54 protein-coding genes (2 of these 54 only partly in view) are annotated in these 55,491 nt (G+C 71.7%); 19 read left to right on the top strand and 35 right to left on the bottom strand.

Annotation, left to right across the window (positions count from 1 at the left end):
* Positions 1-564 carry the 5' portion of a class I SAM-dependent methyltransferase gene (locus tag OOJ98_RS18805; RefSeq protein WP_267056055.1) on the bottom strand. 240 nt of this gene lie to the left of the window's left edge, so 564 of the gene's 804 nt are visible here — the first part of the coding sequence; the start codon lies at positions 562-564; the stop codon falls past the left edge of the window.
* Positions 565-610: 46 nt separating this feature from the next.
* Here OOJ98_RS18805 and OOJ98_RS18800 point away from each other — a divergent pair, with 46 nt between their 5' ends.
* Positions 611-985: a DUF192 domain-containing protein gene (locus OOJ98_RS18800; protein ID WP_267056054.1), complete on the top strand. Its 375-nt coding sequence runs from the start codon at positions 611-613 to the stop codon at positions 983-985.
* Here the strand turns inward: OOJ98_RS18800 and OOJ98_RS18795 are convergent.
* From OOJ98_RS18795 to OOJ98_RS18725, 15 genes are all read right to left on the bottom strand, one after another.
* The gene (locus OOJ98_RS18795; RefSeq protein WP_267056053.1) at positions 975-1,730 is read right to left on the bottom strand and encodes a hypothetical protein; all 756 of its coding nucleotides are present in this window, start codon (positions 1,728-1,730) and stop codon (positions 975-977) included. The genes OOJ98_RS18800 and OOJ98_RS18795 overlap by 11 nt on opposite strands.
* A gap of 180 nt (positions 1,731-1,910) precedes the next feature.
* Complete coding sequence (locus OOJ98_RS18790) at positions 1,911-2,546, bottom strand: OmpA family protein (RefSeq protein ID WP_267056052.1); 636 nt, start codon at positions 2,544-2,546, stop codon at positions 1,911-1,913.
* Between the two features lie 7 nt (positions 2,547-2,553).
* Entirely contained in the window at positions 2,554-2,973 is a 420-nt protein-coding gene (locus OOJ98_RS18785) for a hypothetical protein (RefSeq protein ID WP_323177912.1), read from the bottom strand.
* Positions 2,974-3,183: 210 nt separating this feature from the next.
* On the bottom strand, positions 3,184-3,822 hold the full coding sequence (locus tag OOJ98_RS18780; RefSeq protein ID WP_267057022.1) for a pilus assembly protein TadG-related protein: 639 nt from the start codon (positions 3,820-3,822) through the stop codon (positions 3,184-3,186).
* Positions 3,822-4,076 (bottom strand): hypothetical protein, encoded by a 255-nt coding sequence (locus OOJ98_RS18775; protein WP_267057021.1) that lies wholly within the window; start codon positions 4,074-4,076, stop codon positions 3,822-3,824. Before OOJ98_RS18775 ends, OOJ98_RS18780 begins: the two co-directional genes overlap by 1 nt.
* Before the next feature lie 110 nt (positions 4,077-4,186).
* Positions 4,187-4,984, bottom strand: a complete 798-nt coding sequence (locus tag OOJ98_RS18770) for a response regulator transcription factor (protein WP_267056051.1) — start codon at positions 4,982-4,984, stop codon at positions 4,187-4,189.
* Between the two features lie 23 nt (positions 4,985-5,007).
* Positions 5,008-6,294 (bottom strand): sensor histidine kinase, encoded by a 1,287-nt coding sequence (locus OOJ98_RS18765; RefSeq protein ID WP_267056050.1) that lies wholly within the window; start codon positions 6,292-6,294, stop codon positions 5,008-5,010.
* 35 nt (positions 6,295-6,329) lie between these two features.
* On the bottom strand, positions 6,330-7,223 hold the full coding sequence (locus tag OOJ98_RS18760; protein ID WP_267056049.1) for a DUF5936 domain-containing protein: 894 nt from the start codon (positions 7,221-7,223) through the stop codon (positions 6,330-6,332).
* Between the two features lie 33 nt (positions 7,224-7,256).
* Positions 7,257-8,192 (bottom strand): type II secretion system F family protein, encoded by a 936-nt coding sequence (locus OOJ98_RS18755; protein ID WP_267056048.1) that lies wholly within the window; start codon positions 8,190-8,192, stop codon positions 7,257-7,259.
* A 56-nt stretch (positions 8,193-8,248) separates the two neighbouring features.
* Complete coding sequence (locus OOJ98_RS18750; protein ID WP_267056047.1) at positions 8,249-9,586, bottom strand: CpaF family protein; 1,338 nt, start codon at positions 9,584-9,586, stop codon at positions 8,249-8,251.
* Between the two features lie 25 nt (positions 9,587-9,611).
* Complete coding sequence (locus tag OOJ98_RS18745; RefSeq protein ID WP_267056046.1) at positions 9,612-10,004, bottom strand: septum site-determining protein; 393 nt, start codon at positions 10,002-10,004, stop codon at positions 9,612-9,614.
* A gap of 3 nt (positions 10,005-10,007) precedes the next feature.
* Entirely contained in the window at positions 10,008-10,463 is a 456-nt protein-coding gene (locus OOJ98_RS18740; protein ID WP_267056045.1) for a TadE/TadG family type IV pilus assembly protein, read from the bottom strand.
* Positions 10,463-11,701: a P-loop NTPase gene (locus OOJ98_RS18735; protein WP_267056044.1), complete on the bottom strand. Its 1,239-nt coding sequence runs from the start codon at positions 11,699-11,701 to the stop codon at positions 10,463-10,465. The genes OOJ98_RS18740 and OOJ98_RS18735 overlap by 1 nt, the downstream gene beginning before the upstream one ends.
* 7 nt (positions 11,702-11,708) lie before the next feature.
* Positions 11,709-12,416, bottom strand: coding sequence for a Flp pilus assembly protein CpaB (gene cpaB / locus OOJ98_RS18730; protein ID WP_267056043.1), 708 nt, complete (start codon positions 12,414-12,416; stop codon positions 11,709-11,711).
* A 70-nt stretch (positions 12,417-12,486) separates the two neighbouring features.
* Positions 12,487-13,422: a hypothetical protein gene (locus OOJ98_RS18725; RefSeq protein WP_267056042.1), complete on the bottom strand. Its 936-nt coding sequence runs from the start codon at positions 13,420-13,422 to the stop codon at positions 12,487-12,489.
* A 430-nt stretch (positions 13,423-13,852) separates the two neighbouring features.
* Between OOJ98_RS18725 and OOJ98_RS18720 the strand changes: the two genes are divergently transcribed.
* Entirely contained in the window at positions 13,853-15,553 is a 1,701-nt protein-coding gene (locus OOJ98_RS18720) for a chitinase (RefSeq protein WP_267056041.1), read from the top strand.
* 78 nt (positions 15,554-15,631) lie between these two features.
* On the opposite strand, the gene OOJ98_RS18715 is transcribed toward OOJ98_RS18720, so the two are convergent.
* The 6 genes from OOJ98_RS18715 to OOJ98_RS18690 all read right to left on the bottom strand — a co-directional run bounded on the left by OOJ98_RS18715 (position 15,632) and on the right by OOJ98_RS18690 (position 21,758).
* On the bottom strand, positions 15,632-16,483 hold the full coding sequence (locus OOJ98_RS18715) for a serine protease (protein ID WP_267056040.1): 852 nt from the start codon (positions 16,481-16,483) through the stop codon (positions 15,632-15,634).
* A gap of 145 nt (positions 16,484-16,628) precedes the next feature.
* Positions 16,629-17,807 (bottom strand): DUF3267 domain-containing protein, encoded by a 1,179-nt coding sequence (locus OOJ98_RS18710; RefSeq protein WP_267056039.1) that lies wholly within the window; start codon positions 17,805-17,807, stop codon positions 16,629-16,631.
* Positions 17,808-17,918: 111 nt separating this feature from the next.
* Positions 17,919-19,397, bottom strand: coding sequence for a GntP family permease (locus OOJ98_RS18705; RefSeq protein ID WP_267056038.1), 1,479 nt, complete (start codon positions 19,395-19,397; stop codon positions 17,919-17,921).
* A 123-nt stretch (positions 19,398-19,520) separates the two neighbouring features.
* On the bottom strand, positions 19,521-19,934 hold the full coding sequence (locus tag OOJ98_RS18700) for a RidA family protein (RefSeq protein WP_267056037.1): 414 nt from the start codon (positions 19,932-19,934) through the stop codon (positions 19,521-19,523).
* Positions 19,924-20,706: an IclR family transcriptional regulator gene (locus OOJ98_RS18695; RefSeq protein ID WP_267056036.1), complete on the bottom strand. Its 783-nt coding sequence runs from the start codon at positions 20,704-20,706 to the stop codon at positions 19,924-19,926. The genes OOJ98_RS18700 and OOJ98_RS18695 overlap by 11 nt, the downstream gene beginning before the upstream one ends.
* The gene (locus OOJ98_RS18690; protein WP_267056035.1) at positions 20,703-21,758 is read right to left on the bottom strand and encodes a sugar kinase; all 1,056 of its coding nucleotides are present in this window, start codon (positions 21,756-21,758) and stop codon (positions 20,703-20,705) included. The genes OOJ98_RS18695 and OOJ98_RS18690 overlap by 4 nt, the downstream gene beginning before the upstream one ends.
* 125 nt (positions 21,759-21,883) lie before the next feature.
* Here OOJ98_RS18690 and OOJ98_RS18685 point away from each other — a divergent pair, with 125 nt between their 5' ends.
* Complete coding sequence (locus tag OOJ98_RS18685) at positions 21,884-23,209, top strand: amino acid deaminase (protein ID WP_267057020.1); 1,326 nt, start codon at positions 21,884-21,886, stop codon at positions 23,207-23,209.
* Between the two features lie 322 nt (positions 23,210-23,531).
* A complete protein-coding gene (locus OOJ98_RS18680) occupies positions 23,532-25,145 on the top strand; it encodes an amidohydrolase family protein (RefSeq protein WP_267056034.1) in 1,614 nt (537 codons plus the stop codon).
* Here OOJ98_RS18680 and OOJ98_RS18675 read toward each other — a convergent pair.
* Together OOJ98_RS18675 and OOJ98_RS18670 are read right to left on the bottom strand one after the other, a co-directional pair.
* Entirely contained in the window at positions 25,075-25,413 is a 339-nt protein-coding gene (locus tag OOJ98_RS18675; RefSeq protein ID WP_267056033.1) for an alkyl sulfatase dimerization domain-containing protein, read from the bottom strand. The two genes, OOJ98_RS18680 and OOJ98_RS18675, sit on opposite strands and share 71 nt — an antisense overlap.
* 103 nt (positions 25,414-25,516) lie before the next feature.
* Complete coding sequence (locus tag OOJ98_RS18670) at positions 25,517-26,995, bottom strand: cellulase family glycosylhydrolase (protein ID WP_267056032.1); 1,479 nt, start codon at positions 26,993-26,995, stop codon at positions 25,517-25,519.
* Positions 26,996-27,103: 108 nt separating this feature from the next.
* Here OOJ98_RS18670 and OOJ98_RS18665 point away from each other — a divergent pair, with 108 nt between their 5' ends.
* The 4 genes from OOJ98_RS18665 to OOJ98_RS18650 all read left to right on the top strand — a co-directional run bounded on the left by OOJ98_RS18665 (position 27,104) and on the right by OOJ98_RS18650 (position 31,241).
* The gene (locus OOJ98_RS18665; protein ID WP_267056031.1) at positions 27,104-27,682 is read left to right on the top strand and encodes a hypothetical protein; all 579 of its coding nucleotides are present in this window, start codon (positions 27,104-27,106) and stop codon (positions 27,680-27,682) included.
* Between the two features lie 732 nt (positions 27,683-28,414).
* Positions 28,415-29,626: a pyridoxal phosphate-dependent aminotransferase gene (locus OOJ98_RS18660; protein ID WP_267056030.1), complete on the top strand. Its 1,212-nt coding sequence runs from the start codon at positions 28,415-28,417 to the stop codon at positions 29,624-29,626.
* An 88-nt stretch (positions 29,627-29,714) separates the two neighbouring features.
* Complete coding sequence (locus OOJ98_RS18655) at positions 29,715-30,101, top strand: hypothetical protein (RefSeq protein ID WP_267056029.1); 387 nt, start codon at positions 29,715-29,717, stop codon at positions 30,099-30,101.
* 123 nt (positions 30,102-30,224) lie between these two features.
* The gene (locus OOJ98_RS18650) at positions 30,225-31,241 is read left to right on the top strand and encodes a YdcF family protein (protein WP_267056028.1); all 1,017 of its coding nucleotides are present in this window, start codon (positions 30,225-30,227) and stop codon (positions 31,239-31,241) included.
* Positions 31,242-31,444: 203 nt separating this feature from the next.
* On the opposite strand, the gene OOJ98_RS18645 is transcribed toward OOJ98_RS18650, so the two are convergent.
* Positions 31,445-33,268: a phosphoenolpyruvate carboxykinase (GTP) gene (locus OOJ98_RS18645; protein ID WP_267056027.1), complete on the bottom strand. Its 1,824-nt coding sequence runs from the start codon at positions 33,266-33,268 to the stop codon at positions 31,445-31,447.
* 298 nt (positions 33,269-33,566) lie between these two features.
* Between OOJ98_RS18645 and OOJ98_RS18640 the strand changes: the two genes are divergently transcribed.
* Positions 33,567-34,247 (top strand): hemolysin III family protein, encoded by a 681-nt coding sequence (locus tag OOJ98_RS18640; RefSeq protein ID WP_267056026.1) that lies wholly within the window; start codon positions 33,567-33,569, stop codon positions 34,245-34,247.
* 153 nt (positions 34,248-34,400) lie between these two features.
* A complete protein-coding gene (locus OOJ98_RS18635) occupies positions 34,401-35,045 on the top strand; it encodes a TetR/AcrR family transcriptional regulator (protein ID WP_267056025.1) in 645 nt (214 codons plus the stop codon).
* Between the two features lie 134 nt (positions 35,046-35,179).
* Here the strand turns inward: OOJ98_RS18635 and OOJ98_RS18630 are convergent, their stop codons facing one another.
* Positions 35,180-35,878: an SDR family NAD(P)-dependent oxidoreductase gene (locus OOJ98_RS18630; RefSeq protein ID WP_267056024.1), complete on the bottom strand. Its 699-nt coding sequence runs from the start codon at positions 35,876-35,878 to the stop codon at positions 35,180-35,182.
* A gap of 105 nt (positions 35,879-35,983) precedes the next feature.
* Between OOJ98_RS18630 and OOJ98_RS18625 the strand changes: the two genes are divergently transcribed.
* Positions 35,984-36,910 carry a helix-turn-helix transcriptional regulator gene (locus OOJ98_RS18625; RefSeq protein ID WP_267056023.1) on the top strand — a complete coding sequence of 309 codons (927 nt, stop codon included), beginning with the start codon at positions 35,984-35,986 and terminating at the stop codon, positions 36,908-36,910.
* A 475-nt stretch (positions 36,911-37,385) separates the two neighbouring features.
* Here the strand turns inward: OOJ98_RS18625 and OOJ98_RS18620 are convergent, their stop codons facing one another.
* Positions 37,386-39,407, bottom strand: a complete 2,022-nt coding sequence (locus OOJ98_RS18620) for a thioredoxin domain-containing protein (protein WP_267056022.1) — start codon at positions 39,405-39,407, stop codon at positions 37,386-37,388.
* A gap of 170 nt (positions 39,408-39,577) precedes the next feature.
* Here OOJ98_RS18620 and OOJ98_RS18615 point away from each other — a divergent pair, with 170 nt between their 5' ends.
* Positions 39,578-40,144, top strand: a complete 567-nt coding sequence (locus tag OOJ98_RS18615) for a Uma2 family endonuclease (RefSeq protein ID WP_267056021.1) — start codon at positions 39,578-39,580, stop codon at positions 40,142-40,144.
* A 347-nt stretch (positions 40,145-40,491) separates the two neighbouring features.
* Here the strand turns inward: OOJ98_RS18615 and OOJ98_RS18610 are convergent, their stop codons facing one another.
* A complete protein-coding gene (locus OOJ98_RS18610; protein WP_267056020.1) occupies positions 40,492-42,534 on the bottom strand; it encodes an N-6 DNA methylase in 2,043 nt (680 codons plus the stop codon).
* Between the two features lie 618 nt (positions 42,535-43,152).
* Here OOJ98_RS18610 and OOJ98_RS18605 point away from each other — a divergent pair.
* Positions 43,153-46,401, top strand: a complete 3,249-nt coding sequence (locus tag OOJ98_RS18605; RefSeq protein ID WP_267056019.1) for a tetratricopeptide repeat protein — start codon at positions 43,153-43,155, stop codon at positions 46,399-46,401.
* 82 nt (positions 46,402-46,483) lie between these two features.
* Here OOJ98_RS18605 and OOJ98_RS18600 read toward each other — a convergent pair whose 3' ends face one another.
* Together OOJ98_RS18600 and mca are read right to left on the bottom strand one after the other, a co-directional pair.
* Positions 46,484-46,735, bottom strand: coding sequence for a hypothetical protein (locus OOJ98_RS18600; RefSeq protein ID WP_267056018.1), 252 nt, complete (start codon positions 46,733-46,735; stop codon positions 46,484-46,486).
* On the bottom strand, positions 46,728-47,609 hold the full coding sequence (gene mca / locus OOJ98_RS18595) for a mycothiol conjugate amidase Mca (RefSeq protein ID WP_267056017.1): 882 nt from the start codon (positions 47,607-47,609) through the stop codon (positions 46,728-46,730). Before mca ends, OOJ98_RS18600 begins: the two co-directional genes overlap by 8 nt.
* Positions 47,610-47,736: 127 nt before the next feature.
* Here mca and OOJ98_RS18590 point away from each other — a divergent pair, with 127 nt between their 5' ends.
* Both OOJ98_RS18590 and greA read left to right on the top strand, forming a co-directional pair.
* Positions 47,737-48,138 carry a DUF4307 domain-containing protein gene (locus OOJ98_RS18590; protein WP_267056016.1) on the top strand — a complete coding sequence of 134 codons (402 nt, stop codon included), beginning with the start codon at positions 47,737-47,739 and terminating at the stop codon, positions 48,136-48,138.
* A gap of 204 nt (positions 48,139-48,342) precedes the next feature.
* Positions 48,343-48,840: a transcription elongation factor GreA gene (gene greA / locus OOJ98_RS18585; RefSeq protein WP_267056015.1), complete on the top strand. Its 498-nt coding sequence runs from the start codon at positions 48,343-48,345 to the stop codon at positions 48,838-48,840.
* 117 nt (positions 48,841-48,957) lie between these two features.
* Here the strand turns inward: greA and OOJ98_RS18580 are convergent, their stop codons facing one another.
* The 4 genes from OOJ98_RS18580 to ilvA form a co-directional block, all read right to left on the bottom strand.
* On the bottom strand, positions 48,958-49,296 hold the full coding sequence (locus tag OOJ98_RS18580; RefSeq protein ID WP_267056014.1) for an Lsr2 family protein: 339 nt from the start codon (positions 49,294-49,296) through the stop codon (positions 48,958-48,960).
* Positions 49,297-49,352: 56 nt separating this feature from the next.
* On the bottom strand, positions 49,353-50,153 hold the full coding sequence (locus OOJ98_RS18575; RefSeq protein ID WP_267056013.1) for an ABC transporter permease: 801 nt from the start codon (positions 50,151-50,153) through the stop codon (positions 49,353-49,355).
* On the bottom strand, positions 50,150-51,187 hold the full coding sequence (locus OOJ98_RS18570; protein ID WP_267056012.1) for an ATP-binding cassette domain-containing protein: 1,038 nt from the start codon (positions 51,185-51,187) through the stop codon (positions 50,150-50,152). Before OOJ98_RS18570 ends, OOJ98_RS18575 begins: the two co-directional genes overlap by 4 nt.
* 130 nt (positions 51,188-51,317) lie before the next feature.
* Complete coding sequence (ilvA, locus tag OOJ98_RS18565; RefSeq protein ID WP_267056011.1) at positions 51,318-52,547, bottom strand: threonine ammonia-lyase; 1,230 nt, start codon at positions 52,545-52,547, stop codon at positions 51,318-51,320.
* Positions 52,548-52,701: 154 nt separating this feature from the next.
* Here ilvA and OOJ98_RS18560 point away from each other — a divergent pair, with 154 nt between their 5' ends.
* The 3 genes from OOJ98_RS18560 to OOJ98_RS18550 are packed head-to-tail and all read left to right on the top strand — an operon-like array spanning position 52,702 to position 54,016.
* Positions 52,702-53,205, top strand: a complete 504-nt coding sequence (locus OOJ98_RS18560; RefSeq protein WP_267056010.1) for a MarR family winged helix-turn-helix transcriptional regulator — start codon at positions 52,702-52,704, stop codon at positions 53,203-53,205.
* Positions 53,206-53,238: 33 nt separating this feature from the next.
* Positions 53,239-53,730 carry a sigma factor-like helix-turn-helix DNA-binding protein gene (locus OOJ98_RS18555; protein ID WP_267056009.1) on the top strand — a complete coding sequence of 164 codons (492 nt, stop codon included), beginning with the start codon at positions 53,239-53,241 and terminating at the stop codon, positions 53,728-53,730.
* 34 nt (positions 53,731-53,764) lie between these two features.
* Positions 53,765-54,016, top strand: a complete 252-nt coding sequence (locus OOJ98_RS18550) for a hypothetical protein (protein WP_267056008.1) — start codon at positions 53,765-53,767, stop codon at positions 54,014-54,016.
* 51 nt (positions 54,017-54,067) lie between these two features.
* Here OOJ98_RS18550 and OOJ98_RS18545 read toward each other — a convergent pair whose 3' ends face one another.
* A complete protein-coding gene (locus OOJ98_RS18545; protein WP_267056007.1) occupies positions 54,068-55,222 on the bottom strand; it encodes a cystathionine gamma-synthase in 1,155 nt (384 codons plus the stop codon).
* A gap of 146 nt (positions 55,223-55,368) precedes the next feature.
* Here OOJ98_RS18545 and OOJ98_RS18540 point away from each other — a divergent pair, with 146 nt between their 5' ends.
* Positions 55,369-55,491 carry the beginning of a hypothetical protein gene (locus OOJ98_RS18540; protein WP_267056006.1) on the top strand. 984 nt of this gene lie beyond the right edge of the window, so the window shows 123 of its 1,107 coding nt (coding positions 1-123); its start codon is at positions 55,369-55,371; the stop codon falls past the right edge of the window.

Below are 55,491 nucleotides of genomic sequence, written 5' to 3'. Positions count from 1 at the left end.
CGCGCTCTCCGCCTCCTTGCGCGCCTTGCCGGGGTCGCGGCCGCCGCGCACCTCGGGCGGCTGCGGCCCCAGGAAGTACTCGACGAGCTCGAACACGCTGGCCGGGCCCACCTGTTGGGAGAAGTACGTGCCGCCCGGGGAGAGGACGCGGGCGATCTCGCTCCACCAGGTGGTGACGGGGTGCCGGCTGACCACCAGGTCGAACGCGCCGTCGGCGAACGGCAGCGGCGGCTTGTCCTCGTCGGCGACGACCGCCACTCCGCGCGGGTGGAGCAGGCCGGTGGCGCGGGCGACGTTGGGCGGCCAGCCTTCGGTGGCGACGGTGAGCGGCGGCAGCTGGGGCACGGCGGCGAGGACTTCGCCGCCGCCGGTCTGGATGTCGAGGGCGGCGGTCGCCTTGGCCATCCGCCCGGCCATCGCACGGGCGTACCCCCAGGACGGCCGCTCTTCGCTGGCCCGGCCGTCGAGCCAGGAGAAGTCCCAGCCGTCGACGGAGACGGACGCGGCCTCGTCGATCAGTTCCTCGAAGGGGCGGTTGTTGTGGTTCCTGATGTTTCGGCCCATGTTGCGGACCCTACGCGGCGGCCCCGCGAGCCACTACCGTTTATCCATGGGCCGATGGAGGGACGGAACGGGCGTGTTGAGCGTGCTCGACGGCGCCGGCACGGAGGTTCCGCTGGAGATCGCGGCGTCCTACCGGTCCCGCACCCGGGGCCTGCTCGGGCGGGACGGCATCGAGGGCGCGCTCCTGCTCACCCCGGCGAGCAGTGTGCACACCTTCCGCATGCGTTTCGCGATCGACGTGGCCCATCTGGACCGGCGGCTGAGGGTGATCGCGGTACGCACCATGGTGCCGGGCCGGCTCGGCGCGCTCCGGCCGCGCGCACGGCACGTCCTGGAGGCGGAGGCGGGCGCGATGGCGGGGTGGGGGCTGCGGCCGGGCGTCCTCGTATCGGTCGCGACCGGTCAGGATCTCAGGACTTGAGCTTGGCCGCCTGCGCAACGGCGAGCTCGACGGGGATCTGGGGCGTGTCGTCCCCGGTCACATCGACCGCGTAGTACGTCACCACGGTCGTCCCGCTCCGCACCACCAGGAAGACCATCGGCACCGGATCGCCCTGCGCCTCGCCCATCAGCTCGTACGAGAGCGCCTCGTCGCCGGCCTTCGGCGCGGGCAGCTCCTTGACCTCGGTGAAGGCGGAGGGCTCCAGATCGCCGCCCTTGGTCGTGAACCCGTCGGCGCAGGCCGCGATGGCGCTGCGCAGCCGGGGCAGCACATCCGTCGCGCCGGACGGGTGGGCGCCCAGCACCTCGGTGACGACGGTCTGGTCGGCCTGCCCGTCCTCGGTGGTGTTGGTGAGCCGCCGGAAGACCGTCGCGGAGGGGGCGGGCTGGGGTGTGCCGTTGATGACGGACACGAAGGGCATGCAGGCGTCCTTCGAGGTCCGCGAGCTGCCGGTGGGGGTGCCGCCCTCCATGGGCTCGGCCGAGTAGTCCTTCACGTCCCCGGTCACGAGCGCGGCGGCGGCGAGCTGGTCGCTGCTGAGGGCGCCGGGCGCCGCCCGCACCTCGGTGCTCGCGCTCGGCCCGGGTGCGGCTCCGGTGTCCCGCACCGAGCCTCCCGCGCCCTTGGCCCCCGCGTCGGCGGGCCCGCACGAGGCCGCGGCGGCGAGCGCGACGAGACACACCCCGGCCGTCGCCGCACGGCTCCGTAGCAGCCTTGGCTTCATACCCAGCACCGTAACAACGACTCCTGTGGATTGGCTGGGCGTCGCCCGACCGAATTCCGCCCGAGGGGGGCCGGGCACCGACCCGGCAGCCTCCGCGTACCCCGCACAGGAGCGAATAACGCCGCGGTGCTCGGCGCACCAGGGTTCGCACGGGCCGTCCGTCCGCCGGCTGCCCGTCGACTAGCCGCCGCTCCGGGTGAAACTGACCTCCACGCGTCGGTTCTTCTTGCGGCCGTCCTCCGTGGAGTTGTCGGAGATCGGGTAGTCCTCCGCGTAGCCGCGGATCTCGAACGTGATGTCAGGGGGCAGGGACAGGGAGAGTGCCTTCTGGACGGCGTCCGCGCGCTCCTTCGACAGGGTCACGCCGTGTTCGTGCGTACCGAGGTTGTCCGTGAAGCCGAAGACGCGGACGCTGGTCGCCTTCTGCTTCTTGATCTCCGCGGCGATGCCCTGGATGCGGTCGTTGGCGTCGGGCGACAGGGCCGCGCTGTCCATCCCGAACAACACCTCCGCCTGCAGCGCGAACGTGACGCTGGTATTGGTGTCCGAGCGCCGCTCCTCGCCGCCCTGGTCCTCGACGATCGACTTGATGTCCAGCACCTTGGGCGCGGCGAGCGTGCCGCCCTCGGGGAGCTTGAGGTTCGGCGCCGTCCCGTCGACCTTCATCGAGGGATCGCTGGTCGCCTCGGTGCCGGGCAGCGGCGGACTGCTGGGTGTGTCGTCGGCGTAGACGGTACTGGTGCCGGCGGCCAGGACCAGCGCGACGGCGAACACTGCGGCTGCGTGCAGGGCGGCTGTGTGCCGGGTTCTGTTCATGGCGTGATCACCCGGAGACGGGGACGGTCATGGTGGGGAAGGTGGGGAGTTGGAAGTCGACCTGTTGGGTGCCGTTCGGGGGGGCCGGGAATTGGGCGAAGAACGGGATGGTCTGCCCCGCCTTCACTCCGACGATGCCCATCGTGCACAGGCATTTCCCACCTGTGTCCCGCAACACGTAGTAGCGCTTCTTACCCACCTTGTCGATCAGCGTCGCCCCCGCCACCGAGTCGCCGCTCGCCAAGACATCCTTCTCGGTACCGACCCAGCCGGACGTGTCGACGAAGTTCTCCGCGCCGGGGTTCTTCAGCTGGCCGGCCACCGTGACGAATCCGCCGGAGTCACGCGCCACGCTGTTGATGGTGAGGACGATCCCGCCCTGCCCGGTCGACTCCGCGAGTTTGGCCGTCGGAGACGGCGCGGGCACCGAGGTGCCCGACTGCCGGCTGCCTCCGGACCCTCCCTTCGACTGCGAACTACTGCTCGCGGTACCGGATTTGTCACCTTTACTGTCGCTGCCGCATCCGCCGACAGCCAACGCCAGGGCCACAGCCATCGCTGCCGCCGTCGCCCCCCTACGGGCTCTCAACGTATGCCGAACGCTCATCGATGCCATTCCTCTGCTCGTCACTTGCGGTCAGTCGACCAGTTTCACGGTGAACAACTCTTCCGGAGCGGGCATGGGGTCGGTGGGCAGGTCCTTGCCGTCGCACGTGATCGTGACAGGAGAGGGCGGCGTGGACGTCGGAGTAGGTACGGGCGTCCGAGTGGGGGCGGGCGTCGGACTGGCGCCGGCACCCCCGCCGGGCGGAAGGGCGCACCGCAGCTCGATCAGCGCTGTGGCGGTGGCGGTGCCGTGGTCCTGCTCGGTACCCGGGATCACCGAATTGCCCACCGTGTACTGCGTTGTGACACTCGCCTTGAAGGTGAACCGGCCGGCTCCGCCGAGGCGACCGTCCAGTGCCAGCAGGTCGGCGTGGTTCTTCGCCGCGAAGTTCGTGGCCTCGGCGCGCGCATCTCCGAGGACGACGCCGTCATCGAAGAGGGTGTCGAGGCCGCCGGGCGTCATGAGCGCGGCCAGGACCCTCGGGACCAGTTCCTCCCGAGCACGCTGAGCTGCGGCCAGAGCCGCTGAATCAGCCGCCCCCTGGGCCCCGTTGCGGGTCGCCGACGCCTGCCCGACCGCGAAGAACGCGAACGCAAGAAAGAGCAAGCCCGCCACCATCACTACGTAGATGGGGAAGGCCTGCCCTCGGTCCTGGCGAAGGTATGCGATCAGCCGCCGGCCTTGATCTTGTCGATCTGCTCTTTGATCTTGTTGGTGATGGACGTGCCGATCCCCGTCGCCATGATCCCGCCGATGATCGCCACCACCACCAAAATGATCCCCAGATACTCGAACGAGGTCTGCCCCCGATCGCGTCCCGCCGCCGCGTACCGGCGTCGGGCACGCGTCACGGCCGTGTTCTTCCAGCCGCTCACCCGCATCTGCGCAGCGACGGCGGTCCTCAGCAGCGTGTCCTGCGGCATCTCGCGGCTCTCCTCCGGTTGCGGCATCGCGTACGTCACCGGGAACGTAAGCCGGGGGCCGGGAGCGCGCCGAGGGCCCAGGGGCCCAAATGCGGGCCCAAAGCGCGGGGTTACGCATGGCCCGCCCCCAGCCATCGCGCGATCGCCTCGCTGCGCGTCGTCGCATGCAGCTTGGCGAAGATGCGGTTGATGTGGTTCTTGACCGTCTTCTCACTGATGAAGCACGTGGCCGCGATTTGCTGATTGCTCATGCCCGCAGCGATCAACTCCATCACCTCGGCCTCCCGTGAACTCAGCCTGGAATCTTCCCTGTTGCGCATGGGCGTTGCCCGTCGCGCAGTTGAAGACTGTGCCACAACCGGTTGCAGTTGCGAAAGAGATTGTGCGGAAATGGTGGAGAGCGGATCCGGGCCGAGGGCCGGCGGCGGGTGCTCGCGCACGTGGGCCAGCAGGGCGTTCGCCGCCGTGGCGGTGAACGCGGCCCGCCCCTCCCTCATCCCCCGTACCGCCGCGACCAGTTCGTCCGCCGTGAACTCGCCGTGGACCAGGTAGCCCCCGGCCCCGAGCCGCAGCGCCGCCCGGACGATCTCGCTCTCCCGGCTGTACGTCAGCATCATGACCGGCGCGAGGCGCACCAGGTGCGGAAGCGCGGTCATGCCGTCGACGCCCGGCATGCGGACGTCGAGCAGGATCACGTCGGGGCGGTGGCGCACCGCGGCCTCGTACGCCTCGTTGCCGTCGGCGGCCTCCCCTGCCACCTCGATGTCGTGGCGCCCGTGCAGCAGCGCCGCAAGGCCCGCCCGTACGACCGGGTTGTCGTCCGCGACGATCACGCGCAGGGGAACCCGCGGCGCCCGAAGCGGATGCGCAGCCGGGTCCGAGGGCGGATGCGGGGTCGTGTCCGGCATGGCGGCACCTCCTGTCCAGGGATTCATGGCATCGGACCGCTCGGCTCATGCCGCGCGGGCAGCGGGAGTTCCACGCGTACCTCCGTGCCGGTCGGCGCCGCGCCCCGGCCGATCCTGATGCGGGCGCCCATCGCGGCGGCCCGCTCCACCATGCCCACCAGGCCGAAGTGGCCGGTGCGTTTCAGGGCGTCCAGGGTGGTGCCGGCCGGGAGCCCCGGGCCGTCGTCCTGGACGCGGAGGCGGAACACCGCGCCGCCCCCGGCCACCCCGGCCGCCACCTCCACCTCCGCCGTCACCTCCACCCGTGCCGGGCCGGCGTGCCGGTGGGCGTTGTCCAGGGCCTCGCTCGCGATCGTCAGGAGCTGGCGGGCCGCCCCCGCCGGGAGCGTCGGCGACGGGCCGGCCCCGAGCACCGCCCACTCCGTCCGCAGCCCGGTGCGTTCAGCGAAGTCCCGAACCAGTGAGGCCAGTTCGGGCAGCAGGTCCACCTCGCCCCGGGTGCGCCGCAGGTCGCCCAGCAGTTCCCTGGATTCCGCGGCGGCGCGGCGCGCGGCGCGGGCCACCAGGGCGGCCTTGTCGCGGACGGCGGCCGGGTCCATGCGGTCGGCGGACGCGGCCAGGCCGTCCGCGGCGAGCGCCAGACCGTGCAGGGTCTTCGCCACCGAGTCGTGCATGTCCCGGGCCAGGCGCGCCCGCTCCTCCTCCACCGCGTCGTGCACGGCGAGCCGGGCCCGGGTCTCGGTGAGGGCCTGACTCGCCGCGCCGAACCGGAACAGGAGATTGCGGATCGTCACCCCGATCGCGCCGACGATCACGCAGAAGCCCGGGAGCAACAGGGCCGAGGCATCGTCGAGTTGATGGCGGGGCCCGGTCGCGTACACCAGGGTCAGGATCGCGACCTGGAGCCCCGCGAAGACGCCCGCGCCGCGCCAGCCGTAGACCAGGCCCGCCAGCAGCGGGGTGCAGATCGTGACGTAGCCGAGCGGGGACTCCGGGGTCGCCGTGATCAGGAGGAGGGCGCCGAACACGGCGTCGACGGCGAGCAGCCACGGGTGGTTCAGGAGCAGCGGGCCGAACCGCTCCCAGTCGCGGAACAGGACGTACGAGCCCATGAAGGTGACCAGGACCGCCGCCCCCACCAGCAGTCCCGGTGCCCCGTGGGCGGCGCCGGCCAGGGCGAACGGGGCGCCTATGGCGATCATCGCCAGGCGGAAGCCGAACACCTGGCGGCACATCGCCTGGAGCGCGTTGATCTGGAGGGTGAGGGTGGGGGGCGGCACGGCCGGAGCCGCTCCGCGCAGACTCGGCATGCTCAACCCCCTGGATACGGGCGCCAGTTGAAGGGTCACTTGGGGCCTCCGAGGAAGCCCCCGAAGTCGAGGTTGGCGCCGTACACGAAACCGACGCTGAGCAGGATCAGGGTGCCCGGGAGCAGGAAGGTCGTCACGGCGAAGGTGGCCTTGGGGACGGCGCGGGCGGCCTTGCGGCGGGCGTTCTGCGCGTCGGTGCGGCGCATGTCGGCGGCGATCGCTATCAGCGTCTCCACGATGGGCGCGCCCAGCTCCTCGCCCTGCTGGAGCGCGGTCACGAACATCGCGACCTGCTCGGAGTCGTTGCGCCTGCGCAGCTCCTCGAAGGCCTGGCGGCGGCTGACGCCCATGTCCATCTGGCGCAGGGTGATCCGCAGTTCGTCGGCCCAGGGGCCCTCGTACTTGTCGGCGACCCGGTCGAGGGCCTGGCGGAAGCCGAGGCCCGCGCTGACCACGACGGCGAGGACGTCGAGGAAGTCGGGCAGGGTGCGTTCGATGTGGTCGCGGCGGACCCGGACCGCCGACCAGATGCCGACCTCCACCCAGAACAGGGCGAACGCCACCATCACCAGGGCGACGATCCAGTGGCCTTCGAGCAGCATGATCAGGGCGGCCGCCGCGCCGAGCGCGCCGTACACCGCGCGGCGCGCCGCGTACCGGTCCACGGTGAGGCCGCCGGGGTTGCCCGCGAGGTCGATCTGGCGGCGCTTCTTCGCGACGCGCCCGGGTCCCATCATCCGCAGCACGGCCGGTGCCCAGCGCATGCCGAGCCGGTCGACGGCCGAGCCGACGGCGGTGGTGCGGGTCGCGCCCACCTCCAGGGCCACCGACAGGTCGCTCGGGAGCTTCACCTCGGCCCGGTACATGCGGATGCCGAGGAACATCCCGTACACGCTCAGGCCCATCAGGGCCGCGAAGAGCAGTCCCATGTGCCGCTCACTCCCCTCTCCGGTGTCGGGTGGTCATACGTCGATGCGGGACAGGCGGCGGACCACGAAGAATCCGAGTGCGTACAGGGCGATCGAGATCAGGACCGCGGCCTGGCCGATGAACGCGCCCGTCATGCGGTCGAGCGCGCCGGGCATCACCGCGTTCAGCATGAGCAGCGCGGCCATCCCGAAGCCGGGGACGGCGTACGCGGTGACCGTCACCTGGGCCAGCGTGGTGCGCACCTCGCGCCGGGTCTCCTTGCGCTCCTCCAGGGTGGTGGTGAGGTTGCGCAGCGAGCTGACGACGGTGCCGCCGGCCCGGTTGGCGAGCACCAACGTCGTGACCAGGACGACGAGTTCGCGCGAGGGCAGTCGTTCCGCGATCTCGCCGAGCGCGTCGTCCAGGGACTCCCCCACCGCGAGCCGGTCGGTGACCCGGCCCAGCTCCTCGCCCGCCGGCGCCTCCATCTCCTCGGCCGCCATGGCGATGGCGGTACGCAGCGCGAGGCCGGCCTGGGTGGCGTTGGCGAGGATGCGGGAGAGTTCGGGCAGCTGGTTGATGAAGCGCTCGATGCGTTTCTGACGCTGCCAGTTGAGGAAGGAGTTGGCTCCCCACAGCCCCGCGAGGCCGGCGAGGGGGCCGAAGAACGAGGCGAGGACGGCCGCGGCGATCAGCCACAGCGCGGCCACCCCGGCCAGCATGTAAACGAAGAACTCGCCGGGGGTGAGGTCGAGGCCGGTCGCGGCCAGCTTCAGCTCGATGCGGCGGCCGAGCTTGGTGCCGCGCAGCCGCCGGTCCACGGCCCCGAACGGCCGGTGCCGGCCCGTTCCCGCCGGGTCGCCCTGGTTGCTGAGCCGGTCGATGAGGGCGTCGCGCCGGGCGCGCCCGGCACTGTAGGAGCGCAGCCCCAGGACCGCCAGCACCCCGGCGAGCAGGGCGACGCCGAGCGTGAGGAAGGAGAGGTTCATCTGCGCGTTCCCTGTCAGTTGGCGTGGTGCGGGTCGGGTGGTCGGGTGCGGGACGGTCAGTTGGTGTGGCGGACGGCGAGCTGTTCCGCGCTCGACGCGACTCCGTACGCCTGCGGGACCGGCTGGTTGGCGAGGTAGAGGCGGTCGGCGACGCGGCGGGGCAGCGGGAAGTAGTGGAAGCGGCCGTGGATGAGGCCGTCGGCGGCCATCGGCCGGGCGTCGAAGCGGCAGACGGTGGTGATGCGGTACGGGTCGCGGCCGTGCGATTCGAGGAGGGCGATCTCGGTGATCTTGCGGGCGCCGTCGGCGTGCCGGGTGAGCTGCACGATGACGTCGACGGCGGAGTTGATCTGGTCGTGCAGCGCCTCGAAGGGGACCTCGACCTCCGACATCGAGGCGAGCGTCTGGAGGCGCATCAGGGCGTCCTCGGCGCTGTTGGCGTGGACGGTGGCGAGCGAGCCGTCGTGACCGGTGGACATCGCCTGGAGCATGTCGAGCGACTCGCCGCCCCGGACCTCACCGACGACGATCCGGTCGGGGCGCATGCGCAGCGAGTTGCGTACGAGGTCGCGGATGGAGATGTGGCCCTTGCCCTCGACGTTCGGGGGCCGCGCCTCCAGGCGGATGACGTGGGCCTGCTGGAGCTGGAGTTCGGCGGAGTCCTCGATGGTGATGATGCGTTCGTGCGGCGGGATCAGGCCGGACAGGGCGTTGAGGAGGGTGGTCTTGCCGGTGCCGGTGGCGCCCGACACGATGATGTTGAACCGGGCCTGCACGAGCCCGGCGAGCAGCAGGAGCATGTGCTCGTCGAGCGAGCCGAAGGTGATCATTTCCTGGAGCGTGAACGACCGGGGGAAGCGGCGGATGGTGAGCGTCGCGCCGGTCAGCGAGAGCGGCGGGATGATCACGTTGACGCGCTCGCCGGACGGGAGGCGGGCGTCGACCATCGGGTTCGACTCGTCGACGCGGCGGTTGACCGTCGACACGATCCGCTCGATCGTCTGCATCAGCTGCTCGTGCGAGGCGAAGCGGAGCGGGAGCTGTTCCACGCGTCCGCCGCGCTCTACGAAGATCTGGTCGGGGCCGTTGACCATGATCTCGGTGATGGAGGCGTCTTCGAGGAGCGGCTCCAGGATGCCGAGGCCGAGCGCCTCGTCGACGACCCGGCGGATCAGCCCGGCCCGTTCGGACGTGGACAGGACCGGACCCTCGCGGCTGATGATGTGCCCGAGCACCCGCTCCAGGCGGGCCCGGCGCTCGGCGGCGGCCAGCGCGGACATCTCCGCGAGGTCGATCTCCTCCAGGAGCTTGGCCCGGTAGGAGGCGACGAGGTGGCCGTCCTCGCGCCCGGGGCCGGTCTCCTCGGGGACCGCGATGCGTGCCCGCAGACTCATGTGTCTCGTCTCCAGTCGTCTCGGGTCAGGGGTGGGGCTGAAGCTTCGGCATGGTGGAGGTGCGGGTGGCGGTGCCGAAGTCGCCGATGCCGGGGATGACGCTGGGGATGGTCACGGTGACGGTGTACGTGGCCTCGTCGCCGCCGGATCCCCCGGCCGGCACCGGGTGCAGCCATCCCCCGACCGCGGCCCGCGCCGCGGCCTCCGGGGTGACCGCCGCCGGTTCGCCCGGTCTCGCGCGGTCCAGGCTGGCCGCGCGCGCCGCCGCCCGCGCGCCCGTGCCCGCCTGGTTGGCGGCGTACGCGGCGATCCCGAGCTGGATCGCGGCGAGGCCGACGAGCAGCAGAATGGCGACGAACCCGATGTATTCCAGCGCCACTTGACCCCGGTCGCGCTCTCGGTGCGGAGGGATGCGCACGGCTCAGCGCTCCTTCACATGGGCGGCGGTGCCCTCGACGGGGAAGCCGTTGAGGACGCCCGGGATCAGGACGGGGATCTTCAGGGTGACCGTGGCCCGGTACATACCGGTCCCGTCGTCGCCGCACGCCGGAACGGCGTCGAAGGACGACGGCAGCTCGCCCTCCGCCGCCGTACGGCACGCGCCGCCCGGGTCACTCTCGGCCGCGGCCCCGGCCCGCGCGCCCTCGTCCGCCGCGTTGCCCGCGAGGACGAAGGCGTAGCCGACCAGGGCGCACTGCCACAGCGCGACGAGCAGCAGCAGGATCAGCGGGACGACGCCGATGAACTCGATGACGGTCTGCCCCCGGTCCCGCTCGCCGGCGGGGACGCGCGCGAGCCGTTGCCGTGTCCGCCGCGACGGACGCGTGAGCAGCTCCCGTACGCGCCCCACGGGCGCCGTCCCCCGCCCCGGGTTCATCAGCCGCCCCTGCGCCGCAGGACGAGGCCCGAGCCGCGCGCGGCCCGCGCCTTCGCCCGGCCCTCGGGGGCCTTGAGCAGGCCCAGTTCACCGGCGAGCGCCCACAGGGCCGTTCTGATGGTGCTCCTGCCGTCGAGGTCGTGCAGCCGGCCCGCGTCCACGACGGCCTGCAACTCCTTGAAGTGGGCCGGCACGGCGGTCTGGGCGACCCGGGTGCCGGTGATCTTCTGGACGAGCGGGGGCTGGATCTCGGTGTTGCGGGTGTGCCGGTTGACGACGGTGGTGGTCTCCTCGGCCTTGCGGATCTGGAGCCGGTCCCACATGCGTACGGTGCGTTTGGCGCCCCGCACGGATACGACGTCCGGGGTGGTGACGAGGAGCGCCACGTCGGCCATCTCCACCACGGCGGCGTTGGCGGCGGTCATCTGCGTGCCGCAGTCCACGACGACGGCCTCGTACCGGGTGCGCAGGGCACCGATGATCTGGCGGGCGGCGCGGTCGGTGACCTCCTCGCCGCGTTCGCCCTCGCCGGGGGCGAGCAGCAGGGCGAGGCCGCTCTCGTGGTTGAAGACGGCGTCGGCCAGGACGCGCGGCGAGATGTCGGTGATCGTGGCGAGGTCGGCGATGGAGCGCCGGAACTGGACGTCGAGGTAGGAGGCGACGTCGCCGGCCTGGAGGTCCATGTCGAGCAGCACGGTGGTGCGGCCCGATGCCCTGGCGGCGAGGGCGAGTTGGACGGCAACGAGGGTGGTGCCGACGCCGCCCTTGGCGCCGGTGACGGTGGTGACGGTTCCGCCGGGCCCGGTGAAGACGTCGAGGCTCGCCCCGAGGTGACGGCGGACTCCCGCGGACCACTGGGCCGCCGCCTGGACGCGTACCGCGAGCTCTTCGTACGACAGGGGCAGCGCGACCAGGCCCCGGGCGCCGGAGTCCATGGCGGCGGAGAAGACGGCGGGCCCGGTGTCGGAGGAGATCAGGACGACGCCGACGGCGGGGAAGCGCAGGGCGACCTCGCGGATCAGTTCCAGGGCGGGGACGGGGCCGATGCGTTCGTGGACGAGGACGACTTCGGGGAGTTCGTCGAGGGACTCGGCCGCGAGCCTGGCCAGGGTGTCGAGGAGCTGCGTGGAGTCGCCGACGGGCATGGCGGGTTCGGCGTCGGGGAGCTGGCTGAGCAGGGTGGTGACGGATCGGGCGGCGTCCGCGTCGGCGACCGCCGGAAGGATGCGAGTGGTCATCCGCGCCTCACTGGTCCTTTTCGAGCCGGTACGTACGGTCACCGGGCGGGATCGTGGTGTCACCGTTGCCGCGGCCGACGAGCGCGAGGCGGACATGGGTGGCGAACGACTCGGCGTAGGCGACGCGTTGGGCGTCGAGGGTGCTGAGGGCGAAGGTGATCGGGACGGCCTGGGTGGTCTGGTTCTTGTCGGACGCGCTCGGCGTGAGGGCCTGGACGGCGCCCACCTGGATCACCCGGGCGTTCGCGACGATGAGCTTGGACTCCGGGGTGTCGCCCTGTTTGGTGGCGGCGAACGTGGCGAAGATGTTGACGCTGTCGTTCCCGTTGATCTTTCCTGCCACTCCGGTCGCCGCGTCGATCATGATGGCGATCTCCTGTTCACCGGGCTTGAGTTGGGGCCGGTCGGTGAACATGCCGTCCTGGAGCAGGGAGCCCTTGGTGAGGTGGGTGGCGGCCATCTTGCCGATGACGTCGGAGAGGTCGGTGACGGCGCCCTGGGAGAGCCAGCGTTTGGGCATGCTCGTCTTCTCGAACTGGTCGGACCTGAGCGTCGCGTAGGCGTCTATGTCGTCCTTGAGCTGGTACGCCGTCACCTCGGGGCCCACCTTGGAGTCCACGTCGCTGATCACCGTGAACACCCCGGCGAACGCGCCGAGGGCGCAGAGGGCCGAGAGGAGGAGAAGGATGATGCCACGGCGCTGGCGGGAGTTCATCGACCGTACGACCTCGTTCGCTGACGTGGGGCAGGGCGGGCAAGTGGCGGGCTGCTGAGGCGCGTCGGGGTCAGGGGCCCGGGGCGATGGCGCGGCGGCGCTCGGCGCGGGTGAGGGGCCTCGCGTGGTGGGCGGAGGCGGGGACGGGGCCGAGCGCGGAGGGGCCGTACGCGGTGGCGGGCTCCTCATCGGGCGGCTGCTGCGAGGAGCAGAATCCGCAGCGGTCGCCGATGAGTTCCATGGCGCACCAGCGGCACTGTTCGCGCCGTACGGAGGCGACGAGCTGGTAGAGGACCGCGATGTCGGGGAGGTAGGCGACGAACTCGGTCAGCTTGCCGGTGCCCCACCAGGCGGCCGAGTCGGCGGGCGGCGCGGCCTCCTGCACGGCTCCGGCTCCCCAGGCGGGGGCGAGGGTGGCGGTGACCCAGTCGGCGCCCACGGCGCCCCTGGCCACCAGGAGGTGGGAGGCGAAGTCGGGCCCCGTGAGCGTTTCCGCCGAGCCGACCTTGACGAGCTGGGGCTGCGGGTTGGCGAGCACCGCGAACTGGCTGCCCGGCATCCAGGACCTGGCGTGCGCGGTGAGGCCGACCGGGATGCGCTCCAGGCGGGTCACCGAGTTCAGGACGGCGCCCGCGTGGATGTAGTGGGAGAGCAGCCTGGCGGCCGACGCGATGACGCCGGGACTGAAGTCGCATACGGAGAGCTGCCTCAACTGACGGACCAGTACGGCGAGTCCGAGCGGCGGCAGCGGGGATTTGATCAGCGTGATCCGGTCGGTTTCCAGAAGCGAGCGCACCGTGTGCAGCCGGCGTTCATGGGCGGCGGAAAGGGACGCCGGATAACAGGCGACGACGTAACCGTGCTGTTCCAGGAGACGGCTCATGTCGACGAGCGCCGAATCGAGGGGCTGGGCGGCCGGCGACTGGAGCAGCGCCGCGAGCGGCGTCTGCGGATCGGTCGGCGCCAGCACCAGATCGGGGCTGGTGACAGCTATCGCGGTCGGCATGGCGCGGGCCCCCGTTCACTGATCGCGGTCGCCACCTGCGGCCCCCGGTTCCCTCGGCCGGGAGGGCCCGTGCGCGCCCCCACGACCGCAACTGATCACTGCGTTTCCCACCTGCCTCAGCACTTTATCCACGACATACGGGCGGGAGAACCGTCTTCTCCTTTCCTGTGTGCCCCCGCGGCCGGAATTGGTACCAGTGGGGCGGCAGTTGCGTGCAAACTCGGCCAGTTCCACGGCCTGAATTGATCCCTCCCTCCTGATGCCCGGCCGGGGGCGCCCGGGGGCCGGGGCGTGCGGGGTGTCCGCGGACGGGTCTCCGCGCGAACCCTTGACAACCCAATTGGTCTGGACCATCTTGTGCGACCAGGGCGCCCACCCCCTCTCTCCGTCCCACTCCCCACCCTCCCCACTCCCCTTCCGGAGGCAGCACGTGAACCGCGCGAGACATGCAAGGCTGGGCCTGGCCGTGGCCGCGGCCGGCGCCCTGTCCATAGCCGGACTGTCCGGCACCGCCCAGGCGGCGGACGTCAACAACGCCAAGAACGCCGGGTTCGAGTCGGGCCTCGGCGGCTGGACCTGTTCGGGCGGCAGCGGCGCCACCGTGTCGTCCCCGGTGCACGGCGGGACCGCCGCCCTGAAGGCCACCCCCGCGGGCTCCGACAACGCCCAGTGCGCGCAGACCGTCAGCGTCAAGCCCAACTCGACGTACACGCTGAGCGCCTGGGTGCAGGGCAGTTACGTCTACCTCGGCGCGAGCGGCACCGGCACCACCGACGTCTCGACCTGGACGCCCGGCACCGGCAGCGGCTACGCCCAGCTGACCACCACCTTCAAGACCGGCGCCTCGACCACCTCGGTGCAGATCTACACGCACGGCTGGTACGGCCAGCCCGCGTACTACGCCGACGACATCTCCGTGTACGGGCCCGACGGCGGCGGGGGCGGCGACCCGGCTCCGACGGTTCCGGCGGCGCCCGGCGGCCTCTCGGTCGGCTCGGTGACCTCGTCCTCGGTGAACCTGTCGTGGGGCGCGGTCTCCAACGCGACCGGGTACAACGTCTACCAGGGCGGCACCAAGGTGCAGTCGGTGACGGGCAGTTCGGCGACCGTGACCGGGCTGAGCGCGTCGACCTCGTACCCGTTCCAGGTGACCGCGACCAACGCGGCGGGCGAGTCCCCGAAGTCGGCGGCGGTCACCGCCACCACCTCGGCCTCCGGCGGCACCCCGCCGAGCGGCGGCGGCACCGTGCCCAAGCACGCCGTGACCGGCTACTGGCAGAACTTCAACAACGGCGCCACCGTCCAGAAGATCAGTGACGTGCCGGCGAACTACGACATCATCGCGGTCGCCTTCGCCGACGCCACGACCACGCCGGGCGCGGTGAGCTTCACGCTCGACTCGGCGGACCTCGGCGGCTACACCGTCGACCAGTTCAAGGCGGACATCGCGGCCAAGCACGCGGCCGGGAAGTCGGTGGTCATCTCGATCGGCGGCCAGAACGGCACGATCTCGGTGAGCGACTCCGCCTCGGCGAACAACTTCGCCAACTCGGTCTACGCCCTGATGCAGACGTACGGCTTCGACGGCGTCGACATCGACCTGGAGAACGGCCTCAACTCCACGTACATGACACAGGCGTTGAAGTCGATCGCCGCGAAGGGCGGCAGCAGCACCGTCATCACGATGGCCCCGCAGACCATCGACATGCAGTCCCCGTCGAACGAGTACTTCAAGACGGCGCTCAACATCAAGGACATCCTGACCGTCGTCAACATGCAGTACTACAACAGCGGTTCGATGAACGGCTGCGACGGCAACGTCTACTCGCAGGGCACGGTCGACTTCCTGACCTCGCTCGCCTGCATCCAGCTCCAGGGCGGCCTCGACCCCTCGCAGGTCGGCCTCGGCCTGCCGGCCTCCCCGTCCGGCGCGGGCAGCGGCTACGTCTCGCCGTCCGTGGTGAACGCGGCGCTCGACTGCCTGACCAAGGGCACGAGCTGCGGGAACTTCAAGCCCGCCAAGACCTATCCGACCCTGCGCGGCGCGATGAGCTGGTCCACCAACTGGGACGCCAAGTCGGGCAACGCCTGGATCAACGCGGTCGGGCCGCACGTCCACGCCCTGCCGTAACCCGCACGACGTACGACGGCGGCGCCCCCCGCTCCCCCGGGAGGCGCCGCCGCGTGCTGTCCTGTGCCGTCTAGCGGGTCACGGCTTGGGCAGGGTGCACCCCGCGCGGTTCAGGTCGATCTTGTTGCCGGCGCCGACGCAGGGGACGATGAGGTAGGTCTCCTCGGCGTAGTTGATGCCCTGACGGACGGTGACGTTGCCGTTCTGGTCGACCTCGCACGGGTTGTTCTCCGTGCACCGCTCGCCGTCCTCATTGCCGGTGTTGTTGACGGCGACGACCTTGCCGGTGGTCGTGTCGATCACCGGGGAGCCGGAGGTGCCGCCGATGGTGTTGCAGGACGAGGTGTAGCGGACCGAGTCCTTCCAGGTCCAGTCGCCCTCCTTCAGGCGGTAGACGAAGCCGTCCACGTTGCAGCTGTACGTCCGCTTCCAGTACCCGGAGACGACCTTGATGGCCGTCCCCTGCGTCGGGTGCGCGTCGTTGAGGGTGAGCGCGCTGATCCCGTACTGGCTCTGGATCTTGGCGTACGTGGTGGTGAGCTGGTAGATCGATATGTCCGTGTCGGTCATCGTGGCGTACGCGACCTTGCCGGCGCGCAGGGTCGCGACCTTGGAACCCGCGGCGTTCAGGAGCGAGAACGACCGGGACGACGGCTGGTCGGTGATGACTTCGCCGGCGGCGGGGAAGCCGGTCTCCAGGCAGTGGCCGTTGGAGAGGACGAGCGCGGGGTCGTTCGGCTGCGAGTTGGGCATCCGGACCACGGAGCCGGAGCAGTTGCTCAGCGCCACCGTGCCGGCGAAGTTGACCGCCTTCACGGCGGGCTTGGCGGCGGGCTTGGCGGACGTCGCCGATGGTGCGGCCAGGGCCGGGGCTGCGGAGGCTCCGACGAGGAGCAGGCCGAGCAGCGCGCCGACGAGAGGCTTCTTCATGTGGGGGTTCCCCTCTGAATGACGGTGCCGAAGATCTTTCGGCTTGTCATGGGCACCGCCATTCTTGGGGCCTGGCGCCCCAACCGACAAGTGGGCGAACGCAGTTGATCGTCGCCGAATTGCCCCGTCCCGCCAGGTTCTTCGCCTATACGGGGCCCAGCCCCTGCGCGATGAACCGCGCGGCGGTGGACACCCAGGGGCCGAGGGAGGCGGGGAGGCAGAGGGCGTAGATGAGCGGGAGGGGCGCGAACAACGTGAAGTTGGCCCACTTTTCGATGAGGTAGTCGCCGGAACAGCCCGCCGCCATGAGCGCGAGGACCTTCAGGAGGGACCCGAGGAGGTGGCCGCCGACGAGGGAGCCCAGGACGTAGACCACCCCCCACATCACGGCCGGCCCGTGCGGGCTCGCGTACATCTCGCGGATGCTCACGCCGGCCAGCAGCAGAGCGGCGTTCGAGAGCAGGAACGCCGGCGTCCCCATCCAGAAGCCGACGTCGGTACCCAGCTTCGCCCGACCACTCTTCGCCGGGGCGCCCTCCGGCGCGGCACCGTCCGGCGCGGCACCCTCCGGCGCGGCACCCTCCGGCGCGGCACCCTCCGGCAGCGCACTCTTCGGCACGGTCACCTTCACACCGGAGACCACGACCCCGGCGACCGCGACACCGGCATCACCCGCGTTCCCGGCCGGGGACATCGTGCCCAGCCCGTAGGTCGTCTCCTGGCCGGCCACCTCCCCCGCCACCACCCGGCCGTCCGCCCCGCCGTCGCCGCGCAGGGACATCTCGTCGCCCAGCCGCTCCAACGAGACGCGCAGGGCAGCCAGTTCGGCGTCGGCGGTGTCGATGAAGCGGTCGTACTCGTCGAGCGTGAGGCCGGGCTCCGCCGCGGGTTCGTCGCGCTGCTCCGGGGCGGCGTGCAGGAGCCGCAGTTCCTCGGCCTCCCTGCGGTACTCCTCCGCCGCGCGACGGGCCTCGGTCAGCAGCCGCTCGGCCACCTCGCGATCCTGCTGGGCCTCCTTCAACTTTCCCTGCACGGAGCGGAGTTTGAGGCCCGATTCCTGGAGCTCGGCCTGGATCTCGGCGTACGCCTCGGCCCGGCCCGCGGCGCGGGCGCGGACGGCCTTGCGTTCCAGCGCCTCGCACCGCTCCTCCAGGGAGCCCACCGCGTGCAGCAGCACGGTGACGATGCGGTCGGCCTCGCCGCGGTAGGTCTCGGCGTCCGCACCCCGGTCGAGGAAGACGTTGAGGGTGTAGTCCCGCTGCTCGATCCGCTGATCGCGGCGCGCCTGGTACACGCGCCCGTCGCCGGATGCCTCTCCGCGCATTCCGCCGGCCCTCCGAGTCCACTCGATCGAACACAGCACTTTAGCGCTCCGGCTTGTTCAACGTGCCTCGTGTTACGTCGAGTTGGTACCCGAAAGTGATGCACTCGGGCGCTAGATGACCAGGCTGAGCAGGGCCGCCACGACGAAGCCCGCCACCGAGAGGACCGTTTCCAGGACCGTCCAGGACTTCAGGGTGTCGCGCTCGGTGATGCCGAAGTACTTGGCGACCATCCAGAACCCGCCGTCGTTGACGTGCGAGGCGAAGATCGAGCCCGCCGAGATCGCCATGATGATCAGGGCGAGGTGGGCCTGCGAGTAGCCGGAGCCCTCCACCAGGGGGACCACGATGCCGGCCGTGGTGACGATCGCGACCGTCGCCGAGCCCTGGGCCACGCGCAGGACGACCGAGATCAGCCAGGCGAGGAGGATCACCGGGAGGCCGACGCTGTGGAAGGTGCCGGCGAGCGCGTCCGCGATGCCGGAGGCCTTCAGGACCGCGCCGAAGATGCCGCCCGCGCCGACCACGAGCAGGATGTTGCCGACCGGCTTGAGCGATGAGGTCGAGACCGTTTCGAGCGACTTGCGGGACCAGCCGCGCCGGATGCCGAGCAGGAGGTAGGCGAGGACGAGCGCGATGGTCAGGGCGACGAACGGGTTGCCGAAGAACTCCAGCACCGAGCGGAGCGTGGAGGGGTCCAGGGCGATCGAGGAGAACGTGGCGGCGAGGATGAGGATCAGCGGGGTGCCGATGATGGCGAGCACCGCGCCGAGCGACACCGGCTCCTCGCGCGGGGTGACGCCGGAGGCCTCCTGCTCGGCGGCGACGGCGGCCTTCGCCTCCTCGGCGGCCTCCACCATGTCCTGCGGGACCTCGACGAAGATGCGCTTGCCGATCCAGGCGGCGTAGCCCCAGGCGGCCAGCACGGCCGGGATGCCGACGAGGGCGCCCATCAGGATGACCCAGCCGAGCGAGACGTGGAACAGGCCGGCGGCGGCGACCGGGCCGGGGTGCGGCGGCAGGAAGGCGTGGGTCATGGACAGGCCCGCGAGCAGCGGCATGCAGTAGAGCAGGATCGACTTGCCGGACCGTTTGGCGGCGGCGTACACGATCGGCGCGAGGACGAAGATGCCGACGTCGAAGAAGACCGGGATGCCGAAGATCAGGCCGGTCAGGCCCATCGCGAGAGGGGCGCGCTTCTCGCCGAACAGCCGGAGCAGCCGGCCGCTCAACACCTCGGCGCCGCCGCTGACTTCGAGGATCGCGCCGAGCATCGTGCCGAGCCCGATGATGATCGCGACGTGTCCGAGGATGCCGCCCATGCCGGACTCGATGACCGAGACGGCCGCGGACTTCTGGACGGTGCCGAAGAGTTCGGTGACCGAGAGCCCGGCGCCGAGGCCGACGGCTATGGAGACCGCGAGCAGCGCCACGAAGGGCTGGAGCCTGACCTTGATGATCAGGAAGAGGAGGAGCGCGATGCCGAGGACGGCGACGGTCAGCAGACCGGCGGTGCCGCCGACGAGGGGCAGGATGCCGCCCGTGTGGACGGGGGGCGGCGGGGTGGCGGCCGCGACAGCGTGGAACAACATGTGCCAACTCCGTTGTCGAGCAGGGGGGTTCCAGGGCAGGGGGGACCGCGGCACGGCGCCCCGGCGGTCCGGGGCGCCGCACCGTGCGGCGGGTCGAGCGGTTTGACTAAGGCGGTCAAGGAACTAGGCGTCCAGGACCGCGAGGGCGTCGATCTCGATGAGGAGGCCGGCCGGGAGCCCGACGTACACGGTGGTGCGGGCGGCGGCGGGGGCCTTGAGGCCCTGCTCCTCGAAGTACGCGTTGTAGATCTCGTTCATCTCCGCGAAGTGGTCCACGTCGGTGAGGTAGACGCGCATCATCATCACGTCGTCCCAGCTCGCGCCGCCCTCCTCCAGGATCGCCTTGACGTTGGCGAAGGTCTGGAGGGTCTGCTCGCGCAGGGTGGGGCCGGCCGGGGTCGGGGCCTGGCCCTCGACGGCGGGAAGGAAGCCGACCTGGCCCGCGACCTGGAGGATGTTCCCCTTCTTCACGCCGTGCGAGAACTTGGCGGGCGGGGCGGTGTGCGTGGACGGGGTGATGGCGGTCTTATCGTTCATCGGAACTTCCTTGTGCGGATGGGGTGTTGGGTGCGGTGCCGGAGTACTCGCGGCTGATGGCTTCCGCGGTGCTGCGCACCTGGGGAAGCAGGGTGAGGAGTTCCTCGGCGGTGACGACGACGTTCGGCGCGGACACCGACATGGCGGCGACGATCCGGCCGTCCGCACCGTGGATGGGGGCCCCGATGCAGTTGATGGACTCCTCGTGGCCACCGAGGTCGGTGGCCCAGCCCTGTTCGCGCACCGCCGCGAGTTCCTTGAGGAAGGCGGCGGCGTTGGGTGTCGAACGGGACGTGTAGGTGGGGTAGTCGAGCTTCTCCGCGACGGCGCGGCGCTCGGCCTCCGGCAGGTCGGCGAGGAGCAGCTTGGCCACGGCCGCCACGGTGATGGCGACGGGCTTGCCGATGCGCGAGTACATCCGCACCGGGTAGCGGCTCTCGACCTTGTCGATGTAGAGGACCTCGCCCTCCTCGTGCACGGCGAGGTGGACGGTGTGCCCGATGCGCTCGTTGAGGGCGACCAGGTGGGGGTGGGCGATCTCGCGCACGTCCAGGTTCTCGACGGCCTCCTGGGCGAGCGCGAAGAGGCGGGCGCCGAGCCGGTAGCGCTGGTCCTCCTGGCGGTAGACGAGCCCGTGCTCGTGCAGGGTCCGCAGGAGCCGCAGCGCGGTGGACTTGTGCACCCCGAGCCGGTCGGCGACCTGCCCGAGGTCGGCGGGGCCCTGCGCGAGCAGCGGCAGGATGCTCAGCGCCCGGTCGACGGTCTGGCTCATGACGTACGTACCTCCTGGTCGTCCCCCGTCCACCCGGGGCCGAGACGAAGTCTCCCCCAGGCGGTGGCGTCCAGGGCCACGAGCCGGTCGGCGTGGGCGCGCGGCGGCGGCTGGGTGAGGTCGCCCGGCACGGTGAGGACGGCGGCGGCCATCAGGTGCCCGTGCCGGATGCGGTCGCGCACGGGCAGGTCGCGCAGGGTGGCGCTGAGGAACCCGGCGGCGAAGGCGTCGCCCGCGCCGACCGGGGCGACCACGTCGACGCGCAGCGCCGGCTCGGCGACCCGGCCGGCGCCGCGGGCGAAGACGGTCGCGCCGGCCGCGCCCCGCTTCACGACGAGGACGTCCGGCTCGGGCAGCGCGGCCCGCACGGCCTCGGGCCCGCGCATCCCCCACGCGTCCTCGGCCTCGTCCTCGCCGACGAAGACGAGGTCGGCGCCGCGGGCGAGGTCGAGCAGGACCCGGGGCCCGGCCGCGTCCCGCCACAGGCCCGGCCGGTGGTTGACGTCGAAGGAGACCAGCGGACGGCCGGGCCTGCGCACGGTCAGGTCGCGCATCAGGGCCAGGCAGTCGGCGGAGAGCGCGGCGGTGATCCCCGAGAGGTGCAGGATCCGGCCGGCCCACAGGTCGCGGTGGGGCACGGTGGCCGGCGACATGGCGGAGGCCGCGGATCCGGCGCGATAGTAGAGCACCTCGTGGCCGTCGGCGGCGCGGTCGTCGGCGGTGCGGAAGTAGATGCCGGTGGGGCGGTGCGGATCGCGGCGCACGGCGCGCACATCGACGCCGTACGAGCCGATCGCCTCCACGAGGTGGTCGCCGAACCCGTCCGCGCCGACCCGGCTGACCCAGCGCGCGGTGTGCCCGGCGGCGGCGAGCGCGCAGGCGACGTTGGACTCGGCGCCGCCGATCGTCCGCTCGAAGGCGGGTACGTCGGCGAGGCGGCCCGGCCGGACGGGAAGGAAGGTGACCATGGACTCTCCCAGGCACACGACGTCGACGGCGGTGTCGACGGGTGGGTCGACGGCGTCCGCGCCGGCCGGGGATCCGGTGGTCACTGCTGGCTCCTCACTGCTGGGCGGCCCGGGGCGACTGCCGTGCTGCTGGCTGGCTGGTCATTGACCCGGCGTTGGCCCGGATGTTAGACAGCTTCAAGCGATATGCGCAATGGGTGTTGCAAATGATGCAACGCCACCCCGAGGAGGGCGAGGTTTCCGTGGCAGCCACCGATCGCGAAGACAGGCTTGCGGCGCTCGACGCCGAACGCGTCGACCACCGCTTCAAGGGGCTGCCGCCGGACGCGGAGGGGCTCACCGTGGCCGAGCTGGCCGCAGAGCGCCGCAACCTGTTCACCGGTGGCTTCACCACGCCGGTCCTCGCACTGTCCGCGGAGTCGCTCGACCACAACCTCGCCCTCCTGGAGACGTACGCGGAGCGCCACGGCCTGGCGTTCGCGCCGCACGGCAAGACCTCGATGGCGCCCCAGCTCTTCGCCCGCCAGATCGAGCGCGGGGCCTGGGGGATCACCCTCGCGGTGCCCCACCAGGTGCGCGTGGCCCGCGCGTTCGGGGTCGAGCGGATCTTCCTCGCCAACGAGCTCGTCGACGCGGCGGCCCTGCGCTGGGTCGCCGGCGAGCTGGAGCGCGACCCCGCCTTCCGCTTCGTCTGCTACGTCGACTCCGTGCGCGGCGTCGAGCTCATGGACGAGGCGCTGCGGGGCGGTTGCGCCCGGCGGGTGGACGTGGTGGTGGAGCTCGCGGCGGGCGAGGGCGCGCGCACCGGGGTGCGGACCGAGGCGGAGTGCGCGCGGGTCGCCGACGCGGTGGCCGGCACGGACACGCTGCGGCTCGTCGGGGTCGCGGGGTACGAGGGCGAGGTGCCGTCGGCCGACCCCGAGCGGGTACGGGCCTACCTCGCCCGGCTCGTCTCGCTCGCGGCCGACTTCGACGAGGCGGGGCGGTTCGGCACGCTCGGTGTCGACGAGATCGTGCTCAGCGCGGGGGGCTCCGCGTGGTTCGACTCGGTCGCGGACGTGTTCGCGTCCGTGCCCGAACTGTCGCTTCCCGTACTGAAGTTGCTGCGTTCCGGGGCGTACGTGTCGCACGACGACGGGCACTACCGGAAGCTGACGCCGTTCAACCGGGTGCCGTCCGAGGGCGCCCTCCAGCCGGCGTTCCGGCTCTGGGCCCAGGTCGTCTCCCGGCCCTCCCCGGAGCAGGCGTTCATCAACGCGGGCAAGCGGGACGCGGCGTACGACCTCGACCTGCCCGAGGCGCAGGTGGTGCGCGACGCCCGGACGGGAGAGGTGCGGGACGCCTCCGGCATCTCGGTGACGGGGCTCTCCGACCAGCACGGGTGGCTTCGTACGGAGCCGGGGGTTTCGCTCGCCGTCGGGGACTGGGTGGGGGTGGGGCTCTCGCATCCGTGCACGGTGTTCGACAAGTGGGAGCTCATTCCGCTCGCCGAGCGGGACGGCACGGTGACGTCCTACATCCGCACCCTGTTCTGACCCCCTGGGGCTCCGCCCCAGACCCCGTTCGCGCCTTAAGGGCGCTTGTCCTCAAACGCCGGACGGGCTGGGATTGCTCGGGATGGCCACGCTGCCCAGGCCGGCTCACCTGGGGGCGCGGGGCTGCGACACATGCGCGGCTCCACCGCGGTGGGCGCGACGCGGGGTGCCCTACAGGGGCGCGGGGCTGTGACACATGCGCGGCTCCGCCGCGTGGGCGCGACGCAGGGTGCCCTACAGGGGCGCGGGGAACTGCGCGACCAGCCACGCACCGTCCGCAGACGTCATTCGGGGGAAGCACGACTCACAGAGAGGCCCACCCATGGACCTGGTTATTCGCGACGCGCGCGTCATCGACGGCACGGCGACCCCCTCCTACCGCGCCGACCTCCACCTCACCCGAGGCCGCATCGCCGCGATCAGACGCCCCGGCGACCCCACCCTCACCGGCGCCGCACGGCCCACCCGCGTGGTCGACGCGGCCGGGCTCGCGATCGCCCCCGGGTTCATCGACATGCACGCCCACTCCGACCTCGCCCTGCTCCGCGACCCCGACCACAGCGCGAAGGCCGCCCAGGGCGTCACCCTGGAGGTGCTGGGCCAGGACGGGCTCTCCTACGCGCCCGTCGACGACCGCACCCTCGGCGAGGTCCGCCGCGCCATCACGGGCTGGAACGGCGACGGCGGCGACATCGACTTCGACTGGCGCACCGTCGGCGAGTACCTCGACCGCCTCGACCGCGGCATCGCGGTCAACGCCGCCTACCTCGTCCCGCAGGGCACCGTCCGGATGCACGCCGTCGGCTGGGACGACCGCCCCGCCACGTCCCAACAGCTCGACCACATGCGGCAGTTGGTGGCCGAGGGGCTCGAACAGGGCGCCGTCGGCATGTCCTCCGGCCTCACCTACACCCCGGGCATGTACGCCACCGACGCCGAGCTCACCGAGCTGTGCCGGGTCGTGGCCCGGTACGACGGCTACTACTGCCCCCACCACCGCTCCTACGGCGCGGGCGCCCTCGCTGCGTACGAGGAGATGATGCGGCTCACCCAGGACGCCGGCTGCGCCCTCCACCTCGCCCACGCCACGATGAACTTCGGCGTGAACGAGGGCCGCGCGCCCGAGCTGATCGCGCTGCTCGACGGCGCCCTCGCCGCCGGCGCCGACATCTCGCTCGACACGTACCCGTACACCCCCGGCTGCACGACGCTCGTGGCGATGCTGCCCAGCTGGGCCGGTGAGGGCGGGCCCGGGGCCGTGCTCGCGCGGCTCCGTGAGGAAGCGAGCGCCGAGCGCATCCGGCACCACATGGAGGTGATCGGCGCCGACGGCTGCCACGGCGTGCCCATCGACTGGAGCACCATCGAGATCTCGGGCGTGAGCCACCCCGCGCTCACCTCGCATGTCGGCAGGACCGTCGCCGAAACGGCCGCCCTGCGCGGCGAGACGCCCTGGGCGACCGCGCGCCGGCTGCTCATCGACGACGAGCTGGGGTCGACCATCCTCCAGCACGTCGGCCACGAGGAGAACGTGCGGGCCATCATGCGCCACCCCGTGCACACCGGCGGCAGCGACGGCATCCTCCAGGGCGACAAGCCCCACCCGCGCGCCTACGGCACCTTCCCGCACTATCTCGGGCACTACGCACGGGAGTTGGGCGTCCTCACGCTCGAAGAGACCGTCGCCCACCTCACCTCGCGCCCGGCGGCGCGGCTGCGGCTGCCCGACCGGGGCCTGATCCGTGAGGGCTACCGCGCGGACCTCGTCCTGTTCGACCCGGACACCGTCGCGGCGGGCTCCACGTTCGCGGCCCCGCGCACCTTGCCCGTCGGCATCCCGCACGTCCTGATCGACGGCCGGTTCGTCATCGAGGACGGAAAGCGGACCGACGTCCTGGCGGGCCGCTCGGTACGGCGGACGCCCTGGGCTCGCTGAGCGGTCCCGTCGCCAGGGCGCGCGCCGCCGTCAGATAGACGGTGCGCAGCGGGCCGTACTCGGCCGAGTAGGCGAGCTGAGTGAGGGCGAGGGCCTGCAGGGCCTTGGCGCTGCGCAGCGCGGCGCCGGGCACGGCGGCGTCGATCACCTGGTCGAGCAGCTCGATCACCCTGTCGTAGTGGGGTGCGGGGGCGTCGTACTCCCGCCGCGCGGCGGCGAGCAGCCTCCGCCGGCGCAGCCGTCCAGGGGACCCGTCGGTCACGGTCATGGCCACTGCCTCCAGGTGCGTACGGGCGACGGACGTGCGGCCGTGCCACAGGACGCTAGGAACACCCCGCGCACCGGCACAACACCGCGGGGCCGCGCGTGGCTCATTCCGCTCCGGGGCCCGTGCGCGGACGGACCCGTACCGTCACCGTGTCCGTGCCCCCGGCCGGAGTGACGTGCAGGGTGCGCGACGCGGTGTCCCACTCCCCCGCCGTGCCGCCGGTGACCGTGCCGCCGTGCGGGAAGAACCGGGCGGGCAGGTACAGCTCGGTGTCGCCCCGCACGCCCGGCTCCGGACGCCAGCTCACCGTCAGGGTGCGGCGCGGCTCGTCCCAGTCGTACGCGACCGGGTCCCCGGCGATTGCGCGCGGGCGGGGCCGGTCGAGGACCGGCAGGAGCGGGGTGGGGCGCAGTTGGTGGTCCCAAGGGGCCCAGGATCCGGGGTCGTTGGACCAGTAGGCGGTGCCGGCGCCCATCGTGTCGGCGAGGGCGCGCACCGTGGCGACGTAGTCCAGGGCCCCGGGCAGGGTCGCGTCGAGGCCGTACTCGCCGATGACGACGGGCGCGCCGAGCCGCCGGGCGGTCTTCTCGGTCTGCTCGCGCCAGGAGGCGAGCGTGCGGTCGACCCACTTCTTGCCGTCACCGGTGTAGCCGCCGCCGAGGTCCATGGGGAGCGGGTAGAGGTGCGGCGCGTAGGCGATGCGGGCCGCGTCGCCGGTGCCGCGCGGGTCGGTGAGGTGGGGAAGCCCGCTCGGCAGGCCCCAGTTGGCGCTGACCGCCTCGGGTTCCACGAAGATCCACGAGTCGTGGTCGACGGCGCGGACGGCGGCGATGGTCTCCCGGTAGAGGGCGGCGAGCGGTCCCGCCTCGAAGGCGGGTCCCTCGACGCTGCCGCCGAAGGGCTCGTTCATCAGGTCGTAGCCGAGGACGGCCGGATCGTCGGCGAACCGCGCGGCGACGTGCGCCCACGCGGCGGCGTAGTGCGCGCGAAGATCGCGGCTCGCCTTCCGCGTGCCCCAGAAGTGGTCGAAGGCGCGCACCGTGCCGGGCTCGATGTACGTGAGCTCCCACGGGTCCCGCGCGGCGACCGGCAGCCCGTCGGACTCGGTGGCCCAGGCGGGCGCTCCGTTGCCTTTGACGGCGGGGCCGTACACGTCCTGGTGCAGGTCGAGCATGACGTGGACGCCGCGCGCCCCGTACCAGCGCACCCGTTCCGCGACCCGGGCGAGGTAGCCGTCGTCGTACGTGCCGGGGCTCGGCTCCACGGTGCGCCACTGGATGAGCAGGCGTACGAAGTCGGAGCCCAGCTGGTCCGTCTCGCGCCGCACGTCGGCCTCCGTGATCCAAGGGAGGCCGTCGGGGCGGGACTTGGCGCTGCTCGCGGTGTTGAGGCCGGACAGCACGAGCGCGCGGCCCCGGTCGTCGGTGATCCAGCGGTGGCCGGTGGCCGTGTGCGCGGGGCCGGCTCCTGCGGGGCCGACCGCCACGAGGAGCGCGGCGGCGACGGCTGCGGCCGCGACGGCCGTCACCGCCCTGACCGCTGCCGCTCGGGCCGCTCGTGGTGTCGTCACCCTTGGCCGCATGGCCGGACTCTAAGGGCTGGGGCGAGCCGCCAACACCCCCACCGACGGCCATAGTTGAGATTTGTTCACCATCTTCCGTTCGTGGGGCGGGGGCCCTAGGGTCCGGCCATGCGTCTGCCCAGAACCGAGCCGGCGGTGGTCGCGGTGACCGGGGCCTGCCTGCTGCTCGCCCTGCTCCTCGGCGTCACCCCGGTCCTGACCGCGCTCACCGCGCACGCGGGCTGGATCCTGGTCCCGAGCGCGCTCGGGGCGCCCCTGGCCCTGCCGCCGCTGCGTGCGGTGCCGCTGGGCGGCCTGACCCTGCTCCAACTGCTCTGCGAGGACTTCGCGGTGGCGGTGCTGCTGACGGTGGCGGGGCTGCGCATGCGCCGCCATGTGCGCCTGCGCCCTGCGGCGGGCCGCGCGCGCCGCGCCCTCGCGGGCTGGACCGCCCTCGTCGCGGGCGGGGCGGCGTCGGGCCTGTGGCGCGGACTGGTGACGGCGCGGGTCGCTGACGCGGGGGTGGGGGGCTGGGTGGTGTACGGGGTGGTGGGGGTGGTGCTCGGGGCGGCGTGGGGGCTGCTCCTCGGCTGGCTCCCCGCCGCGGCCGCGGCCGGCTGGGCGGGCCCTGGGGCGCCCGGCGTCAGCATCCCGCCGCCCACGCCTGCGGACCGCGCCGGCGTCCCGCGCAGTTCCCCGCGCCCCTAGGTAGGTCGGCCTGGGCAGCACGGCCACCCGAGCACCCCCAGCCCATCCGGCTGCTCGCCCCCGGCCCGTGCAGGCCACCTCAGCCCGTCCGGCGATTGAGGACGAGCGCCCTTCAGGCGCGTTCGGGGTCTGGGGCGGAGCCCCAGGACACCCCGCCTACGTCTGCGGACCGTGCCCGCGTCTCGCGCAGTTCCCCGCGCCCCTAGGTAGGTCGGCCTGGGCGGCACGGCCACCCCGAGGACACCCAGCCCGTCCGGCAGCTCGCCCCCGGCCCGTGCAGGCCACCTCAGCCCGTCCGGCGATTGAGGACGAGCGCCCTTCAGGCGCGTTCGGGGTCTGGGGCGGAGCCCCAGGCAACCCGCCTACGTCTGCGGACCGTGCCCGCGTCTCGCGCAGTTCCCCGCGCCCCTAGGTGGGTCGGCTTGGGCGACATGCCCGGTCTCGGCAACCCCAGCCCGTCCGGCGATTGAGGACGAGCGCCCTTAAGGCGCGAACCGGGGTCTGGGGCGGAGCCCCAGGGGGCTCGGGTGGGGAAGATCTCACCTCGTGCGGGTGGGCCCGTAATCCAAGCCCAGGGCTCCACCCAACCCCCACGCCCCCCACCCCACCCCGCCCCGCCACATTGCGATGGAAGCCAGGAAGGGAAGGGGACGCGCGCCGGGCGCGCCGCACCCACCCGCCCGGCCCCAAAACACGCGGCATGCCGCGAAACGCGCCCGTAAGGTGGCCGTCATGCAGGTGATCCAGTCGACGAAGCTCGCGAATGTCTGTTACGAGATCCGGGGCCCGGTGCTCGAAGAGGCGATGCGCCTCGAAGCGCAGGGCCACCGCATCCTCAAGCTGAACACGGGCAACCCCGCGGCGTTCGGCTTCGAGTGCCCGCCCGAGATCCTGGAGGACATCCTCCGCAACCTGTCGGGCGCGCACGGCTACGGCGACGCGAAGGGCCTGCTGTCCGCGCGCCGCGCGGTGATGCAGCACTACCAGACCAAGGGCATCGAGCTCGGCGTCGAGGACGTCTACATCGGCAACGGCGTCTCCGAGCTGATCCAGATGTCGATGCAGGCGCTGCTCGACGACGGCGACGAGGTGCTCGTCCCCGCGCCGGACTACCCCCTGTGGACGGCCTCGGTCTCCCTCGCGGGCGGCACCGCCGTGCACTACCGCTGCGACGAGCAGGCCGACTGGATGCCGGACCTCGCCGACATCGAGCGCAAGGTCACCGACCGCACCAAGGCCATCGTCATCATCAACCCGAACAATCCGACGGGTGCGGTGTACGACGACGAGATGCTGCGCGGGCTCACCGAGATCGCCCGCCGCCACAACCTGGTGGTCTGCTCGGACGAGATCTACGACCGCATCCTGTACGACGGCGCCACCCACACCCCGACCGCGGTGATCGCCCCCGACCTGATGGTGCTCACCTTCAACGGGCTCTCGAAGAACTACCGGGTGGCCGGCTACCGCTCGGGCTGGCTCGCGGTGTGCGGGCCGAAGGCCCACGCGACCTCGTACATCGAGGGCCTGACCATCCTCGCGAACATGCGCCTGTGCGCGAACATGCCGTCCCAGCACGCGGTGGCCACCGCGCTCGGCGGCCGGCAGTCGATCGAGCAGCTGGTCCTGCCGGGCGGCCGCCTCCTGGAGCAGCGGGACACGGCGTACGACCTGCTCACCCAGATCCCCGGCGTGACCTGTGTGAAGCCGAAGGGCGCGCTGTATCTGTTCCCGCGCCTCGACCCGGCCGTCTACAAGGTCAAGGACGACCGCCAGATGGTCCTCGACCTGCTCAGGGCCGAGAAGATCATGGTGGTGCACGGCTCGGGGTTCAACTGGCCCGAGCCCGACCACTTCCGCATCGTGACCCTGCCTGCCGCGAAGGACCTGGCCGACGCGGTGACGCGGATCGGGAAGTTCCTCGACGGCTACAGCCAGATGTAGCCGGGCCCGGTCGCACACCCGATCGGGGTCAACTTTAGACAGAATCTAAGCTAGGATGGCTTCCTGAGACGTTCAGGAGGCCATTCCCATGTACGAGCCGATCCGCACCAAGTCGGTCCACCGCACGATGGCCGCCGACAGTGAGCGCGTCCCGCACCGCTCCCGCGAGGACGAACTGGACATCCAGCTGGCCGGCCATCTCTCCGCGCTGCTCGCCGTCACCGACGAGCTCGGCCTCACCGACGCAGGCGACGCCATCGCCCGCCAGGTCGCCCGGCTGCGCGGCGGCCTCCCCCCGGTGCGCCACGCGGGGCTCAGCGGCGCCGACGCCGGCGCCCTGCACGCCCGCGCCCACGCGCTCGCGGGCCGCGCCCTGGTCGTCGCCGCCTCGCGCGCGGACACCGCGTCGGCGATCCTGGCCGCGGAGCGCATGGACGCCCACGCCGCGGCCACCGCGCTCACCGCCGCTTCCTGAGCGGCCCCTGATCGGCCCCGGTCCGCGAGCCGCGGAGGTCCGCGGACCGGGTGCCACCGATGGTGCGGGGCCGGGCTTCGGCCCGGCCCCGTGCAACTCCCCCGCGCTGCCTACGATGTGGGCGTGTTCGCCTATGCCCTAGCGGCTCTGTTCCTCGTCCTGTTCGGCATCGGCGTCCTGCGCGACCGCCGACGCTTCAGCAACGCCGTCTACCTCGGCCTCGCCGTCGTCTTCCTGACCCTCGCCCTGCTCGTGCTGGTCGACGACACGACCGGCCCCGCGCACCCGGTCCTCAAATGGGCCACGGTCGCCCTGCTCCTGGTGCCGGTCGTCGGCGCGTGCGCGCTGCCGTTCCTGCTGCTCTCCAACGGCGTGAAGATGATCCGCAGGGAGGGCCGCAGCCCGGCCAACCTGCTGTCCTTCCTGGCCGGCCTCGGCATCCTCGGCCTCGTGGCCCTGCTCATCACCGCCGTGGCGAGCGGCTCCCGCACGCTGGCGATCGCGGGCGTCACCCTGACGCTGATCGTCGGCTACGTGTCGTTCCTCTTCTTCTGCTTCATCGCCTACGCCTTTCTGTACGGGCGCCTCCAGCCGCGCAAGGACCTCGACTACGTGGTGGTCCTCGGCTGCGGCCTCACCGGCGGCGACCGGGTGCCGCCGCTCCTGGCCAGCCGGCTGGAGCGCGGACGCCGGATCTACGAGTCCCAACGCGACCGGGGCAAACGCCCGTTGCTCCTCGTCTCGGGCGGCAAGGGCTCCGACGAGAAGCTGCCCGAGTCCCACGCGATGGCCGCGTACCTGACCGCGAAGGGCGTTCCGGCCGGGGACATCCTGCTGGAGGACCGCTCCCGTACGACCGAGGAGAACCTGCGCTACAGCGCGGAGCTGATGTCCGCCGGGCCGTCGCCCGACTACAGGTGCGTCATCGTGACCAACAACTTCCACGCGTTCCGGGCGGCGCTGACGGCGCGCGCCACCGGGGTCGACGGGCAGGTCGTGGGGTCGCCCACGGCGGCGTACTTCTGGCCCAGCGCCACGCTCCGCGAGTTCGCGGCGATCTTCCTCGCGCACCGGCGCGTCAATCTGACGGTCGTCGGCGTCCTGGCCGCGCTGGGGATCGGAGCCTGGCTGCTCAGCTGAGCCGGGACGGCCTCGTACCGAGGAAGGAAAGGGGCCGGCCCCCGGAGCCGTGAGGGGGCTCCGGGGGCCGGCGATGCGCGGCGGGTCACGCGTGACCCCACAGGTCAGGGCGGATGTCGAACCGACCCGCCGCTTCACCTCCGGCCGGGCCGTGCCAGGACAGGCGGCGGGCCCGCACCGGAGGGGGTTTTCGAGGGAACGGTTCAGCCGAGGCGGGAGACCAGGGCGCGGTACTCGTCCCACAGCTCCTTGGGCGCGTGGTCGCCGAAGGTGTTGAGGTGCTCGGGGACCAGCGCCGCCTCCTCGCGCCAGATCTCGGTGTCGACCTTGAGCAGGAAGTCGAGGTCGGCCTCGGGCAGGTCGAGGCCCTCGGTGTCGAGGGACTCCTTCGTCGGCAGGATGCCGATGGGCGTCTCGACGCCCTCCGCCTTGCCTTCGAGGCGCTCCACGATCCACTTCAGGACGCGGCTGTTCTCGCCGAAGCCGGGCCACACGAACTTGCCCGCGTCGTTCTTGCGGAACCAGTTGACGTAGTAGATCTTCGGGAGCTTCGCGGCGTCCGCGGTGGCGCCGACCTTGACCCAGTGGGCCATGTAGTCGCCCATGTTGTAGCCGCAGAACGGCAGCATCGCGAACGGGTCGCGGCGCAGCTCGCCGACCTTGCCCTCGGCGGCCGCGGTCTTCTCGGACGCCACGTTCGCGCCGAGGAAGACGCCGTGGTTCCAGTCGAAGGACTCGGTCACCAGCGGCACCGCGGAGGCGCGGCGGCCGCCGAAGAGGATGGCCGAGATCGGCACGCCCTTGGGGTCCTCCCACTCCGGCGCGATGGTGGGGCACTGCCCGGCCGGCGTGGTGAAGCGGGCGTTGGGGTGGGCGGCCGGAGTGTCGGACGCGGGCGTCCAGTCGTTGCCCTTCCAGTCCGTGAGGTGCGCGGGCGTCGTCTCGGTCATGCCCTCCCACCACACGTCGCCGTCGTCGGTGAGCGCGACGTTGGTGAAGACGGAGTTGCCCCACAGGGTCTTCATGGCGTTGGCGTTGGTGTGCTCGCCGGTGCCGGGCGCGACGCCGAAGAACCCCGCCTCGGGGTTGATCGCGTACAGCTGGCCGTCCTCGCCGAAGCGCATCCAGGCGATGTCGTCGCCGATCGTCTCGACCTTCCAGCCGGGGATGGTCGGCTCCAGCATGGCGAGGTTGGTCTTGCCGCAGGCGCTCGGGAAGGCCGCCGTGACGTACTTGGCCTCGCCGTTCGGCGGGGTCAGCTTGAGCACGAGCATGTGCTCGGCGAGCCAGCCCTCGTCGCGCGCCATGACGGAGGCGATGCGCAGCGCGTAGCACTTCTTGCCGAGCAGGGCGTTGCCGCCGTAGCCCGAGCCGTAGGACCAGATCTCGCGCGACTCGGGGAAGTGCGAGATGTACTTGGTGGTGTTGCAGGGCCACGGCACGTCGGCCTCGCCCTCGGCCAGCGGGGCGCCCAGGGTGTGGACGGCCTTCACGAAGAAGCCGTCGGTGCCGAGCTCGTCCAGGACGCGCTGTCCCATGCGGGTCATGGTGCGCATCGACACGGCGACGTACGCGGAGTCGGTGATCTCGACGCCGATCGCGGAGAGCGGCGAGCCGACGGGGCCCATGCAGAAGGGCACGACGTACATCGTGCGGCCGCGCATCGACCCGCGGAAGATGCCCTTCTCCCCCGCGAAGATGTCCTTCATCTCGGCCGGGGCCTTCCAGTGGTTGGTCGGGCCCGCGTCCTCCTCCTTCTCGGAGCAGATGAAGGTGCGGTCCTCGACCCGGGCGACGTCACGCGGGTCGGAGGCGGCGTAGTACGAGTTGGGGCGCTTGGCCTCGTCCAGCTTCTTGAACGTGCCCTTGGCGACGAGCTCCCCGCACAGGCGCTCGTACTCGGTCTCGGATCCGTCGCACCAGACCACACTGTCCGGCTGGGTCAGTTCCGCGATCTCGTTGACCCACGAGATCAGTTCCTGGTGCTTGGTGGGGACAGAGAGGGGAGCCGCGATATCGCGCGCCACGATCGCTCCTAGATGAGGTCTTCGGGAGGGTTTGACGAACTACTTCATTGCCGCCCCGTGGGGGCTGCGACCCGGATGCTTGACCCCGTGGATCCTCTTGGCGCTCATCCGGTGCCGACCGCACTCATCTGATCTTCCGCGTCGATCGCCCATATGTCCAGGGGGCCTCTCACGTGAGCATCACCACTTACCGCCTTCTTAACTGCCATTTGCCGTTCACTTACCCGACGGCCGCCGGACCCTGAGTAACAGGCCGTACCTATGCGTAACTTACGGAGCCGTAGGTAGCATGCGGACCATGACTGATCAGGTGATGGCTGACGTGATCGACCCGGTGACGCAGATGGTGAAGCCGAAGATGCGCGGCTGGCTGCACGCCGGGATGTTCCCGGCCGCGCTGATCTCGGGCCTGGTGCTGACCGCCTTCGCGGGGTCCGCCAAGGCGCGGATCGCCTGCGGGATCTTCGCCCTGACCGCCTGTCTGCTCTTCGGAGTCAGCGGCCTCTACCACCGGGGGAACTGGGGCCCGCGCGGCGAGGCGATCCTGCGCCGCCTGGACCACGCCAACATCTTCCTCATCATCGCGGGCACCTACACCCCGCTCACCCTGCTCCTGCTGCCCGGCTCCACGGGCCGCGTCCTGCTGTGGGCGATCTGGGCGGCCGCGGCGGCCGGCATCGTCTTCCGGGTCTTCTGGATCGGCGCCCCGCGCTGGCTCTACACCCCGTGCTACCTGGCGATGGGCTGGGCCGCGGTCTTCTTCCTGCCCGACTTCATGCGCACCGGCGGCATCGCGGTGCTGGTCCTGGTGATCGTGGGCGGGCTCCTCTACAGCGCGGGCGGCGTCATCTACGGCCTCAAGCGCCCGAACCCGTCGCCGCGTTTCTTCGGCTTCCACGAGGTCTTCCACTCCTTGACGCTCGCGGCGTTCGTCGTGCACTACGTGGGCATCTCGCTGGTGGCCTACCAGCACGGGTAGCCCTCCGGACCCGGCTCGGCCGCGAGGGCCCCGGCGCGCGTGATGCGCCGGGGCCCTCGCCCTGCGCGGGGACGCCGACTGCCTCCTGCCTCCTGCCTCCTGCCTCCTGCCTCCTGCCTCCTGCCTCCTGCCTCCTGCCGGACAATGAAGCCCATGCACGCCACGCCCCGTACCAGCGCCAGTTCCGCCGTGTCCGAGGACGGCCTGCGACCACGACTGAGCCTGCGCGAGCGCAAGAAGATCAAGACGCGCGTCGCGATCCGCCGGGCCATGTACCGGCTGACCGCGGAGCAGGGGTACGAGGCCACGACGGTCGAGCAGATCGCGGAGGCGGCGGAGGTGTCCCCCTCGACGGTGTTCCGCTACTTCCCGACGAAGGAGGACATCGTCCTCACCGACGAGTTCGACCCGATCCTGCTGCGGGAGATGCGGGCCCGGCCGGCCGGGGAGCCGCCGCTGCGGTCCCTGCGGCACGTGGTGACCGAGGCGACCCGGCTCGCGCTGCTCGACGACCGCGAGGAGACGGTGCAGCGGACGCGGCTGATGGTGGAGGTGCCGGCGCTGCGGGCCCGGATGATGGAGTCGATGGCCTCGACGAGTCGGCAGCTCTGCGAGGTGCTCGCGGAGCGGAGCGGGCGGGAAGTCGATCTGGAGGTGCGGGTGTTCGCGATGGCGGTGCTGGGCGCGCTGCACGAGACGACGGTGTACTGGGCGGAACGGGGCCATGAGGACGACATCCTGACGCTCATCGGTCAGACCCTGGACACCCTTGAGGCGGGCCTCCCGCTGGGCACCTAGGGCGCGTACGAGTCGTAATCAAGGTGCATCCCCGCGGCGCCGTGGTGGGCACGGGCGGTATGGGCACGGCGGTGTGGGCACGAGCGGTGAAGGCACGGGCGGTATGGGCGCGGGCGGTGTAGGCGGGGGCGGTGTCAGGACCAGGCGATCTCGCCATGGCGGGAGACGAAGCGTCCACTGCCGGCGCCGGGCCCCTCGGTGGCGAGAGCGACGATCGCGTCCGTGCCCTCGGTGACGGTCTGGAAGCCGCTGTGCCCGTTGAGGTCGGTCGCGGTGTAGCCGGGGTCGGCAGCGTTGACGCGGACACCCTTGAGCCCCTTGGCGTACTGCGTGGTCAACATCGTCAGCGCCGCCTTCGAGGAGGTGTACAGCGGCGCGACGACGTGCGACTCGGGCCGGCCGGCGTCGTGGGTGAGGGCGAGGGACCCCATGCCGCTGCTGACGTTGACGATCGCCGGGTCGTCCGAGCGGCGCAGCAGCGGCAGGAACGCGGTGGTGGTCCGGATGACACCGATGACGTTGACGTCGAGGACGTCGCGGGCGTCGGCGGCGGTGAGGCCACTGGGATCGCCGACGGGACCGTGCACACCAGCGTTGTTGATCAGGACGTCGATCCTGCCCTCGTGTCCGGCGACGTCCGCGGCCGCGGCGGCCACGGAGGCGTCGTCCGTCACGTCGATGGGGACGAAGCGCGCGCCGAGCGCAGCGGCGGCCTCTTCGCCCTGTTCGCGGTCGCGTGCTCCGACGAGCACGGTGTGGCCGCACTCGATGAGGCGGCGGGCGGTCTCGCGGCCGAGTCCCTTGTTGGCTCCGGTGATGAAGGTGATCGTCATGCCGTCGACTCTGCTCCCGGCCGGGGCGGCGGACCAGGGACGGTTCGACGGTAGGAAGCCCAGTACCACCCTCGCGCCCCCGTGCGCGACCGGGGATGCAGGAGGATGGAGCTCATGTCGGCGACACCTGGAACCGGACTGGGCGTGATGATCCGCACGTGGCGGGACCGGCTGCCCCCGTCGGCCGCCGGGCTGCCGGTGGCCCGCGGGCGCCGGGCGGCCGGGCTGCGGCGCGAAGAACTGGCCGACCTGGCCGGGGTGTCGGTCGACTACATCGTGCGCCTGGAACAGGGGCGTGCCACGACACCCTCGGCGTCGGTGGTGGCGTCCCTGGCGCGGGCCCTGCAACTGTCCACCGCCGAGCGGGACCACCTGTACCGCCTAGCCCAGCTCGTACCGCCGGTGGACGGAACGATCTCCGACCACCTCCCGCCCGGCGTGCAACGGGTGCTCGCCCGCCTCGGGGACGTGGCGGTCGCCGTGTTCGCGGCGGACTGGCAGCTGGTGTGGTGGAACCGCGGGTGGGCCGCCCTGCTGGGCGACCCCTCCGCCTCGCCACCGCGGCTGCGCAACTTCGCCCGCGACAGGTTCCCGGTGGACGCCGGCCCCGCCCACCTCGCGCTGTGGCCGGTGACCGAGGCGGACCGCGACGCCACCGACGCCGCCGTCGTCTCCGACCTGCGCCGCGCCACCGGCCGCTTCCCCCAGGACAGCCGCCTGGCCGCGCTGATCCGCGAACTGAACGCGGGCAACGGGAGGTTCGCCGGGCTGTGGGCGACCGGGGAGGTGGCCGCGCACCGCGAGGACCACAAGACGATCGACCACCCGTCGGTGGGGCCGGTCACGGTGGACTGCGACGTCCTGACCGACGGCGACTCCGAACGCAAGATCGTCATCATGACCGCCGTGCCGGGCAGCGAGGACGAGACCAGGCTCCGCCTCACCGCGATCACCGGCCCACCGACCCCCACGCACCCGCCCGGCCACTCGACCCCGGCCCATCGAGGCGACCTCAGCCCTTCCGGCGATTGAGGACGAGGGCCGTTCAGGCCCGAACCGGGGTCTGGGGCGGAGCCCCAGGCAACCCCGCCTTCGCCTGCCGACCGTGCCCGCGTCCCGCGCAGTTCCCCGCGCCCCCAGCAGGATCGATGCCGGGCAGCATGCACATCCCCAGCCCGTCCGGCGATTGAGGACAAGCGCCGTTCAGGCGCGAACGGCGTCTGGGGCGGAGCCCCAGCAACCCCGCCTTCGCCTGCAGACCGTGCCCGCGTCCCGCGCAGTTCCCCGCGCCCCCAGCAGGATCGATGCCGGGCAGCATGCACACCCCCAGCCCGTCCGGCGCTTGAGGACAAGCGCCCTCAAGGCGCGAACGGGGTCTGGGGCAGAGCCCCAGGGGGCCGGGCCCCAGGGGGCCTCGCCGCACGGGAGGTGGGCGGGAGAACGCGGACGGGGTCGGGGCGGAGCCCCAGGGAGTTGGGGGGCAGGGAAGCCCCGCCGCCGGCCGGGGTCAGGTCAGGGCCTCCGCCAGCCCCTCCGGGGTGGTCACCGGCGCGTCACAGGTGAAGCGGCGGCACACATACGCCGCCGGCACCCCACCCACCAACGACCGCCCCGCAAGCAGCGGGAACTCACCGTCCGGCACCCCCACCGCCACCACCGCCCCCGGCGCGGCCGAGAGCAGCGCCGCGCGGTGCAGCGCCCCCGTCAGCGGATCGGTGGGCGCGCCCACCACCGCCACCTCCCGGGGCCCGTCGAGCACCGCCTCGGCCGCCGCCAGCCCCCACCCGATGAACCGCGGCGCCCGCGGCCCGAGCGCCCGGACCACCCCCAACGCCCCCTCCGCGGCCTCCCGGTGTGCCGAGGACCCGGTGTGTGCCGCATAGCTCAGCAGGGCCGAGGCCGCCGCCGTCCACCCGGAGGGCGTCGCGTTGTCCGTCGGGTCCTGGGGGCGCCGGATGAGCTGCTCCGCGTCGTGCGCGGTGTCGTACAGCGCGCCGCCCTCGCCGACGAACTGGTCGAGGACGATGTCGAGCAGGAAGCCGGCGAACTCCAGCCACACCCCCTCCCCCGTCACCGACGCCAGCGCGAGGAAGCCCTCGGCGGCATCGGCGTAGTCCTCCAACACCCCGCTGTTGGCGCCGACTTGGCCGTCCTTGGAGGTACGGGAGAGCCGGGCGTGGTCGTCCATGTGGACGCGTACGACGACGTCCGCCACCTCGGTCGCTCGCTCTACCAGGTCCGGCCGGTCGAAGAGCGCGCCGACCTCGGCGAGCGCCGCGATCGCCAGGCCGTTCCAGGCCGCGACGAGCTTGTCGTCCCGCCCCGGCCGCACCCGCAGCTCACGCGCCGCGAGGAGCCGCTCGCGTACCCCGTCCGCCAATTCCCCGCCACCCTCAGGGAGTTGGAGCACGGACGAGCCCTCCTCGAACGTGCCCTCCTCGGTCACCCCGAAGTGCCGCGCCGCAGCCGCTCCGTCCGGTTCACCGAGCACCTCGCTGAGCTGCGCGGGCGTCCACACATAGAACGCGCCCTCGACATGGTGCCCCGCACCGTCCTCGCTGTCGGCGTCGAGCGCGGAGGCGTAGCCGCCCTCATTCGTGCGCAGCTCGCGCACCATGAAGTCGGCGGTCTCCAGGGCGACGCGGCGCGCGAGCGCGGAGCCGGTGACGCGCCACAGGTGGGCGTAGACCCGGCACAGCAGGGCGTTGTCGTACAGCATCTTCTCGAAGTGCGGTACGAGCGTGCCCCCCGGGCGCGGGCGCAGGACGTAGCGGTGGAAGCCGCCGCCCAGCTGGTCGTAGAGGCTGGAGCGGGCCATCGCCTCGCAGATGCCCTCGGCCATTTCGAGGGCCGCCTCGGAGCCGGTACGCGTGTGGTGGCGCAGCAGGAACTCGATGACCATGCTCGGCGGGAACTTGGTGTCCCCGCCGCCCAGCCAGCCGCTCGCGGGGTCGTACTCCCGGGTGATCCCGAGCAGCGCCTGCGCCAGCTCGTCCTCGCCGGGCAACCCGCCCGCGCCGTGGTCGAGCTCGCGCGCGGCCAGATCACGCGTGATCTTCCCGGCGACCTCGGCCACCTCGTCGCGCCGGCCGGCCCACGCGCCCTGCACACCTTCGAGCACCTGCCGGAACGAGGGCATGCCGTGCCGCGGCTCGGGCGGGAAGTACGTACCGAAGTAGAAGGGCTCGCCGTCCGGCGTCATGAACACGGTCATGGGCCAGCCGCCCTGCCCGGTAGCGGCCTGCACGGCCTCCATGTAGACGGCGTCGACGTCGGGCCGCTCCTCACGGTCGACCTTGACGCTGACGAAGTGCTCGTTCATGTAGGCCGCAGTGACCTCGTCCTCGAACGACTCGTGCGCGAGGACGTGACACCAGTGGCACGCCGAGTAGCCGACGGACAGCAGAACAGGCACATCCCGCTTTCTGGCCTCCTCGAACGCCTCGGGCGACCAGGGCCACCAGTCGACGGGATTGTCGGCGTGCTGGAGGAGGTACGGGGAGGTGGTCTGCGCGAGTCGGTTGGCCATGCCCCAATCCTCGCGCACCGGCCCCCACGACGCGGCTGCGCCACGGGTCGGGGTGCGAACGGGGGGTGCGACGGGCGGGCACCGCTGACACCGGGCAGCGCGACATCGACGGACAGTAGGCTGGCCTCAGCAGCACCGGGACTGCTGAGGCTTCCTCGAAGGAGGTACACATGACCGCCGAGATGGTGGCGCCCGCGTGGATGCACACGCAGATCAGCGCGGAGCAGTACGACTCCTGGTCCGAGGAGCAGTGCGCCGGCATCGAGATCGTGGACGGGATGGTCGTCGTGAGCCCGAGCGCCTCCAAGCGCCACAACCGGCTGGCCCGCATCCTGGCCAACGCCCTGGACGCCGCCGCGGGCCCGGACTGGAACGCGGACACGGACTTCGACGTCCGCTTGCAGGACGTTCCCCTCACCAACCGCCGTCCGGACGTCATCGTCTACCGGGCCGAGACCATCGACCTCACACCCACCCGCCCCGAGCACGTGCTCCTGGTCGTCGAGGTCGTGTCACCCGGTTCGGAGACAACCGACCGCGTCGTGAAGGTCGACCAGTACGCCAAGGCAGGCATCCCCTTCTACTGGCGGATCGAGCAGGCCGCCACCGGCGTCCCGATCGTCTACACCTACGTCCTCGACCCCGCCACCAAGGCTTACAGGGACGGCGAGATGTTCACCGGCGTAGTGAAGGCCACTGCGCCTTTCTCCATCGCTGTCGATCTCAGGGTCACCTGAGAAGTGGAGAGGGCGCCTGCGGTCGGCACTTGACCGTCAGTGCCGACATCGCAGTTCCCGGCGGCCTCCTCAGGGCGGCCGGCGGGAACAACCGCCTTGGCTCGGGGCCCAGTTGCACTTCGAGCAACCTATCCACCCGTACATCTGAGCCGTCGCCCACAGCACGTCGGGCACGACGTCCATCGCCGCCTCCTCGGCAGGCTCGCGGCAGCATTCCACGAGGGTCACGTGGCCGAGTCCATGTCGCTATCCCTCTTACCGACGCCCGTAGCACGACGGCAAGCGAATGGAATCCGGCCGAACCGAAATCCTGCTGCGCCGGGCTCTCGTCTCGCGCCCCACCGCGCTCACCTAGTCAGAAAGCTGTTCAGTGCCCTGTCGCGGATGTCCCGCGTTTCGGCCAACTGTTCCAGCAACCGCTTCTCGTGGGCGCCGAACCTTTCCAAGACCTCACCGATGGACCTCTGGGCATCGAGATCGGGAAGGGCGACGGGCAGCATGCCAAGTACCTCCAGCGAAATAGTGCGCAAGGCGTGACTCCCGGTCGAATGGGCGTCGAGCCAATTCCGAGCGCCTGGGCTGCGCAGGAATGCCGCCAGATAATGGGAGTCAACGGTGTCCGGCGGCCTGATCACAAAGCATCCGGTGCCACAGACCCAGCCCGCCTGTTCCCGTCCGGCCACGGCGCAGCGCCCGAGATCGCCCCGACGGGCGACCACGACGTCCCCGGGATTCAGCCGAAAGCGGTCAAGCCGTTCCGCATGCTCCTCGGAGATGTACTTGATGCCGTCCTCGATGAACCCGATATCTGAGATGTCCTTGGGCATCACCACAGGAACTCCCCCGGCCTGTACGTAATTCTGGGCCGGCACCAGGCTTCCCGAAGGCCCTGCGAGCAGACGAACGGGACCACCACGGACGGACGTGCCGCCGCCCACCACGTCCCTCAGCGGCAGGTTGTGACATGGGATGCCGTCCTGCGCCAGCTGATCCTGCGTTTCGGCGATCTGTGCCAGTTCCTCGCCATGCGCGGATGTCTCGCGGTTGTGGCGTTGGAACGCGGCCAGCGTTGCGCTCAGGCTCGCGGCCCCACCCTGCGCTGCCTCCGTCCGAAGATATGATCGCGGGTCCAAATTACCCGCATTTTCGATGAGTTCGGCGTAGGCGACCGATCGAGAGAAACCAGGTTCGTCCGTACCCTCCGCGCCTTCGCGCCAGCGATGAAAGCGATCCGCGATGCGTTCGATGTCTTCTCCGGACAATACGCGCGGTCGCTCCGCCACCTGGCCCGCGGCTCTTCGCGCGTCGACAAAGAACACCGAGTCGGGACTGTGCTCCGGGCGAGATGCGAGGCCTCGCCCGAGGACCCAAACGTCAACGGCGATATTGGTACCCGCAAACAGGCGTGCCGGCAGGGCGATCACACCAAGAACCGCGCCCACAGCAACCATTTCACGGCGGATCACGGCCTCCGCCCCGCCCGCCCAAGCCGCCCGAGCAGGCATCACCACCGCCGCGGTACCGCCCTCCTTGAGCTGAGACCAAGCAAGCTGCAACCAGGCGAAGTTGGCGCTCGACTCCGGTGGTGCGATGATCTGCTGCTGTCCCCACCCCTCAAGTCGTTGATTGAACGGTGGGTTACTCAGCACCCGGTCGGCGCGGCCCAAGTTCCGATCCTGCAGCAGCGTCGCCGGATCTGCTGGCTGCACCTGCGGCACACTCACGCCGTGGAGGGCCAGGTTCAACATCGCCGGACGCACGTTGTTCCGATCCACCGCATACGCCTCGAACGAGTTGCCGCCGACACCCCCCCGGCCAGCCAGATATCGAGCGGCGGCCGCGAGCACGCTTCCGGTACCGCAGGCCGGATCCATGATCCGGTCTCCGAGGCCGGGCTCGGTCAGCTCGACCAACAGGTCAGCGACCCCTCGCGGCGTGTAGAACTCACCGCCCGGCAAAGCTCCTTCAGCGGCATGCCGTTGGAGCAGAAGCTCAGAGACATCGGCCGCCTTGGCCTCTCGAAGGCCGGGGCTCGACTCCAACGCCGCCACGAAAGCCGTCATCCAGGCGGCATCGTCCGACTCACTCCCAAGATCGAGGTCGGCGGACCAGGGCAGCGGAAACCCCGGCCGCCTAGCCGCCTCCTGCAGAGCACCCCGCAGGTCTGCCACCGGGGAGAACCCGATGGCGGCCTCAGCCGACGCACGATTCCACCGCTTGACGAAGTCGCTATCGGGTCGGCCTTCCGCCGCCGCGAAGTCGGCCAGCACCAGAATCGCCAGCATCACGTCGAGGTCCCCGGCCGTACCGCGGCCGCGCCGGTAGGGCACGTAGGACCGCCACAACCGCTCGGCGACTTCCGCTGCCCGGCCCGCCGCTTGTCCGATCATCGAATGCCTCTCCTTCTCGACCCTTCTTGCCCTATTTGACATGACTGATGAAGTACGCCCCCGCGATGACCGCGATCAGGAGGGACAACCTCAGCGTTGCCCCCGTGGTCTGCATGGCCTTGCCCAGCAGTTCGATGAACGCCCTCATTGCTCCCGACTCCCTCGGTAGGAAATATGCGCAGCTCTTCTGCGCATGCAAGAGATCGTTCGACTGCACGGGCTGAACCCCCCACAGATGATCGATCTGCCCCGAGATTAGCGTTGAATCGCTGGGCTACGAGTGGCTGCCATAGCCCGGCGCGTCATCTGCGCAGCGTAGCTGCGCACACTCCCACACACGCTTAGTGCAGCTCCAACGGGTCGGATGTCTGAGGCGTCTGAGCCGCCGACGCAACCAATGACGAGTAAGCGCGTGAGCCAGATCACACGCAGGGCTGAGGTTCGGCACGGACCACAGCTGCTGGCGTCACCACCGCGTGGTGCAGGAAGTAGGGCCAACGCCCCACAATCCCCCTCCCCCACAAGGGAGATGATCCGCCGACTCCCTCGCGCCCGGCCACGTCACGCACGACACTGGATGCGCACGCGGACGACGGGGCTCTCTTGAGGGGGACGGATATGCGGGACAGCCATCGGGCCGAGGCCGAGAGGCTGTTGGTGCGGGCCGTGGAGGAAGAGGTGCGGCGCTCCGGCGGGCGGTCCGACGGCAGCGCGCTGCTCTCCCGGGGCCGGGGCGCGCTCGATGCGCTGGCCGAGAGCGCGGCGGAGGAGTACGCGGCGTACACCGACGCGCTGGACGAGGCGGCGGTCGGGCAGCTCTCGTTCGGGGAGCGGTTCCGGCGGGACGGGGGAACAACGGGCGTACTGGCCACGGGTGTTGGCGCGCTCGTCGCCGTGGTCGTCGATCTGGCGCTGGGGCTCGGCGCGGGCGGCGCGGTGGGCACGGGCGCGGCCGTGCTGGTGGCCGGGGCCGCCGCCACGGTCGCCAAGGTGACGCTCTCGCACCTGCCGGCCGCGCACCGCAGGGCCGGGGCGCTCGCCCAGCCCGGCGGCCTCGAACAGCTGCGGCTGCAGTGGCTGACCGCGCTCGAAGTACGCGGCATCCGGCCCTTCCTCGACCAGCAGCGGGCGGTGAGTCCCAAGCCGCAGCAGAAGAAGAAGGTGCCGACGCAGCTGCGCGGCACCGACAAGAGCGCGGCGGCCCGACGCAGGTCGGTCCTCGAGCAGTCGTTCGGTCATCTGCCCGACCCGCAGGGCCCGTTCGCGGGGCGGCGGCCCGAGCTGGCGCGGATCGCGCAGTGGGTGCAGGCCGCCCGCGCCTCGACCGAGACCCGCCCGGTCGTCGTCGTCCTGCACGGCGCACCGGGCTCGGGCCGCAGCACCCTGGCGCTGCGGGCGGCGCACGGGCTGCGCGACCAGTTCCGCGGCGCCTGCCTCGTCGACATGCGCGGCGGCGGCCTCGCGGGCGAGCACCCGCTGCCCACCCGCGACGCGCTGCTCCACCTGCTCAACCGGCTCGGCGCGCCCCGCGAACAGCTCCTCTTCCGCAACGGGGTCTCCCCCGACCGGGCGGAGCCGAGCCCGCGGGGAAGGACCTCGCCCGAGCAGCAGGTACGCCGGCTCACCGAGCTCTACCACCAGCATCTGACGGACCTCCCGGTCACCGTCGTCCTCGACGACACCGACGACGCGGAGCAGGTGAGCACTCTGGTGCCGCAGCGCTCCGAGGGCCTGGTCCTCGTCACCTCGTCCAAGCCGCTCGACCTGCCCGCCGACTTCCCCGCCTGGGTCCACCAGCTCGCGGTCGAGCCGCTGGACGCGGCGGGCGCCGAGGAGCTTCTGCGGGAGGCCGCCGAGGGGACGGACACCGATCCCTACGACGGCGAATCGGCCGAGCTGGTACGGCAGTTGTGCGGCGGGCTGCCGCTGGCGCTGCGCGTCGCCGGGTCCTCGCTCGGGCCGCGCTCGGCGCGGGCGCTCGCCGCGGATCTCGGCGCGTACGGCCCGGTCGCGCCCACCGAGCGGGCGCTGTGGCTGCGCTACACCGACCAGTCCGAGCCGGCCCGCCGCCTCCTGCGCCGGCTCGCGCTGGCGGGCCGGGCCTCACTGGGCGCGGCGGCCGCGGCGGCGCTGCTCGGCGCGGACGAGCAGGAGGCACAGCGCCAGCTCACCGCGCTCGCCCGCGCCGGGCTCATCGACCATGTGCGCGGCAGCCGCTACCGGCTGCACGACGTGGTGCGGGCCTTCGCCGAGGCGCGGCTCGCCGACGAGGAGGAGCAGGCCGAGCGGGTCGCCGCGCAGGAGCGCCTGATCCGCAACTACGCCGAACTCGCGGACGCGGTGGGCCGCATGGTCGACGGCAAGATGTCGACGCGGGCCGGTCAGTTCGGCGGTCACGGCTTCCCCTCGCTCGACGCGGCGCTGCGCTGGCTGGACGACGAGTCGAGCTTCATCACGGCGGCCCTGCGCCAGGCCGAGGGCGTCGACCAGGAGGCCGTCCTCAGCCTGCTGGGTGCGCTCTGCGACTACTGCCTGCTGCGCGGCGACCTCTACCGCCTGGGCGAGATCAGCGAGTTGACGCAGGCCGTCGACCAGGGGCTGCTCGTACGGTCCGTGCAGTGGCGCACCGGCATCGCGGCCCGCCAGCTCGGCGAGCTCGACACCGCGCGCACCACGCTGTCGTCCGTGGTCAACCTCTACCGCGAGGCGCAGCACGACGCGGGCCAGGCGCTCGCGCTGTGTTCGCTCGGCATCACCCTGCACCACCAGGGCAATCTCGCGGAGGCCGCGGCCCGGCTGCGCGAGGCGATCGATCTCCAGGCGGGCGAGGAGCTGGCGGGCGACCGCGCCTGGTCGCTGCACGCCCTGGCGGCCGTCGAGCGCGACCGCTCGAACCTCGCCGCCGCGCGGACCCTGCTGGCCACCGCCCTCGCCCTGCACCGCGAGAACGAGTCGCTGCACGGCGAGGCGTGGACCCACTTCCAGCTCGGTCAGCTCTATCTGCGCACCGGTGAAGTACCGCGCGCGGAGGGCGAGTTGCGCACCGCGCTCGAACTGTACGGGCGTACGCGTGACGGGCGCGGCGAGGCGTGGGCGCTGACCCAGCTGGCGCGGGCCCGGCTCGTCGAGGGCGACGCGACGGCCGCGGCGGACGGGCTCCGCCAGGCCCTGTCGCGCCACCGCGAGCAGGAGGACGCGCGCGGCGAGGCGTGGACGCTGTACTACCTGGGCCAGGCCCTCGAGGAGCGCGGCGACCGCGACCAGGCGGTGCGGGAGCTGGAGCGGGCCCGCACGATGTTCTCGCGGATGCGCGATGTGTACGGTCTCGCGTGCGCCCGCCACCACTCGGGCCGGGTCACCCGCGACCAGCGGGCCGCCCAGACCGGCAATCTCCGCAATTCGGGCTTCGCGCGGCAGCTCCTGGTCGACGCGCGCGCCGACTTCCACCGCATCGGGGTGGCGCACGGCGAGGCCTGGACCTGTCTGGAGCTGGCGTTGATCGACGCGGGCAACAGCCGTCCGGGCCCGGCGCTCGCCCTGTGCGACGAGGCGACCGCGCTGTTCGCCTCGTACGACGACCGGCGCGGCGGGGACTGGTCGCGCTTCCTGCGCTGCACGCTGCTCCCCTTCGCGGGCGCCGGCGGTGTGGACGTCGGGACCGCGGTGGCGCAGGAGGAGGTGGCCCAGCTGCTGCGGGCCGCGCACGACGCGCGCGACGGCAAGCTGGAGGACTGCGCGGAGGCCTTCGCGCTCATGCTGGAGCGCGGGATCTCCCTGGAGGCGGGGTGGCAGGCCTGGCAGCTGGGCATGGTCCCGGACCGGCACGCCCGGGAGGTCATGGGGGTGCCGGTGGCGTCGGGACGCTGACGCCCGGCCACGGCCGAACGCCGCCCCCGCCCCGCGCCCTGGACGGGCGCGGCGGGGGCGTTCGGCGGCCGGTGGGCCGGGGTCAGGCCTTGTTCGGTGCGCCCTTGGCCGGGGCCGCCGCCGGGGTGTCCGTGGACGGGGAGGCGTCCGGCGCCTCCTCGAAGGAGACCTTCCCCATGTGGCGGTTCATCGACTTCATCAGCATCCACACGCCGAGGGCGAGTGCCGCGAAGACGACGAACCCGAGGACGCCCGGCGTCACCTTGTCGTCGTTGAGTTCGGCGGCCAGCGGGACCAAGTGCGTCATTGCGAGGCTTGCGCTCATATCAGGCATTGTCGCGTACGCCCGCGAAGAGGTCGTCCTCGGGGAGGGAAGTGTCCACGAGCGACTTCGCCAGCTCGTACTCCTCGGTCGGCCAGACGTCCTTCTGGAGGTCGAGCGGAACGCGGAACCAGCCGCCGTCGGGGTCGATCTGCGTGGCGTGCGCGATCAGCGCCTTGTCCCGGATCTCGAAGAACTCGGCGCAGGGAACGTGCGTGGTCAGCGTGCGTTCGGCGCGGCCGAACTCCTTCCACCGCTCCAGCCAGTCGCCGTAGGGGGACTCCATGCCGCGGGCGAGGAGCGCCTCGTGCAGGGCAACCGTGCGCGGCTTGTTGAAGCCCTGGTTGTAGTACAGCTTCTGCGGCTGGTGGGCCGGGCCGAACTCGGCCTCGGGGAACTTCTCGGTGTCGGCCGCTCCGTCGAAGGCCACCATCGTGATCTTGTGGGTCATGATGTGGTCGGGGTGCGGGTAGCCGCCGTTCTCGTCGTAGGTCGTGATGACCTGGGGACGGAAGTGACGGATGGAACGGACCAGACGGCCGGCCGCGGTGTCGACGTCCTCCAGGGCGAAGCAGCCCTCGGGCAGCGGCGGCAGCGGGTCGCCCTCGGGCAGGCCCGAATCGACGAAACCGAGCCACTCCTGGCGGACGCCGAGGATCTCGCGGGCCTCGTCCATCTCGCGCTTGCGGACCTCGTGGATGTTCGCCTCGATGTAGGCGTCGCCCTGGAGCTTGGGATTGAGGATGGAGCCGCGCTCGCCTCCCGTGCAGGTCACGACCAGCACGTCCACCCCCTCGGACACATACTTCGCCATGGTGGCCGCGCCCTTGCTCGACTCGTCGTCGGGGTGGGCGTGGACGGCCATCAGTCGCAGCTGCTCAGTCAAGACTCGATCCTCGGTGACTCAGTAAGTAAACGGGGCGCCCTCTGTGATCCGTGCGTGGGGCGGCTTCTATAGTGACCGAATCGGGGGACGGAAAATTCCGGGTATCCCCACCAGCAGGAGGACGATCATGGCCGCTGTGCGCGAGCAGCTTCCCCAGGGGCGCTACGGGCGCTCGGCGGACCAGCGCGCGGACCGCAAGCTGAAGGTCGTCGGCTCGGTGCTCGGCGCCGCGCTGCTCGGTGTGGTCGTCTGGATCGGCGTGGACTACGTGGGCGGGCAGTCGCTCTCCGCCCAGGTGATCAAGTTCAAGGTCGTCTCGGACACCAAGGTCGAGGTGCACCTCGAAGTGACCAAGGGCAAGGACGCCAAGGGCACCTGCACCCTGCGCGCCCAGCAGACCAGCGGGGACGACGTGGGCCGGGCGGACTTCCGGTTCGACGAGCCGGTCAAGCAGGTCGACCGGGTGGTCACGATCACCACGACCTCGCGGGCCACCGCCGCCGATCTGGTCAGCTGCCAGTCCGGCTGACCGGTCCGCCCCGCCCGCCGTCCGGGCGGCGGACGTCAACCGTGCCGACGTACCGTTTCTGACCTGCGTCGATGAAGTTCTAGCGGTTTATGTCCTCCCCCTGGGGCACCTGAATTGTTAGGCTCGTGGTTTCGCCCACCCAACCAGGCACATGCTTCTGGGTAGGGCGATGCTTTGTATACCCAGTACCGACGAGGAGCACCTGTGACCCAGACCAGCGACAACGTCACCTGGCTGACCCAGGAGGCGTACAACCAGCTCAGGGCCGAGCTGGAGTACCTGTCTGGTCCCGCGCGCACGGAGATCGCCGTAAAGATCGCGGCGGCCCGTGAGGAGGGTGACCTCCGGGAGAACGGCGGGTACCACGCGGCCAAGGAGGAGCAGGGCAAGATGGAGCTCCGGGTGCGCCAGCTGACCCAGCTCCTCGAGCACGCCAAGGTCGGTGAGGCCCCTGCCGCGGACGGCGTGGTGGCCCCCGGCATGCTCGTCACGATCGCCTTCGACGGCGACCCGGACGACACCCTGGAATTCCTGATGGCCTCGCGTGAGTACGCCTCGACGGAGATCGAGACGTACTCGCCGCAGTCGCCGCTCGGCTCCGGCGTGAACGGCAAGAAGGTCGGCGAGGACGCCGAGTACGAGCTGCCCAACGGCAACAAGGCCTCGGTGAAGATCCTCGCGGCCGTCCCGTTCAACGGCTGACGAGCCCGCGCCGAACGGAGCGCCGTACGCACCAGGAAGCCCCCGGCCGCCTTCGAGCGGCCGGGGGCTTCGCGTCGTGTCCCCGCGGCGTGGAGGCCGCCCTGGGGCCGGGCTCCGTTACTTCGCGGCCTTCTCGTAGGCCTCGCGGACCTCGGCGGGGACCCGGCCGCGGTCGTTCACGTGGTGGCCGTTCTCCTTGGCCCAGGCCCTGATGGCCGCGGTGTCGTTGCCGCCGGCGCCGTTCGGCCGTGCGGGCGCCGCCTTGGCCTTGCCGGCGCGGACCCGGCGGCCCGCCTTGGTGAAGGGGGCCACCGCTTCGAGGAACTTGTCGTAGCTCTCCGGAGCGAGGTCGATCTCGTAAGCCACGCCGTCGATGACGATCTGGTGCGTGGCCGCCTCGGTGGTTTCTTCACCCGTGAGGTCATCGGTGTAGATGGTGACGATCTTCTGTGCCATGCAGGGAGTGTAGGCGTGTCCGGAGCCTCCTCGGTCCGTCCCTTCCGCCCGTCCGCTCAGCCCGCCGCCCTGCGGTACTTGCGGACCGCGAGTGCCCGGAAGACCACCAGGATCAGCAGCGACCACAGCACCGAGGCGAGGATCGCGTGCCGCATCGGCCAGGCGTCCGGTGTCTGGAAGCCGGGCGGCAGATTGCCGAACAGCTCCCTGGACGCCTGGACGGTGGTGCTGAACGGGTTCCACTCCGCGATGTGCCGGAAGAACGCCGGCAGGTTGTTGGAGTCCACGAACGCGTTGGAGATGAAGGTCAGCGGGAACAGCCAGATCAGTCCGCCGGAGGTGGCCGCCTCGGGGGTGCGCACGGACAGGCCGATCAGGGCGCCGATCCACGAGAACGCGTACCCGAGCAGGAGCAGCAGGCCGAACGCGGCGAGGGCCTTGGGGACGCCGTCGTGGATGCGCCAGCCGATCAGGAGGGCGACCCCGGCCAGCACCACCAGGGTCACGGCGGTCTGTGCCAGGTCCGCCAGGGTGCGTCCGGTGAGCACCGCGCCGCGCGCCATGGGCAGCGAGCGGAAGCGGTCGATGAGGCCCTTGTGCATGTCGTCCGCGATGCCGGCGCCGGCGCCGGCCGTCGCGAAGGTGACGGTCTGCGCGAAGATGCCGGCCATGAGGAACTCGCGGTAGCTCTGCTGCGAGAGCGAGCCGCCGACCTGGATGGATCCGCCGAAGACGTAGGTGAACAGGACGACGAACATGATCGGCTGGATCAGGCCGAACAGGACCACTTCGGGGATCCGCTTCATGCGGATCAGATTCCGCTGGGCGAGGACCAGGGAATCGCTCAGGGCGCTCACGGGGTCTGCTCCTTCTGTACGTCGGGCCGGCGGACCGTTTCGCCGTCCGGGCCCGGTCCGTCCCCGGTTCCGTCCGCGGTTCCGTCCGCGGCGGTCTCGGCCGCGTGGCCGGTCAGGGAGATGAAGACGTCGTCGAGGGTGGGGCGGCGCAGGCCGATGTCGTCGATCTCGACTCCCCTGGCGTCGAGTTCGCGGATGACCTCGGCGAGCAGCTTGGCGCCGCCGGAGACCGGGACGGTGAGGCGGCGGGTGTGTTCCTCGACCTTGACCGCGCCCTTGCCGAAGCCGGCGAGGACGCCGCGGGCCGGCTCCATCTGGTCGCCCTGGTGGACGACGACCTCGACGCGCTCGCCGCCGGTGCGGGCCTTGAGCTGGTCGGAGCTGCCGCGGGCGATGACCTTGCCGTGGTCGACGACGCAGATGTCGTGGGCCAGGCGGTCGGCCTCCTCCAGGTACTGGGTGGTGAGCAGCAGGGTGGTGCCGCCGGCCACCAACTCCTGGATGACTTCCCACAGTTGCTGCCGGTTGCGCGGGTCGAGGCCGGTGGTCGGCTCGTCCATGAACATGACGGGCGGCGAGACCACGAGGGCGGCCGCGAGGTCGAGGCGGCGGCGCATGCCGCCGGAGTACGTCTTGGCGGGGCGGTCGGCGGCGTCGGCGAGGTTGAAGCGGTCGAGCAGTTCGCCCGCCCGCACCTTCGCGGCCTTGCCGCTCATCTGGTAGAGCCGGCCGACCATGCGCAGGTTCTCGCGGCCGGTGAGGTATTCGTCGACGGCGGCGAACTGGCCGGACAGGCCGATCGCGCGCCGCACTTCGGTGGGATGCTTGAGCACGTCGATGCCCGCGACGACCGCCTTACCGCGGTCGGGCTGGAGCAGGGTGGTCAGGACGCGTACGGCGGTGGTCTTGCCGGCGCCGTTGGGACCGAGCAGGCCGAGGACGGTGCCTTCGGGGACGTCGAGGTCCACGCCGTCCAGAGCCGTGACGTCGCCGAACGTCTTCACCAGGCCTTCGGCATAGATGGCGCCTGGCATGTGAGTACCCCCAGTTTGGGTGTGACTTCCTGGACAAATCCTAGATTTGCCGGGCAGGGAACGCCCGATGGAGCCGGTCGAGCTCGACCGGGCCACACCATAACGCGATACATCGCGTCCTGTCAGCGGTTCAGCCCAGGACGATGTACCCCGCCTCCCCGAGCGCCGCCGTCACCTCGGCGCAGTGCTCGGGCCCCTTCGTCTCCAGGTGCAGCTCGACCTCGACCTCGGTGAGGCCGAGCCGGGGATCGGTCCGTACATGGCTCACGTCGAGGACGTTCACATCGAGCACCGTCAGCTCCCCGAGCAGGGACGCCAGCGCGCCGGGACGGTCCTTCAGGCGCAGCCGCACCGACAGGTAGCGGCCCGCCGCCGACATGCCGTGCCGCAGTATGCGCTGCATCAGGAGCGGGTCCACATTGCCGCCCGACAGGACCGCGACCACCGGTCCGCGGAACGACCCGGGGTCGCTGAGCAGCGCGGCCACCGGGCTCGCCCCCGCCGGCTCCACCACCAGCTTCGCCCGCTCCAGGCAGAGCAGCAGCGCACCGGCGAGCTCGTCCTCCGAGACCGTGCGCACCTCGTCCACCAACTCGCTGACCAGCGAGAACGGTATGTCGCCCGGCCGCCCCACCTTGATCCCGTCGGCCATCGTCGGCGACGGTTCGATCGCGACCGGGCGGCCCGCCGCGAGTGAGGGCGGATACGAGGCCGCGGCCGCGGCCTGCACCCCGACGATCCTGACGTCCGGCCGCAGCGCCTTGACCGCGACGGCGATGCCGGCCGCGAGCCCGCCACCGCCGATGCCGACGACGATGGTGCGCACCTCGGGGCACTGCTCCAGGATCTCCAGGCCCACCGTGCCCTGCCCCGCGATGATGTCCGGGTGGTCGAAGGGGTGGATGAAGACCGCGCCCCGCTCCTCCGCGTACGCCTGGGCGGCGGCCAGCGTCTCGTCGACGACCGTGCCGTGCAGGATCACCTCGGCGCCGTAGTGCCGCGTCGCCGCCACCTTCGGCAGCGGGGCGCCGAGCGGCATGAACACCGTGGAGTGCACCCCGAGCAGCGACGAGGCGAGGGCCACGCCCTGCGCGTGGTTGCCCGCGCTCGCCGCGACCACCCCGGCCGCCCGCTCCTCGGGCCGGAGCCCCGCGATCCGTACGTACGCGCCGCGCAGCTTGAACGAACCGGTGCGCTGGAGGTTCTCGCACTTGAGGTGGACGGGGGCGCCCACGAGCGACGACAGGTGGCGCGATCCTTCCATCGCGGTCATGCGGGCCACGCCCGACAGCATCTTCTGCGCGCCGCGGACGTCGTCGAGGATCAAGTGGTGCAGGGGGCTGGGCGTACCGAAGCTCATGACCTCAAGTCTCGCAGCTCACCCCCGCCCCGGCCGTCCGGATTCCGGGCGCCGGGGCAGTTGTCCACAGGATTGTGCACCGCCGGTACGTATGCCGGTCCGGCCGCGTACTCTTTCCCCACCACACCGACACCCGCACGAGAGAGCCCCGGCCATGCCGCCAGTTCAGGACATGACTCCTCCGCTCGACCCCGGCCTCCTCGATGCCCTCCAGCACCAGGTGGCCGTGTTCGCCCGCCGCGCAGAGCAGACCAGGCTCGGCGGCGTCGGACAGGTCCGCAACTCGATGGACCGGGCGGCGTACCTGCTGCTCAACCGGCTCGACCTGGAGGGCCCGATGGGCGTCAAGGCGCTCGCCGCGGGCATGGGGATCGACTCCTCGACCGTGACCCGCCAGGTCGCGCCGCTCGTCGACACCGGCCTGGTCAAGCGCACCTCGCACCCCGAGGACGGGCGGGCCGTCGTGCTCCAGCTGTCCCCGCGCGGCCAGTCCCGCCTCGAAGAGGTGCGCTCCTCGCGGCGCGAGCTGATGGCACAGGTCACGGACGGCTGGACGGACGACGAGCGGGAGTCGTTCTGCGCGCTGCTGACCCGCTTCAACTCGGCGCTCTCGGCCCGCCAGTCGGCCTCGCACGAGCCGGCGCCGCCGACCTCTTGACCCGGAGCTCGCGCCTGCCCTCATATGAGGCTCATGCGCGAGCGGCAGTTCACCCGACACCGCCGCCGCACCCGGGAGTTCGAGGCATTCGTCGCGGGCGCGGGGGGCCGGCTGCTCCATGCCGCCACCCTGCTGACCGCCGAGCCGCCCGACGCCAACCCGCGCGCCCGGCACCTGTTGACCGCCGCCCTCGCCGAGACGTACGCGCGCTGGCACCGGCTGCGCGGTGAGGATCCCTACGACCGCACCCGCCAGGAGCTCGCCGCCCGATTCGCCCGCACCGCCTGGCGCCACCACCGGCCGGCCGTGCCCGGCATCCCCCGGCCCCCCGCCGACGAGGGGATCCTCGCGCGGCTGACCCCGCAGGAACGCCTGATCCTGGTCCTGCGCCTGCACGAAGGGGTCGCCGAGGAACAGACGGCGGCGCTTGTCGGCCTGCCGGTCGACCGGGTCCGCGCCATCTGCACCCGCGCCATCACCGCGATGCGCTCCACCGCGGCGCCCGCCCCCGGCGCCGCACCGTGACGCGGCGCGCGGGCCGGGAAGGGCGGGCCCGGCGATGAGTACGCCCGACCGCAAGACCGCCGAGGTCCGCCGGCTCCTGGAGAGCGCGGCGCACCCGGCCGTACCCGCCGAACTCGCCGACCGGGCGGCCGAGTTGGGCCTGCGGATGCTGCGCAGACGGCGCGCGGTGCGGCGGTTGCTGTGGCTGCTCGTCGCGGCGGCCGCGGTCGTCTTCGCGGTCTGGGCCTCGATCGCCCAGCCCTGGGTGGCGCCGCCGTCCACGGTGACACCACCCGTCGGGATTTAGGGGCCGGCCCTCGGACGGACAGGACAGGCCGGCCCCGGACCCCGTGCCTCGCTAGCCGAGCGCCTGCTGGAGGTCGGCGAGCAGGTCGTCCGCGTTCTCGATGCCCACCGACACCCGGACCAGGTCCGCGGGGACTTCGAGGGCGGAACCCGCGACGCTGGCGTGCGTCATCCGGCCGGGGTGCTCGATCAGCGACTCGACGCCGCCGAGGGACTCACCGAGCGTGAACAGCTTCGTACGGTTGCAGACCTCGACCGCCGCCTCCTCGCCGCCCTCGACGCGGAACGACACCATGCCGCCGAAGGCGCGCATCTGCTTGGCCGCCACCTCGTGACCGGGGTGCTCGGGCAGCCCCGGGTACAGGACGTGGCTGACCTTGGAGTGCCGGGAGAGCATCTCGGCGACCTTGCCCGCGTTCTCGCTGTGCCGGTCCATGCGCACCGGAAGCGTCTTGATGCCGCGCAGCACCAGCCAGGAGTCGAAGGGCCCGGCGACCGCGCCCATCGCGTTCTGGTGGTACGCCAGCTCCTCGCCGATCTCCGCCGAGCCGGTGACGAGCGCGCCGCCCACGACGTCGGAGTGACCGCCCATGTACTTGGTCAGCGAGTGCACCACGATGTCCGCGCCGAGCGAGAGCGGCTGCTGGAGGTAGGGGCTCGCGAACGTGTTGTCGACGACGAGCCGGGCGCCGGTGTCGGCGGCGACCTGGGCGACGGCCGCGATGTCGGTGATGCCGAGCAGCGGGTTGGACGGCGTCTCGACCCAGATGACCTTCGTGCGGTTGGTGACCGCGGCCCGTACGGCAGCCGGGTCGGAGGTGTCGGCGACCGACCACTCGACGCCCCAGCGCGAGACGACCTTCGCGAACAGGCGGAACGTGCCGCCGTACGCGTCGTTCGGGATCACCACGTGGTCGCCGGGCGCCAGCAGCGTACGCAGCAGGCAGTCCTCCGCGGCGAGCCCGGAGGCGAACGCGAGGCCGCGGCGGCCGCCTTCGAGGGCCGCCAGATTCTCTTCGAGGGCGGTCCTCGTCGGGTTGGCGCTGCGGCTGTACTCATAGCCGCCGCGCAGCCCGCCGACGCCGTCCTGCTTGTACGTGGAGACCTGGTAGATCGGGGGTACGACCGCACCGGTCAGCGGATCCGCGGTGTTCCCGGCGTGGATCGCGAGGGTCTCGAAGCTCTTGTCGTGGTGCTCGTGGCTCATGAGCCAGAGCCTAGTTCGTCCATGGGACACGGGGCGCCCTTTCATGAGCGGCCCATTGCGCGGGGCCGGGAAGCGGGCTCAGGTTCGCCGGATCGGTGCGCGGTCTGGTTCGCCGGATCGGGGGCCGGTCTGGTTCGCTGGTGCTCATGGAGATTCTGTGGACCCTGCTCGCGCTGGGCTTGCTCGCCGCGATCCTCACCCGGCTCGTCCTGCGGCGCGGCGGCGGCATCCGGCTGTCCCGGCCCGGTGCGCCGGACGCCGCGGACCCG

This window comes from Streptomyces sp. NBC_00083 (assembly GCF_026343295.1).
Classification (GTDB): Bacteria; Actinomycetota; Actinomycetes; order Streptomycetales; family Streptomycetaceae; genus Streptomyces.
The sequence above is the reverse complement of the archived record's forward strand: the minus strand, read 5'-3'. Positions and strand labels throughout refer to the sequence as shown.

Excerpts from the sequence above, each read along its gene's own strand:
- OOJ98_RS18665 (WP_267056031.1), top strand. The coding sequence starts at position 27,104 with ATGCGTCTGCCCAGAACCGAGCCGGCGGTGGTCGCGGTGACCGGGGCC.
- OOJ98_RS18700 (WP_267056037.1), bottom strand. The coding sequence starts at position 19,934 with ATGAACGATAAGACCGCCATCACCCCGTCCACGCACACCGCCCCGCCC.
- OOJ98_RS18625 (WP_267056023.1), top strand. The coding sequence starts at position 35,984 with ATGGAGCTCATGTCGGCGACACCTGGAACCGGACTGGGCGTGATGATC.
- OOJ98_RS18610 (WP_267056020.1), bottom strand. The coding sequence starts at position 42,534 with ATGATCGGACAAGCGGCGGGCCGGGCAGCGGAAGTCGCCGAGCGGTTG.
- OOJ98_RS18600 (WP_267056018.1), bottom strand. The coding sequence starts at position 46,735 with ATGCCTGATATGAGCGCAAGCCTCGCAATGACGCACTTGGTCCCGCTG.
- OOJ98_RS18715 (WP_267056040.1), bottom strand. The coding sequence starts at position 16,483 with ATGAAGAAGCCTCTCGTCGGCGCGCTGCTCGGCCTGCTCCTCGTCGGA.
- OOJ98_RS18760 (WP_267056049.1), bottom strand. The coding sequence starts at position 7,223 with ATGGGACTGCTCTTCGCGGCCCTGATGGGCCTGAGCGTGTACGGGATG.
- OOJ98_RS18800 (WP_267056054.1), top strand. The coding sequence starts at position 611 with ATGGGCCGATGGAGGGACGGAACGGGCGTGTTGAGCGTGCTCGACGGC.
- OOJ98_RS18670 (WP_267056032.1), bottom strand. The coding sequence starts at position 26,995 with ATGCGGCCAAGGGTGACGACACCACGAGCGGCCCGAGCGGCAGCGGTC.
- OOJ98_RS18675 (WP_267056033.1), bottom strand. The coding sequence starts at position 25,413 with ATGACCGTGACCGACGGGTCCCCTGGACGGCTGCGCCGGCGGAGGCTG.
- OOJ98_RS18655 (WP_267056029.1), top strand. The coding sequence starts at position 29,715 with ATGTACGAGCCGATCCGCACCAAGTCGGTCCACCGCACGATGGCCGCC.
- OOJ98_RS18635 (WP_267056025.1), top strand. The coding sequence starts at position 34,401 with ATGCACGCCACGCCCCGTACCAGCGCCAGTTCCGCCGTGTCCGAGGAC.
- OOJ98_RS18545 (WP_267056007.1), bottom strand. The coding sequence starts at position 55,222 with ATGAGCCACGAGCACCACGACAAGAGCTTCGAGACCCTCGCGATCCAC.
- OOJ98_RS18770 (WP_267056051.1), bottom strand. The coding sequence starts at position 4,984 with ATGCCGGACACGACCCCGCATCCGCCCTCGGACCCGGCTGCGCATCCG.
- OOJ98_RS18560 (WP_267056010.1), top strand. The coding sequence starts at position 52,702 with ATGCCGCCAGTTCAGGACATGACTCCTCCGCTCGACCCCGGCCTCCTC.
- cpaB (WP_267056043.1), bottom strand. The coding sequence starts at position 12,416 with ATGAACTCCCGCCAGCGCCGTGGCATCATCCTTCTCCTCCTCTCGGCC.
- ilvA (WP_267056011.1), bottom strand. The coding sequence starts at position 52,547 with ATGAGCTTCGGTACGCCCAGCCCCCTGCACCACTTGATCCTCGACGAC.
- OOJ98_RS18555 (WP_267056009.1), top strand. The coding sequence starts at position 53,239 with ATGCGCGAGCGGCAGTTCACCCGACACCGCCGCCGCACCCGGGAGTTC.
- OOJ98_RS18620 (WP_267056022.1), bottom strand. The coding sequence starts at position 39,407 with ATGGCCAACCGACTCGCGCAGACCACCTCCCCGTACCTCCTCCAGCAC.
- OOJ98_RS18640 (WP_267056026.1), top strand. The coding sequence starts at position 33,567 with ATGACTGATCAGGTGATGGCTGACGTGATCGACCCGGTGACGCAGATG.
- OOJ98_RS18795 (WP_267056053.1), bottom strand. The coding sequence starts at position 1,730 with ATGAAGCCAAGGCTGCTACGGAGCCGTGCGGCGACGGCCGGGGTGTGT.
- OOJ98_RS18750 (WP_267056047.1), bottom strand. The coding sequence starts at position 9,586 with ATGAGTCTGCGGGCACGCATCGCGGTCCCCGAGGAGACCGGCCCCGGG.
- OOJ98_RS18550 (WP_267056008.1), top strand. The coding sequence starts at position 53,765 with ATGAGTACGCCCGACCGCAAGACCGCCGAGGTCCGCCGGCTCCTGGAG.
- OOJ98_RS18790 (WP_267056052.1), bottom strand. The coding sequence starts at position 2,546 with ATGAACAGAACCCGGCACACAGCCGCCCTGCACGCAGCCGCAGTGTTC.
- OOJ98_RS18765 (WP_267056050.1), bottom strand. The coding sequence starts at position 6,294 with ATGCCGAGTCTGCGCGGAGCGGCTCCGGCCGTGCCGCCCCCCACCCTC.
- OOJ98_RS18705 (WP_267056038.1), bottom strand. The coding sequence starts at position 19,397 with ATGTTGTTCCACGCTGTCGCGGCCGCCACCCCGCCGCCCCCCGTCCAC.
- OOJ98_RS18615 (WP_267056021.1), top strand. The coding sequence starts at position 39,578 with ATGACCGCCGAGATGGTGGCGCCCGCGTGGATGCACACGCAGATCAGC.
- OOJ98_RS18590 (WP_267056016.1), top strand. The coding sequence starts at position 47,737 with ATGGCCGCTGTGCGCGAGCAGCTTCCCCAGGGGCGCTACGGGCGCTCG.
- OOJ98_RS18755 (WP_267056048.1), bottom strand. The coding sequence starts at position 8,192 with ATGAACCTCTCCTTCCTCACGCTCGGCGTCGCCCTGCTCGCCGGGGTG.
- OOJ98_RS18685 (WP_267057020.1), top strand. The coding sequence starts at position 21,884 with ATGCAACGCCACCCCGAGGAGGGCGAGGTTTCCGTGGCAGCCACCGAT.
- OOJ98_RS18660 (WP_267056030.1), top strand. The coding sequence starts at position 28,415 with ATGCAGGTGATCCAGTCGACGAAGCTCGCGAATGTCTGTTACGAGATC.
- OOJ98_RS18630 (WP_267056024.1), bottom strand. The coding sequence starts at position 35,878 with ATGACGATCACCTTCATCACCGGAGCCAACAAGGGACTCGGCCGCGAG.
- OOJ98_RS18570 (WP_267056012.1), bottom strand. The coding sequence starts at position 51,187 with ATGCCAGGCGCCATCTATGCCGAAGGCCTGGTGAAGACGTTCGGCGAC.
- OOJ98_RS18710 (WP_267056039.1), bottom strand. The coding sequence starts at position 17,807 with ATGCGCGGAGAGGCATCCGGCGACGGGCGCGTGTACCAGGCGCGCCGC.
- OOJ98_RS18580 (WP_267056014.1), bottom strand. The coding sequence starts at position 49,296 with ATGGCACAGAAGATCGTCACCATCTACACCGATGACCTCACGGGTGAA.
- OOJ98_RS18740 (WP_267056045.1), bottom strand. The coding sequence starts at position 10,463 with ATGAACCCGGGGCGGGGGACGGCGCCCGTGGGGCGCGTACGGGAGCTG.
- OOJ98_RS18695 (WP_267056036.1), bottom strand. The coding sequence starts at position 20,706 with ATGAGCCAGACCGTCGACCGGGCGCTGAGCATCCTGCCGCTGCTCGCG.
- OOJ98_RS18680 (WP_267056034.1), top strand. The coding sequence starts at position 23,532 with ATGGACCTGGTTATTCGCGACGCGCGCGTCATCGACGGCACGGCGACC.
- OOJ98_RS18735 (WP_267056044.1), bottom strand. The coding sequence starts at position 11,701 with ATGACCACTCGCATCCTTCCGGCGGTCGCCGACGCGGACGCCGCCCGA.
- OOJ98_RS18775 (WP_267057021.1), bottom strand. The coding sequence starts at position 4,076 with ATGCCGCAGGACACGCTGCTGAGGACCGCCGTCGCTGCGCAGATGCGG.
- OOJ98_RS18605 (WP_267056019.1), top strand. The coding sequence starts at position 43,153 with ATGCGGGACAGCCATCGGGCCGAGGCCGAGAGGCTGTTGGTGCGGGCC.
- OOJ98_RS18725 (WP_267056042.1), bottom strand. The coding sequence starts at position 13,422 with ATGCCGACCGCGATAGCTGTCACCAGCCCCGATCTGGTGCTGGCGCCG.